Below are 54,548 nucleotides of genomic sequence, written 5' to 3'. Positions count from 1 at the left end.
TTTCCGTCTTTCCCAATCCGTGCTTCCCGGTTAGCGTCCCGCAGAGTTGAATTTAGGGAAGGACCCTCGCAATGAGCATCGCTGCCAAACTGGAAAGCCTCGGTGTAACGCTGGAAGACGCGCCCGCGCCTGCGGCCAACTATGTGCCTTTCGTGCGTGTCGGCAACATCCTTTATGTATCTGGCCAGATCTCGAAGACTGATAAGCTGATCACCGGAAAACTGGGCGATGACTTGGATGTCGAAGCCGGGGCTGCGGCGGCGCGTGTCTGCGCGATCAACCTGCTGGCACAGGTCAAGGCGGCTTGCGGCGGCGATATCGAAAAGCTGGTCCGCGTGATCAAGCTGACCGGATTCGTGAACTCGACCGCTGAATTCACGGCACAGCCGCAGGTGATCAACGGCGCGTCCGATTTTCTGGTCGAGGTGCTGGGCGATGCCGGTCGCCATTCGCGTTCCGCCGTCAGCGCGGCGTCGCTTCCGCTGGGTGTCGCGGTCGAGATCGAAGGCATTTTCGAAATCGAATGACGCCGCCCCTACCAGATGTGTTTTTGCAGGCCCCGTTTGCGCATCGGGCGCTGCACGACATTACCAAGAACCGCCCGGAAAACAGCCGGGCGGCCATTCGTGCCGCGATTGAAGCTGGCTACGGGATCGAGATCGATCTTCAACTGACATCGGATGACCAGGCAATGGTCTTTCACGATTATGACATGACCCGCCTGACCGGGCGGTCGGGGCCCATTCAGCAGGTCACGGCACTGGCCGCCTCTGGTACGCCGCTTCTGCATGGGGATGATGGCATTCCGACACTGGATGATGTGCTGGAAATTGTCGCGGGCCGGGTGCCGTTGCTGATCGAATTAAAGGATCAGGACGGGGCGATGGGCACGAAAGTGGGCGCGCTTGAACGCGACACCGTACGCGCGTTGCAGGGCTACAAAGGCCCGGTGGCCCTGATGTCCTTCAATCCCAACTCGGTCGCTGAACTGGCGCGGCTGGCCCCGCATCTGCCGCGCGGGATCACGACCTGCGCGTATGAGCCCAGTGTCGAGCTTTTGCCGCAAAGCGTCTGCGATCACTTGCGCGATATCCCGGATTTCGACCGTGTCGGCGCCTGTTTCATCAGCCACGAAGCCGCAGACCTGTCGCGCCCCCGCGTCGCGGAACTCAAGGCGCGGGGCGTGCCGATCCTGTGCTGGACGATCCGGTCGCCCGAACAAGAGGCAGAAGCCCGCAAGGTTGCCGACAATGTGACCTTCGAAAGCTATTTGGCTGCGCATTCGACTTGAACCCCCTTCGTGCGGTCACAGATAAAAGACAGGCGCGGAGGACATATGGATCAGGCACAGATCGAGGTTCAGGTACTGGGCGCTCTGTCGCAGATTGCAGCGGCAGAGTGGGATGCCTGCGCCTGCCCCGAAGCTGCCGATGGCGGGCGGCCGCTTGATCCCTTTACCACACATCGCTTTTTGCTGGCGCTGGAAGACAGCGGCTCGGTAGGGCGTGGCACCGGCTGGCAGCCGCAATACCTGACGGCCTATCATGACGGGATGCTGATCGCGGCGGCCCCGATGTATGCCAAGTCGCACAGCCAGGGCGAATACATCTTCGATCACAGCTGGGCCCATGCCTATGAAAGCGCGGGCGGGCGGTATTACCCCAAACTGCAAATCGCGGTGCCGTTCACCCCGGCAACCGGGCGGCGGTTTCTGGTGCGTCCGGGCTATGAACGGATCGGTATGTCGGCGCTGGTTCAGGGGGCGGTGCAGCTTGCGGCTGACAACCGGGTTTCGTCCCTTCACGCGACCTTCTGTACCGAGGATGAAGCATTGGCTGGCGAACAGATGGGTCTGATGCTGCGCCGATCGCAGCAGTTTCACTGGCTGAACGATAACTATTCGGATTTCGACGGCTTTCTGAGCGCGCTGTCGTCGCGCAAGCGCAAGACTATCCGGAAAGAACGTGCGCAGGCCTGTGGTTTTGGTGGTGAGATCCGCACTCTGACCGGTGACCAGCTGCGCCCCGAACATTGGGACGCGTTCTGGCGGTTCTACCAGGACACCGGATCGCGCAAATGGGGCTCACCCTACCTGACGCGGCGGTTCTTTGATATTGCACAGGATACGATGGCAGATGACATGGCCCTTGTGCTGGCCGAACGGAATGGATTTCCCATTGCGGGTGCGTTGAACTATATCGGCCGTGAAACCCTTTTTGGGCGTTATTGGGGTTGCATCGAACATCATGCCTGCCTGCATTTCGAACTGTGCTATTATAGGGCAATCGACTTTGCCATTGCCCAAGGTCTGGCCCGGGTCGAGGCAGGCGCACAGGGTGAACACAAGCTGGCGCGAGGGTACCTGCCAACACGCACGCATAGCTTGCATTGGGTAGGCGATCCGGGTTTTGCCGATGCGGTCAAGAAATATCTGGACGCCGAAGGCCACGCAGTGGAAGAAGAGATCGAGATTCTGACGGATTACGGCCCGTTCAGGAAATCGAACCCGGAGGAACAGCAATGACCGAACTCTTGTCGACCGAAACCCGTGGCCCGCTGCTGGATCCGCTGTTCAAAAACGGTTGGACCATGGTTGAAGGCCGCGATGCGATCACCAAGACCTTCATTTTCGACAATTTTGTCCATGCCTTCGGCTGGATGACACAGGTGGCAATCTGGGCCGAGAAGTGGAACCATCACCCCGAATGGTTCAATGTCTACCGCACGGTCGAGGTTGTCTTGTCCACCCATGACGTGGGCGGCCTGTCGTCGCTGGATGCCAAGCTGGCCCGCAAGATGGACAGTCTGTGCTAGCGATCGTTGCGGCCTGACCCTTCACCGCCTGCCAGCGATGCGGCAGTGCCCATCTGCCGGAACTCGGCAGGCGTGACAGTGCCGTCGCTGACGTCAATCGCCCTTGGAATGCCCGTGGTCTTGTTTCCGATCTGACGCACGCTGCGCGCGGCCGGGTTGATATCCAGACACTTGTTTTCATAGCAGGTCAGGCCAGACAGGTTTATCTGAATGCGGGCCTGCCCGTCTGGGCCTGCCACCAACGGGGCCTGCGGCACGTCACAGGCCGCAACCAGCGCCAGCGCTGTCACCCCAAGCCATTTGTTCATCCCATGCTCCTGTCGTTAGTCAAGCCGACCATTCCCGTCCTGATCCGCAGACTGGAAATCCGCGCCCATCTGGGTGTCAAATTCAGGTCTTGAGATTACGTTGTCGCCGTTTCGGTCAGCGTTGCGGAACAGTTTGATGTCCATGAACGGTTTGGCCTCGGCCTGACCCAAAGTGCCGTTCCTGTCTTCGTCTATTGCCTGAAAGGCATAATCCGAGAAAGCATCGAACTCGTCTTTGGACAGGAACCCGTCATTGTTGGCGTCGATGGCCTTCAACTCGTTTTCGTGCAGTTCAGCCACGCTTTCGGCGTGACCCGAACCGGCCAAAGCCACCATGAATACCACCAGGCTTAACTGTTTCATATCGACCTCCTCAGCACGCGAATCTCTGACCTTCGATGCCGCCAGCGGCAGCGCCCGCTGCGGTCAGGATCGTCTTGCCCGATCCGCCACCGAACTGGTTGCCGATCGCGCCCCCGATAAGCGCCCCGCCCAACGTTCCGCCCAGACAGGCAATTTCGTGCTGGCGTGCAGCTTGCTGTTGCGGGGTTGGGGCCGGTCCACAGGCCGCCAAAAGGGCTGCGCCGGACAGTAATAGGTAGAACGCGTTAAGTTTCATGAAAAAACTCCCCGTATGAATAGGCCAAGTATTCGCGCTCTGGGGCGGTGCTTCAAGTTAAATTGGCGGCGAAAGGCCCCGGTCGGACCAGGGCCGATCAAAATCAGATCACATCCAACAGGCCTTCACCGGCGGAAATCTCGCAGGCGCCGGGGTTTTCTTCCATATTTAGCACCGTGACCGTGCCATCCTCGACCAGCATTGCGTACCGCTTGGACCGCGCGAAAAGCCCCACGGGCGGCGCGTCGAAATCCATGCCGATGGCCTTGGTGAACTCTGCCGCTGCGTCCGACACCATGGTCAGCCCCGCCTCGGTCGCGCCCGTGGATTGCCCCCACGCCTGCATCACAAACGGATCATTGACCGAAAGGCACAGGATCTCGTCCACGCCCTTGGCGTCAAACTGTTTCTTCGTGCGGATGAAACTGGGCACATGGGCGGTCGTGCAGGTGCCGGTATAAGCCCCCGGCACGGCAAAGATCACCACCTTGCGGCCTTTGGTCTTGTCTGAAATCCGCACCTCTTCCGGCCCGTTCGCGCCCATCTGAATCAGCGTTGCTTCGGGCAGGGTATCTCCTGTTGAAATCATTATTCAGCTCCTGTCGTTTGGATTTGCAGAAATGTGCTTAGCCGCAATATAGGTGGTCTGAACACGGTGACCACTTGAAAACTACGGGGTAGGCAAAGCATGAACCATATTGTCGTGATCGGCGCGGGGCAGGCAGGCGCCTCTTTGGTGGCTCGTCTGCGCAAGGACGGGTTTGCGGGTGAGATCACTCTGATCGGGGCCGAGCCGCATCTGCCCTATCAACGCCCACCCCTGTCCAAAGCCTATCTGCTGGGCGAGATGGAGCTTGAGCGTCTGTTCCTGCGGCCCGAAAGTTTTTACACGGAAAACAACATCACCCTGCGTTTGGGTCAGCGCGTCACCGGTATCGACCCCAAGGCCAAAACGGTCACCCTGGGGGATGAGGTTATCTCTTACGACGAACTGGCGCTGACCACCGGATCGGACCCGCGCCGCCTGCCTGCCGCGATTGGTGGCGATCTGGACGGTGTGCATGTGGTGCGCGATCTGGCCCATATCGACGAGATGGAGCCCAAAGTGACCGAAGGCGCCCGCGCGCTGATCGTGGGCGGCGGGTATATCGGGCTCGAAGCTGCCGCTGTCTGCGCCAAGCGCGGCGTCAAGGTCACTCTGATTGAAATGGCCGACCGTATCCTGCAACGGGTCGCAGCGCCCGAGACCAGCGATTATTTCCGCGCGTTGCACAGTGCATACGGCGCTGACATCCGCGAGGGTGTCGGGCTGGATCGTCTGATCGGCGAAAACGGCAAGGTCACCGGCGCGGTTCTGACCGACGGCACAAAGTTGGACGTTGATTTTGTAGTGGTTGGCGTCGGCATTGCACCCGCGACCCAGCTGGCCGAGATGGCCGGGCTGGAATTGGATAACGGCATCAGGACCGACGCCCATGGCCGCACGTCCGACCCGTCGATCTGGGCGGCTGGCGATTGCGCCTCCTTTCCCCATGGCGAAGGCCGCATCCGTCTGGAAAGCGTCCCCAACGCCATTGATCAGGCCGAGATCGTGGCCCAGAACATGCTGGGCGCGGCCAAGGACTATGTGGCAACCCCGTGGTTCTGGTCGGATCAATATGACGTCAAGCTTCAGATCGCGGGCCTGAACACCGGCTATGACCGCGTGGTGACGCGGCAGGGCGAAGGGCAGACCGTATCCTTCTGGTATTACAACGGCGACAAGCTGATTGCGGTCGACGCGATGAACGATCCGCGCGCCTATATGGTTGGCAAGCGCCTGATCGAGATGGGAAAAACGGCAGACCCGGCCGTCGTGGCTGACCCGGATGCAGACCTTAAACCGCTGCTCAAGGCATGAGGATCATCGCCGGAGAGTTCCGCGGTCGCGCCCTGACCCCCATCGGCAAGGGCGATGCGGGCGCACATCTGCGCCCGACCACCGACCGGGTGCGCGAAAGCCTGTTCAACGTGCTGGTCCATCAGATCGATTTCGACGGCCTGCGCGTGTTGGACCTGTTTGCTGGCACCGGGGCGCTCGGGCTCGAAGCACTGTCACGCGGCGCGGCGCATGTCACCTTCGTCGATGACGGGCGCGTGGCGCAGGGTTTGATCCGCAAGAATATCGACCTGACCCGCAGTGCCGGGCGCACCGACCTGATCCGCCGCGATGCAACCCGGTTGGGCGAAAATCCGGGCGCACCCTACGATCTGATCTTTCTGGACCCGCCCTATGGCAAGGCCATGGGTCAGAAAGCCATTGCCGCGCTGTCCAATGGCTGGATCGCGGATGATGCGCTGCTGGTTTGGGAAGAAAACTCACGGATGCAGGCTCCGGCCGGGTTCACGTTGCACGACAGCCGCAAATATGGCGACACGTATATTTCATTGATGCGGAACGGTGATCAAAGTGCATGATCTGGTCATTTTCGATTGCGATGGTGTTCTGGTCGACAGCGAGGTGATCTCGAACCAGGTGCTGGCGGACAATCTGGCGGGCTATGGCCTGCACCTGACCTTGCCCGAATGCATGTCCCTGTTTGTGGGCGGAACCATGGTTGGGGTGCGCGACAAGGCGCGTGGAATGGGCGCTGATCTGCCCGAAGACTGGATTGATCAGGTCTATGCCGAAACCTACGACCGCCTGCGCGCCGGTGTGCCTTTGGTATCTGGTGTCGCGGACCTGCTTGCGGCGCTGGATCAGCGGGGCATCCCCTATTGCGTGGCCTCAAACGGCAGTCCGGACAAGATGCAGATCACGCTGGGCCAGAACGGGCTTTGGGACCGGTTCAAAGATGTGATGTTCTCGGCCCATGTGCTGGGCACCGGCAAGCCTGATCCAAAGATGTTCCAACTGGCGGCTGAGAATTTTGGCGCACAGGCCCCTGTGGTTATCGAAGACAGCCACAATGGCGTTACGGCTGCAATCCGGGCCAATATGCGCTGTCTGGCCTACGCGCCGCATGGCGGTGGTGACAGGCTGGCCGATCTTGGGGCCGAGGTGATCACGGATATGTCACAGGCGCACCCGCTGTTGGGACTCTGACCCCCAACTGTGCTAGGGTGCAGCCATGGACCATGCTCTGACACCCTTTGTCTGGACAGTCTCCCGCGACGCCGAGGTCACGACGAAACCTGACCCCAAGCCCCTGCGCGCGCCGGTGTTCATCCACGATGCGGTTACCCCTTGGGGGGCTGAGACGATGCTGCTGAAGCTCCTGCGCGAACAGGCCGCCGATCAGGACGAATAGGTCGGGTGAAACTTGCCGCCCGGTGACAGGGTAAAGATATCGACCCCATTCGCCGTTACGCCCACCGAATGCTCGAACTGTGCCGACAGCGACTTGTCGCGGGTCACAGCGGTCCAGTCATCGGCCAGTGTCTTGGTTTCGGGACGGCCCAGATTGACCATCGGTTCAATGGTAAAGAACATACCTTCCTCAAGAACCGCGCCTGTGCCGGGGCGGCCATAATGCAGCACATTCGGCGGCGCGTGGAACACGCGGCCCAGACCGTGCCCGCAAAAGTCGCGAACAACACTCATCCGGTGCGCTTCGACATAGGCCTGAATGGCATGGCCGATATCGCCGAACGTGTTGCCCGGTTTGACCATCTCGATGCCCTTGAACAGCGCGTCATGGGTTACCTGGATCAGACGCTCGGCCTTGCGCGGCAGCTTGCCCGCCACATACATGCGCGAGGTGTCACCGAACCAGCCATCCACGATGACGGTCACATCGATGTTCAGGATATCGCCATCCTTCAGCTTCTTGTCACCGGGAATACCGTGGCAGACCACATGGTTCACACTGATGCAGCTGGCGTGCTCATACCCCTTATAGCCGATCGTGGCCGAGGTCGCGCCCGCATCCTCGACCATCTGCGTGATCAGCCCGTCAAGCGCACCCGTGGTCTGACCGGGAAAGACATGCGCGGCGATATCATCCAGGATCCGCGCCGCCAGAGCGCCCGCCGCGTGCATCCCGGCAAAATCACCCTGTTCATAGATGCGGATACCGTCCTTGGTCAGGCGGCCACGATGCTCTTTCATCGACGCAAAGCTCCAATTGTTACGCGCGGCACTTCTTTTACGCTGCTTGTGCAGAAAGTACCAGAGGGCGCAGTGTATCAGGCGGCACATGGGGCAGAACCACGAGAGTTCAAGAACTTGAACTGAAGTTAGGTTTCAAATCCGGTTTGACCCATCGACCATTGCGTTGACGCATAACGGTTTGGTGTTTGTTCAGTTTACACAGCAAATTTCACAGACAGCCTCTGCCCTGTTATTGTTGCGACGAACTCCAACAACTAAGGAGCGCACTGAAGTGCCACGACAGCTCCCGCACGAGACAGACAAGAAGTATTTGGTTTTTGCCGGAACTGGCACGGATCTGATCTTTAACCACGGCATAGATTTGCCGGGATTTGCCTCATTTCCATTGCTAGAGAACCCAGAAACCCGTTCTGTCCTTGCAGGTCAGATGCACGCGCTTGTTCAGTTGGCGGGCGAGATGGAGGTGGGTTGCATACTTGATGCACCGACTTGGATGGCCAATGCCGATCGGGCTGCTCCTCTGGGTTACGATGCCGAACAACTGGATGAAATAAACCGGGATGCTGTCGCGTTAATGGAAGACGTGCGTCAGAGCGCTGGTCGAGATGACGTTTTGGTTTCTGCTTGCGTCGGCCCACGCCACGATCCCTATGCGGACGTTCCGGCCATGTCGATCGATGATGCCCGTCGGTATCACAGTGCGCAGCTTGCCGTTTTGAAACAAACCAGTGTCGACTTGGTGACAGCTTATACGTTCAACAGACCTAGCGAAGCAGCGGGCTGCATTCTGGCTGCGCAGGATTTTGGACTACCGATAGTGATGTCATTGGTTGTTGAAACCGACGGGTGTCTGGCAGATGGAACAAAGCTTGTCGACGCGCTGGATCAAATCGATGTCGCCACGGATGCGGCTGCGCAGTTCTTCATGGTCAATTGTGCCCATCCGACCCACTTTTCCGATGCGCTAAATCGCCATCCAAGACTAAGAGGCGTTGTCGCAAACGCATCAAGTTGCTCTCATGCGGAACTGGATGAGGCCGAGGAATTAGACGAAGGTGACCCCCATGTGCTTGGGCAAGAGATTGCGGACGTCGTGCATAACAACCCGTCAATTTCAGTGATAGGAGGGTGCTGCGGTACAGATATGAGGCATTTGAAACTCATGGCACAAGCGGTTGCTGCGTCTTAGACGCGCACCAATCAGTCTCAATCAGTGCTCCTTAGTCAATCGCGCGCATTTTTGGGCTAGGTCAGCAGGCCAGGGTCATGCTGGTTGATTACTGGAAAGGTACTGACGTCAACCCAAACCCCATCCGGCGAAATCCGCGTCCCGCAAATCATCCGCTCTACCCCTTGCGCCCGCGCGACCTCGAAGGCCGCCGCATAGGCCGGATCGATATCCGCGGCCAGCGCGAACCGGTCGCAATCGGTGCGTTGCACCAGGTACAGCATGATCGCCCGGTGCCCCTGCGCTGCCATCTGTGCCAGCTCGCCCAGATGTTTGGTGCCGCGGGCGGTGACGCTGTCGGGGAACTCGGCCAGACCGGGCTGGCGGGACAGCGTCACGCTTTTGACCTCGATATAGGCATCTGGCAGGCCGGGGCCGCTCAGCAGGAAATCGATACGGCTGTTTTGCCCGTATTTCACCTCGGGCCGGACGGTGTCATAAGCGGCCAACTTGGGGATCTCGCGCGCCGCAAGCGCTGCCCGCAAAGCCCGGTTCGGGACGGATGTATCGACCCCGGTGAAATGCCCGTTTTCATGATCCACCAGCCGCCATCCGAATTTCAACTTTTTTTTCGGATCGTCGTTGGGTTCCAGCCAGATCATCTGGCCCGGTTCGGCCAGCCCCATCATGGATCCCGGATTGGCGCAATGGGCCGTCACTTCGCGCCCGTCATCCAGCCTGCAATCGGCCAGAAAGCGTTTGTAGCGACGGATCAGACGGGCGGGGACAAGAGGGGTTTCAAAACGCATGTCTCACGGCCTATACCTGCCCCTGAAGACGATCAAGAGGAGTCCGCGCCATGGCCAATCCAACCGCAGCAATGCTGGTGATCGGGGATGAAATCCTGTCGGGCCGCACCCGCGATGCAAACATGCATTTTCTGGCGCAGGAACTGGCAAAACACGGCATCGATCTCAAAGAGGTCCGCATCGTCAGCGATGACGCCCCCGCCATCGAAGCGGCGGTCAAAGCGCTGTCTGACACCCACGACACCGTCTTTACCAGCGGCGGCATCGGCCCGACCCATGACGATATCACCGCCGATTGTATTGCGCGCGCCTTTGACACCCCGATTGACGTTCGCGACGACGCGCGCGCGCTGTTGCAGGCGCATTACGACAAATCCGGGCTGGAACTGAACGCCGCCCGCCTGCGGATGGCGCGTATCCCGGATGGCGCGACATTGATCGACAATCCGGTCTCGACCGCGCCCGGTTTCACCCTGAAGAACGTGCATGTGATGGCCGGGGTGCCGCTGGTGTTTCAGGCCATGGTCGCCAGCGTCCTGCCCACACTGACCGGTGGCAGCCCCCTGCTGTCGCAAACCCTGCGCGTGGACCGGGGCGAAGGCGATATCGCCGCCAACCTGTCTGCGCTGGCCGAGGATTTCAGCGATCTGTCCATCGGCTGCTATCCGTTTCAGATCAACGGGGCCTTTGGGGCCAACGTGGTGGTACGCGGCACCGATGGCAGTCGGATTGACGCGGCCATGACCCGTCTGGCGAAAGAGCTTGCGCTTTGAGAGGCGACTGGGCGGACATCGTCGACGGCACATGGCCTGCCGCGCGGTATCGCAGGCTGGGGCCGTTTCAGCTGCGCGAAGGGCAGGGCGGCGGCTCGCGTGTTTCTGCGGCCAATGCGCTGGCCCGGGCCAGCGATGCAGATATCGACGCGGCCGAGGCCGCGATGCAGGCCATGGGGCAGAAATCCATCTTCTGCCTGCGCCCGGGGGATGAGGCGCTGGATGCAAAGCTGGCGCAACGGGGATATGACATCCTTGATCCGGTCAACATCTATACGTGCCCCGTCTCTCACCTCACCGATCAGCCGATCCCTCCGGTCATGGTGTTTTCGGTCTGGGAGCCGCTTGAAATCATGCGCGAAATCTGGGCAGCTGGTGGGATCGGGCCCGAACGTCTGGCGGTGATGGAGCGCGCGAAGGGTCCCAAAACCGGTCTGCTGCTGCGCCACAACGACCAACCCAGCGGCGCAGCCTTCGTGGCGATGCATGGCGATGTCGCGATGCTGCATGCGCTTGAAATCCTGCCCGCGCACCGCCGTCAGGGGCTGGGTCAGTGGACCATGCGCGCCGCGGCGATTTGGGCAGGTGACAACGGCGCTCAAACCTTCAGTGTGATCTGCACCAAGGCCAATGAAGGTGCCAATGGTCTCTATTGCGCCCTCGGGATGGAGATCGCCAGTGAATACCATTACCGTCACCTTGTCTGAACAAAAGGGGTCGCCATGACACAGAAAGACATGCCCACCGCGCTGAACCTGCCCATGGTCGATCCGCTGCCGCCGGAAACGCAGAAATATTTTGATATCTGTGTCGAAAAGCTGGGCATGGTGCCGAATGTGCTTAAGGCAAACGCCTTCGATATCGACAAGCTGAACACGTTCACGGCGATGTATAACGATCTGATGCTGGCCAACAGCGGCCTGTCCAAGCTGGAGCGCGAGATGATTGCCGTAGTCGTGTCGTCGATCAACAAGTGCTTCTACTGTCTGGTCGCGCATGGTGCGGCGGTCCGGCAGCTTTCGGGCAACCCGCAACTGGGCGAGATGCTGGTGATGAACTACCGCGTTGCCCCGATCGAGCCCCGGCAGCGCGCGATGCTGGACTTTGCCGCCAAAATGACCACCGCCAGCGCCGAGATCGAAGAACCCGACCGCCAGAAGCTGCGCGATGCAGGCTTTACCGACCGCGATATCTGGGACATTGCCAATGTTGCCGGGTTCTTCAACATGTCCAACCGGGTGGCCAGTGCCACGGCAATGGTGCCCAACCCCGAGTATCACGCGCAGTTTCGATGATCCGATCAGCCGCCCTCATTGCCACGCTGCTGGCGGGGCCGGTTCTGGCGCAGGACCTGACCCTTCCAGCCAGCGCCCGCCAGATCAGCGACCGCACCTCGCCGCTGGACAGCTATGACCTGCCAACGGGGCCTTATGCGAATGGCGCGGTGCCTGCTGACACCCTCGAAGGCCGGGTTGAACGCTACACGTGGCGGCTTCAGGCGGGCTCAAGCACAACCCTTCAGCTTCTGACGCCGCTGCGCGACCAGATCGAGGCGCAGGGCTACAAGATTCTGTTCGAATGTGATGCCCGCGCCTGTGGCGGCTTCGATTTCCGCTTTGGCACCGAGGTCGTTCCGACCCCGGACATGTATGTCGCCATTCAGGATTACCGTTTCCTGTCGGCCACCAAGGGGGCTGTTGCCCTCAGCCTGCTGGTCAGCCGCAACCCTCCGGACGGGTATGTCCAGATGATCCGCGTCACACCCCAGAATGCACCAGACCCTGTTCCGGTCGTGATCGAACAGGCTGTCGAGGGGTCGGGCGGGCTGCTTGAGGCGCTGGCAACATCGGGTCACGTGATACTGGACGATCTGCATTTTCCAACCGGTGAGGTTGCGCTGGACGAGGGGACATATGCCTCTCTGACCCTGCTGGCCGGGTATCTGGCCGAAAATCCAAAGATGCGCCTGGCGCTGGTGGGGCATACCGATGACACCGGCGCGTTGCAGGCCAATATCGCGGTCAGCAAAAGCCGGGCCGAGTCGGTCCGCACCCGTCTGATTGATGCGCATGGCGTGGCCGCTGACCGGATCGAGGCGCAGGGCGTCGGCTATCTGTCCCCGCTTACCTCGAACGCAACCCCCGAAGGGCGCGAGCTGAACCGCCGGGTCGAGGCGGTCTTGCTCGTCAACTGACCCACCACAGGTAGAGCGGCAGTCCGACCGTGATGTTGAACGGAAACGACACACCCAGCGACAGGGTCAGATAAATCCCGGCCTCGGCCTTCGGTAGTGCAATTTTCATAGCGGCCGGAACTGCGATATAAGACGCCGAGGCCGACAGCACCATGAACAGGAACAGGCTGCCTTGCGGCAATCCGATCACCGCACCAACGGCCCAGGCCATCAGCGCGCCGATCAGGGGCATCAATACGCCAAATGCGAACAGGCCAACTGAAAGTTTGTCGCGATTGCTGATCAGGCTGCGCCCCGCCGAAAGCCCCATATCCAGCAGGAACAAGCACAGGATGCCAGTGAAGGGCGTAACGATGAAAGGCGCGATCATCTGCATACCTTCACCCCCGGTAATGGCCCCGATCAGGAACGCCCCGGTCAACAGCACAATCGATCCATTGGCCAGTAGATCACGCCACAGCTTGTCATCCTTGACGCCATTGCCGCCGGTCTTGTGCGCCAGCCACAGCGCCGACAGAATGGCCGGCACCTCCATCGCTGCCGCAACCGCCACCATGAACCCGTCATGGGTCAATCCCACCAGATCCAGCAGGCTGGTGGCGGTGACAAAGGTGACAATCGAAATCGAGCCGTAATGCCCTGCGACCGCCGCTGCATTTAACGCATCCAGCCGTGTCATAACCCTCAGCAGGGCAAAGGCCACGAAGGGGATGGTAAAGGACAGGGCCACGCCGCCCAGCAGGGTCAGGAACAGTTGCAGGTGGATGCCATGCGCGGCAAGGCTGGCACCGCCTTTGAACCCGATGGCCAGCAGCAGGTAAAGCGACATGAACTTGGCCGCGCCCGCCGGGATAGACAAATCGCTGCGCACAAAAGCGGCCAGAAGCCCTAGGGCAAAAAACAATATGGTGGGCACCAGCAGGTTGCTGGACAGCGTCTCGATCACTCCGGGCATACTTGTCTCCTGATCCCTCGTTTCAGGGCTAGGTGCCTTGCAAAATTGATTTCGCCAAATACTATCTTTATAAGTTTAATATAGTTTCAGGCTATGAAATGCGTCCAACCCTGCGCCAATTGGAATACATCGTCACGGTCAGCCGCCTCGGGCGGTTCAGTTTGGCCGCCGAGGTGCTGAATGTCAGCCAACCCAGCCTGTCGGCGCAAATTGCAACCGTAGAACAAGAGCTTGGCATTCGGATCTTTGACCGCAACCGTGGTGGAATTCAGGTGACCACAAAGGGGGAAGAGTTCATCTCGCGCGCGCAAAAGATCCTTGCCGAGGTCAAGGACCTGCGCCACGCCATGACCAACGATATGCCGGTTGGCGGTAGGTTGCGACTGGGCGTTTTGCCTTCGATCGGGCCGTACCTGCTGCCGCAAGCCATCAAAGAGGTGCACCGCCTGCGCCCCGGATTACGCATTGTCGTGCGCGAGGAAAACACCCGCGATCTGGAACAGGGCCTGAAATCCGGTCGGTTTGACCTGATCCTGTCAACGCCCGAGGATCACCCCAATACCGTTCAGCACCGCTTGTTCAACGAACCCCTCTGGGTTGCGGTGGCCGTTGACGACGTTCTGGCGCAGGACCCACAGGGCGTCAGAGCTGCCGACTTGCAGAACCGGCTGTTCCTGACCCTTGACCAAAGCCACCGCCTGTCGCGCATCGTCTATGCGCTGGCAGCGGAATGCGGAGGTGTGGTTTCGGATGAGTATGAAGGCACGACGCTTGATTCCATTGTTCTGATGGCGGCTTCGGGGGTTGGGGTTGCGGTACTGCCTGATCTTTATGCTCGCAGACAGGGGATCTACCGCGACGAGGTGCGCCTGCGACCGCTGTCCATTCCCAATGCAAATCGCGATATCGCATTGCTGGCGCGTAATGCCGAAACGCCGCCGCCGGGCCAGAACGTATTGATGGAAAGCCTGCGCTCTTCCGCGCGATCCATGGGTCTGACGGTGATCGGTTCATAAAAAAAGGCCCGCACTTTGACATGCGGGCCAAAGGTTGGTCTTCAGGGAGAAACTACCAATCCATCGGGCTTTTGTCTTCGAACGCATCGACCAGGAAATCGATGAAGGCCCGGACTTTGGGTTGTGTGAAGCGGCCGGGCGGGTAAACGGCGTAAATGCCTTGTACCTCGTCCGGCAGGGACGGCATGGCATCGACAACCTGCCCCGATTTCAACGCCTCGGCATAAAGATAGCTGGGCAGATACGCGATCCCCAGCCCCGAAATGGCCGCGTTCAGCAGCGACTGTCCGTCATTCACGCTCAGCCAGCCCGCGGTGCGCACCTGACGCTTTTCACCGGACGGTGCGGTCAGCTTCCAGACATTGCCTGACGACTGGCTGGAATAGTGCAGCAGCTTGTGTTCGTTCAGATCGTCGATCTTCTGCGGGCGCCCGAACCGTTCGATATAGCTGGGCGCGGCAACCATGCGTTTGACCGTTTCGGTCAGCTTGCGGGCGCGCAACGTGCTGTCTTCCAGCTCTCCGATGCGCACGGCCACGTCAAATCCTTCGGAAATCAGTTCGACATAGCGGTTGTTCAGAACCATGTTCACGGTGATGTCGGGGTAGACGGCCAGGAAATCAGACAGGACCGGCGACAGGTGATTGACGCCGAAATCCGTGGCAACACTGATGCGCAGCAGTCCGGACGGGGCCGATTGCATCGATGTGACCAGCGAATCCGCTTCACCCGCATCATTCAGAACGCGACGCGCGCGGTCATAATAGGCCAGGCCGATTTCTGTCGGCGACACCCGGCGCGTGGTGCGGTTCAGCAGCCGGGCTCCCAGACGCGCTTCGAGGCTCGAGACGTGTTTGGACACGGCCGATTTGGAGATGCCCATCTTCTTGGCCGCATCGGTGAAGCCACCCTGGTCCACCACATTGGCGAAGGCTTCCATTTCGGTCAGTCGGTCCATTCTCGTTCCCCAGATCTTGATTTCCAACCCGACTATCGCTCTGAATCTGGGCGGAATCGGGGCACACATGGGATAATATCAGGGATTTGAATCGGATCGTTTGCGTATGAGAAACGCAGAAACAGTGGTTTCCAAACCGGCCCCGACGCCTGCGATACTGCGTTTTCCACGCAATCATACGTTTCTGTTCATCTTAGAATGGCATTTTTGTGACGGCAGAGGGGGTCAGGAAATCCGTTTTCATCGTCGTCGGCCTGTCCCGGTGTTTTGGCCAGGGGCACGGTACCCCGAAAACCCTTTTCAAAGCCAAGTTTCACCACCCCGCCCAGCGGCGACACCGGGCCGCAACCCCTGTTCCCGGACCGATCGCTATTTACATCTTCGCGGATGTTCGCGACCCTGCGCGCATTTGCAGGGGGTTTGAATGTCACTGGAATTCTTCATCACATCCATGATCGTCGTGCTGCTGCCAGGCACCGGTGTCATCTACACACTGGCCGTTGGCCTTGGCCGCGGTTTCCGGGCTAGCGTTGCCGCCGCGGTCGGATGCACAGTGGGAATCGTTCCCGCTGCCGTGGCCAGTATCGTCGGGCTTGCCGCATTGCTGCACACCAGTGCCGTGGCGTTTCAGCTCGTGAAATACCTTGGTGTCATTTACCTTTTCTACATGGCGTGGGGCATCCTCAGGAGTGGCGGCGCCTTGGATGTCACCGCCGACAAGACCGCGAAAAGCAGTTTTAAGATTGCCATCACGGGAACGCTCATCAACGTGCTGAACCCCAAGCTGTCGCTGTTCTTTCTGGCGTTTCTGCCGCAGTTCCTGCCAGCCGACACGGCGAACGCAGGGGGTGCGCTGATCCAGCTGGCACTGGCCTTTATGGGCATGACCTTTGTTGTCTTCGTCGGATACGGGGGCTGCGCAGCACTGGCCCGCGACTATGTGATCCGCCGTCCAACGGTGATGAAGTGGATCAGGCGGAGTTTTGCAACGGCCTTTGGCGCACTGGGTGCAAAACTCGCGCTGTCCGACTAGGAAACGCTAAACCGGGGCGATCAGAACTTCGCCGCCAGCCGCGTGCCCTGATTGATCGCGCGCTTGGCATCCAGCTCGGCGGCGACATCCGCACCCCCGATCACATGGGGGGTGATGCCCCGCTCGATCAGCGCGTCCGCCAGTGACCGTTCGGACACCTGACCGGCACATAACACAATGGTGTCGGCCGCGATCACCGTCGGGTCTGCGCGCTCTTCGCCAAAGCTGACATGCAGGCCGTCATCGTCGATGCGTTCATAATTCACGCCACCCACGAAATTGACGTTCTTCATCTTCAGCGTTGCCCGGTGAATCCAGCCAGTGGTTTTGCCCAAACCCTTGCCATGCGCCTGTTTCTTGCGCTGCAACAGGGTGACCTGACGTGCGGGCGCGCTGGGTTGCGGCCCCTCGGGCGCCAACCCTGCACGGTGCTCAGCCGGGTCCGTCACGCCCCATTGCTTCATCCACAGCGGCAGGTCGGTCGTGGCGCTGTGGCCCTCTTCCAGCAGGAACTCGGACACATCAAAGCCGATGCCACCGGCCCCGATCACGGCAGCAGACTTGCCAACCTCGGCCTTGCCGCGCAGCACGTCGATGTAACTTAGCACGTTGTCCCGATCCTGCCCCGGTATCTGCGGATCACGCGGGCTGACACCGGTGGCGATGACCACCTCGTCAAAGCCGGTTAGGTCATCTGCGCCTACCTCGCGGTTCAGTTCCACTTTCACGCCCAGTTCATCCATCATGGTGCGGTACCAGTCGACCAGTCCCCAGAATTCTTCTTTCCCCGGCACCTGCTTGGCCATGTTCAGCTGCCCGCCGACCTCATCAGCGCGGTCGAACAGGGTAACATCGTGGCCGCGCTGGGCCGCGATCATTGCGGTCGACAGACCGGCAGGGCCTGCCCCCACAATGGCAATGGATTTGCGCGTTTTGGCCGGTTCAATCACCAGTTCGGTCTCATGACAGGCGCGCGGGTTCACGAGGCACGAGGTCAGCTTGCCGCTGAACGTGTGATCCAGACAGGCCTGATTGCAGGCAATGCAAGGCGCGATCTTTGCGGCCTCACCCGCAATCGCCTTGGCCACGAAATCCGCATCCGCCAGCATCGGGCGGGCCAGCGAGACCATGTCGGCGCAGCCGGTCGAAAGAACCTCTTCGGCCACCTCGGGGGTGTTGATCCGGTTCGATGTGATCACCGGTATCCCCACCTTGCCCATCAGCTTCTTGGTCACCCAGGCAAAGGCCGCGCGCGGCACGCTGGTGGCAATCGTGGGAATCCGCGCCTCGTGCCAGCCAATGCCGGTGTTGATGATCGTGGCGCCGGCCTTTTCGATCTCCTGCGCCAGTTGCACCACCTCGTCATGGGTCGAGCCGTTGGGGACCAGATCGATCATCGACAGCCGGTAGATGATGATGAAATCGGTGCCCACCGCCTCGCGCGTGCGGCGTACAACTTCGATCGGCAGACGCATCCGGTTCTCATAAGACCCGCCCCAGCGGTCGGTGCGCTTGTTGGTATGGGTCACAAGGAACTGGTTCAGGAAGTACCCTTCCGACCCCATGATCTCGACCCCGTCATAACCCGCCTTTTGCGCCAGTACGGCGGCGTTGACGATATCGCTGATCTGCTTCTCGATACCCTCTTCATCCAGCTCAGTGGGCGGGAACGGAGAGATCGGCGATTTCACCGGGCTGGGGGCCACGCATTTCGGCCCGTAGGCATAGCGCCCCGCATGCAGGATCTGCATTGCGATCTTGCCGCCCGCTTCATGGACGCGCTGCGTCACGATGGAATGGTGCGCCACGTCCTTGTCGCTCACCATCATCGAAGCCCCCGGCAGGACCGAGCCTTCAAGGTTCGGACCAATCCCGCCCGTCACCATCAGCGCCACGCCGCCCCGCGCCCGGTCGGCATAGAACTCGGCCACCCGGTTCCAGTCGCCGGTTTCCTCAAGCCCCGTATGCATCGAGCCCATCAGCACGCGGTTTTTCAACGTGGTAAAGCCCAGATCCAGCGGGGCCAGCATATTCGGGTACGCAGTCATGGCGGAACTCTCCCTCCTGAATTTGCCCGCTAGATTGACGTTCGCGTCAACTTTGTCACGCGAAACCCCACGTCACCCTCTTTGCTGTAGCGCCGGTGATTGCTAGAGGTGGGCGGAACAACCCGATGAGGCCGCGCATGACCCCCGAAGAAATCGCCAAACTGCCCTATCGCCCCTGCGTCGGGCTGATGCTGATGAATACCGAGGGGAGGGTTTTTGTGGGCATGCGAAACGACGGCCCACAAGACGCCTGGCAAATGCCGCAGGGCGGTGTGGACAAGGGCGAAGATCCCCGCGACGCAGCCCTGCGCGAGCTATGGGAAGAAACCGGGGTCACGGCTGATCTGGTCGAAATCATCGCCGAGACCGCGGGCTGGCTGCCCTATGACCTGCCCCATGACATCGTGCCCCACATCTGGAAAGGCCGCTATCGCGGGCAGGAGCAGAAATGGTTCCTGCTGCGCTTCACCGGCGCCGACGATCAGATCAACATCGAAACCGACCACCCGGAATTCACCCGCTGGAAATGGCAGGAGCCAGACCGGCTGATCGCCGAAATCGTGCCCTTCAAGCGCGATGTGTATGAGCGCGTGGTCGAGGCTTTTTCCGACTATCTAAACGAACTCTGATCGCTAGGGATGCTTTTCAGGTTGTTCCGCTAAGCGAGACGAAGCCAGCAGTTCGGCCTTCGCTTACCCATGACTTGTGTTTGCAGCTCGCGACTGGGATGTTTGCGAATATTCGAAAGGGATTGAACGACGCGAACAGCTAGGGCAACCTTAAAGGCATAGCTTGTACCACAGCGGAATTCTGGATGGAGCGGCGCCTAGCAGCCATTCTTGTTGCCGACCTGGTCGATTTTTCGCGCCTCATGCACGAGGACGAGGCTGGCATTCTTGCCCGGCTCGAGGCGCTCGACACAGGTATCATCACGCCATTGGTCGAACGCCACGGGGGACGGATCGTCAAGCGGATGGGCGACGGCTATCTGATCGAGTTTGCCAGCGTCGTAGATGCGGTGAACTGCGCTTTGGACTGGCAGGACCGGATAAGGCCTCGCGCGGACGAGCCGGACGCCCTGCAATTTCGGATCGGGATAAACCTGGGTGATATCGTTGTCAGGGACGACGATATTTTCGGAGATGGCATCAACGTAGCCGCGCGGCTGGAATCCATCGCTGAGCCGGGTTCGGTGCTGGTATCGCGCACGGTCGTCGATCATGCCAGCGGCAAGCTTGAGGCGGCGTTCGGCGATCTGGGCGACAAGACGCTGAAAAACATCCCCGAGCCTGTCCGTGTTTATCGTGCCACAAGACGCACCGAACCAACCGTCGTTCGGCCATCCCGCGGGCGCTACGGTAAAGCAAGCGCGGTCATAGCCGCGCTTTTTGGCCTTCTGGCCATCAGTGCTGGAGCGGCGTACTGGCTTCAATCCCGTCCGGTGAAGGTCGAAGCGGCCTCGATCGAAGCGATGGCATTGCCGTTACCCGACAAGGCCTCGGTTGCGGTTCTGCCGTTTGACAATCTCAGCGGCGAGTCCCAACAGGAACCTCTGGCCGACGGGATAACCGAGGATCTGATCACCGACCTGTCGAAAGTTTCGGGCTTGTTCGTCATCGCGCGCAATTCGACCTTCATTTACAAGCGCAAGTCGGTGAGCATCAAAGACGTCGCCGAAACCCTGGGCGTGCAATACGTGCTCGAAGGCAGCGTGCGGCGCTCGGGCACCACATTGCGCGTCAACGCTCAGTTGATTGACGCCACCACCGGCAACCACGTCTGGGCTGACCGCTTCGACGGCGACGCCTCGGATGTTTTTGCGGCACAGGACGCGTTTGTACTGAAGATCATCAACGCGCTGAAGGTTGAACTGACCGACGACGAACTCGAGGAGGTGAACCGGGCCGATACTAAAGTCGTCGCCGCCCGCGAGGCATTTCAACGTGGCTGGGAGTTGATGTCGAACTTCAACGAACGCGACAATGCCCGAGCTGTGGATCATTTCGAAAGGGCGATTGAAATTGATCCCGACTATGGCCGTGCCCATGCCGCACTGGCGCTGGCCTTTCAACGAGATGGCGTGTTCCGGTGGAACCAGAAAATTCGCGGTAACTCCCGCGCCCACCTCTATACCGTTCTGATCCCCGATCATCTTGAAAAAGCCGGCGACAGAGGCGGGTCGATGGTGCACATTATTCGCGCCATGCGGCAGCTTAACTTCCGTGACCAGAACACTGGCGAAACTGGCGCCGCGCGCTCGGCAAAGGCCATCGAAGAAGCGGCCAGGGCGATCGAGCTTGGCCCAAATGACCCCGAGGCGCATGTCACTATGGCCTGGGCGCTAATCGCTTCGGGCAATCCCGAGCAGGGTCTAGACGAGATTGCGATTGCCAAGCGGCTTGACCCCAGTGTGCCCGCCAATGTCGTTTTTGTCGAGGCAGCTGCGTATTATGCGTTAGGGCAGTTGCACAGGGCAGCCGAAATTCTGGACGAGGCGACTGCCAGAACGAAAAAGTCGCTGAACCTGATCATCACCGCGGCGTCGATTCACGCGCAGTTGGGCGACCGCCGGAAAGCCGACGACCTGATGTATGCCTGGGCGCGCGACAAGGATCGGCTGGCGCTTGCCGAAAACTATCTGCTGCCGATGCAGTGGGACGGTGATCACGAGGAACTAAACCGCAAGATGGCCGACGGGTTGAAACTCGCAGCGCTCAGGCCAACCACTACCGTGACATCCCTACTGGAAGACCTCAAGACGCAGGAAGGACCAGCGCAAATCGAAACGCTGCGGATGTTGGGCTGGTTCGGTCCCCAGGCGGCCAGCGCGGTCTCTGATCTGCTCGGTGTTCTTGAAACTGGCGGTAAGCGCGCGCGCCGCGAGGTCGTAATCACGCTCGGAAAGATCGGCGCGCCAGCCAGTGCAGCTTTGCCAGCGCTGGAGGCCGTCACTGAGGAGCCCATAATAGGGCTTCGTGCCAAGAGGGCGATCACGCGCATCTCAGGCGAGTAGAAAGCTGACTCCTAGCCCTGCTGGGAAAGGCGCGCACGGTCAGATTCAGGCCGGCTATCCGCCCGGGGATGACCTCGCGGGCGCAGACGTTGCCGATCCTGGCACAGGTCTCGTAATCGCGCCCTGTGGCCATTCCATACAGGAACCCCGCGGCGAATTGGTCTCCGGCACCGGTTGCGTCTACGGGGACGATCCTCTTGACCGGCACGTCGATGCGCGCGCCTCCGTTCAGGACGGTCACGCCGTCACCCGAGCGCGCGCAAGGTTTTTCATTCCAGAAGGCTATCAGGGGCAAGTTCCCCGGAAACGTGATTGAAAAGACCATAGGATCATCAAGATGTGGATCACCCAATGCTCGGCTTCAAATCCTTTGCATCCGCAACGCTGGATGGCATTCAAGTAGCGCAGATGATCAGGATGGGCGAGTAGGGAGTCGGAATATGCCCATTCAACCAGTTTTCGAAGTTCGGCGACCAAGCACTGAACCTGCCACTCCCCTTCATTTTTCAAAGAAGTTTGAGACAAATTCCCCCGACATTAGCCGGGTTCAAGGCAAACGATGACGGACAATTTGGTGTTGTCGGTGAAAGCGGCTCAGGGAAGTCAACGGTCGCGCGGTTAATCAGCGGACTTTACGCGTTAGATGGCGGAGAAGTTGAGTTCGCCGGTACAGTCGTGAGCAATCCGTTGGACAAGACTGCACAAGCGAATTTTCGTCGCGACATTCAGATGATTTTTCAAGACCCTTACTCATCTCTTAATCCGCGTATGAAAGTGTTGGATCTCATTGCTGAACCCATCCGTCACCACAAAATTCTGGGAGGCGATGAGTTGACGAAACGTGTGCATGAACTCTTGGATCAAGTTGGACTTGGCGCCGCAGCGGCCGGAAAATTCCCTCACGAGTTTTCAGGGGGACAACGCCAGCGGATTTCGATAGCGCGGGCACTGGCGACACAGCCACGCTTTTTGATCTGCGACGAACCTACTTCTGCGCTGGATGTTTCTATTCAAGCACAGATCCTCAATATCCTGAAAGATCTGCAGCAGCACCTTGGCCTGACAATGCTGTTTATCAGCCACGACCTTCCTGTTGTGCGCCAGATGTGTGACCGCGTCGCAGTTATGCAATCTGGCCGTATTCTTGAAGTACAGGAAACCGCAGAGTTGTTTACCAATCCCCAGACCTCATACACAGAGGAACTGCTTTTTCTGATGCCTCATCTTGAAGGGTTGTCGGAAGAAGGTCTCGAATTCTGATGATTAAATTCTATGGATACAACACTGTAAATGCTCTGAAGGTTCTGATGATGCTATTGGAAACAAAGCTCGAATACGAGTTTGTTCCAATCGATATCAGAAAAGGAGAACAGCACCGGCCTGAGTTCCTGAGGTTGAACCCGGCCGGTAGAACGCCGGTCATAGATGACGGTGGATTTGTACTCACTGAATCCAACGCCATTCTTTTGTATCTCGCTCGAAAAACCGGATGGGGACTTGTCGAAACGCCGACGGGTTTGGACGAGATTAATTCTTGGTTGTTCTACCAGTCTTCGTCTCAAGGGCCCTACTTTGGTCAGGTTGAGTATTGGTCTGGTCTTGCAGAAAACCCCAACCCAGAGGCGCTTGCGTTGTATAACTCAATTGCTAATCGTTCTATCGCGTATCTGGACAGCATATTGGATGACCAGCAGTACCTTTGCGGCAATTCTTACAGTGTTGCAGATATTGCCTTGTTCCCTTGGATTAATGACCACAACCATCTCTGCCTTTCACTTGAGAATGCACCGAATGTTACACGTTGGACGGAGCATATTAAGGCAAAGCCTGCGACGGCAATGGCGTGCGAATTCTTCGGGTGCGACGCGTTATTTCAATCCAAAAGGAAAACGTGACAAAACAGCAGGATTTTAGGAATGGAATTGGTCCGCCGCCGAATATCACGGCAACTTCGCACGTATACTCTGCCTCCGACACTCCCTCGTTCTTGCAGGTGTGATTTTCGTATTCTTCGGCCGCGGGTTGAACAGACGCGCCGGGTGGTAATCTCACCGAAAATTTGGGGCGTTTAGAAGTAGGTTTTTACGGATGAATGAGGTGACTCTGATGAAGAAATCAAAGCACGGCGACGCTCAGCTCCCCGCGTGTAGCCGCTGATTAATCTTTCACTACGATAGCCCCCTTCATATGCGGGTGAAACACGCAGAAATAGGCATAAACCCCGGGTTTGTCGAATACCACGGCTGCCTTTTCGTTCCGCTCTAGCGGCCCGGTGTCCCAATCTTGCATCTCTTGTTCCGTTGCGGTGTGAGGCGCGATGTCCAGATTGGTCCAGATCACCTCATCACCGACCGAAACTTCGAGTTTCTCAGGCGCGAACTTGAATTTGCGAATAGAAATCTGATGGCTGGTTGCCCCGGCGGACGCACCCAATGCGCCAGCCAGAAGAGTAAGCGGTGCCGCACCCAGTACGGCACCAAACTTTCTGCGTGACAGTACAGCCATCAGCCGCAATCCAGCCCAGACACCATCTGTTCGGCGTGGCCTTCATGCTGTTTGAATGTGGCAAGAGCATCCTGCAGCAGGTTCGTGAGCGGCTCAACGGTGGTGTTGGGGATGAACTCGTCCTCAACCGTTTTGTTCACGATCTGATGATAAGCGAGCTCATTCTGAGCGTAGGCGCAATCAAAGGCTTTACCGCGCAGCCCGCTCAGCTCATCGCGTTTCTCGACCGAACCTTTAACCAGGGCCTGGCTGAGGGCGTTGTCCTGGGGCGTTACATTCAGTTGTTGGATCAACGCCCCTGCAGCTTGGTTCACGGCCGCATGATCACGGATCATTGTGTTCGCAAAATCCCGAACGTCGTTATTGTCGGACACAGCAAGAGCAAGATGCGCATAGCGGATGTCGATTTCACCGGCAGTATACGCTGTATGCGCGATTTCAAGATCGTTCATCTTGTTCTCATCTGCAACAGCAGCATAGCCGACGACGACAAGAGCAGCAGAAAGGAAAACGGTTTTCATCTGGAATCTCCAAAGTTGATTGAAGCCCTGATATGCGTACAGTTTGCCTTGTCTTTGAATTACCTGCCGTCCAGAAGACATGCCCTATCGTTCGAACATGTAGACAGATATCGAACTCTTGGTAATATCAGCAACCATGCTTGATCTGCTAAGTGATATTCTGACCCGCCTGTCGCTCAAGGGGACACTGTATTTCCGCACCAGCCTTAGCGAACAGCCCTGGGGGATCCAGGTGCCGGCGTTTCAGAACGTGGCCCGGTTCCACTATGTACATCGCGGTGAGTGCGTAGTGCGCGTCGCAGGAGAAGATCGGGCGCTACGCCTTACCAAAGGCGATCTTATCCTGGTTCCACACGGGGCGGCACATACGTTGAATTGTCGTGTTTCGGGCCCGGAAGACGCCTTGCCGCTGGATGACGTGCTGGAAAGGTCCGGCTATGATGGTAAGGGTGTTCTGGTGTATGGCGGCAACGACCCCAACATGGAGAACCAGCTGATTTGTGGTCATTTTTCACTAGCCGAAGGATCAAGGCATCTGTTGCTTGACCGATTGCCGCCAAGCATTGTCATCCGGGATTATGGCGCCGAGGCCAGCGATTGGCTGGAAGCGACGTTGCGCGTGATAGGGTCCGAGGCAGGGTTCGGCCGTTTTGGAGGTGATTTGATAGCGCTGAAGATGTCAGAGGCGATTTTTGCGCAGGCTATCCGGTGCCATATCGAAGATACCGCCAGAACAGGGGGAAAACTCGCAGGTTTCGCCGATGTTCATCTTACCCGCGCATTGACGGCGTTCCACAATGACCCGACTGCGCAGTGGAGTGTCGATTCTTTGGCCAACAGGGCGGCATTGTCTCGGACAAGTTTCGCAATGCGGTTTTCCGAGAAGCTTGGGATCACACCGATGCAATATGTGACTGCATGGCGTATGCAGATTGCCCGCAGCGCGTTGGTAGAGAAAGGTGTCAGTGTTGCCGAGGCCGCGGATCTGAGTGGGTATTCCTCGGAAGCAGCGTTCAGTCGCGCGTTCAAGAAAGAGATCGGGCAACCGCCTGCCAGATTTCGAACCTCTGCGTTACCCACTCAGGTCTGAACGATCTGCAATGTTGCCGGGTATGCATTCATTCCAACGACAGTGCTCAAAAGTACCTGTTGCTGAGGAGCACATTTTTCCGTCGCAAAACAACGGAGAAGAAAGTTTCCGCTTTTTGCCGCCAAAGATATATCCGCCCTTATCGATAATCCCGCCGCCATCGCCATGATGGTGCCTCCTTTTGTTCTCGGACTGGGCGTTTTCAACCTCTGTCTGACGTCAGACAGACTATTCGAGCGCGACCATTTCCTGCCTGCTTTCTGGGTCTTTTCCCATCAACCTGAAATACTCTTTCGGCCCTTCTGACACTTTTCCAGAACCCATCTTGTTCGGTGACTTTTCTCTGAGCCAGAACAGTCGCTTCCTTGGGGTCTTTCGTTTGGAGAGAAAATCGAGTTCGTTTCGATTGCTTAGCTTGGGGTAGTGCTTTCGAACGTCTTGGGGAACACGCCTACGAAATTACCAAACACCATTGGAGTTCTTTTGTTCAATGTATCTAGCCATGATCAGAATCGCTTCTGCTGCAAAGATGATTAGAGGCATTGCGTCACCTCTTGTGTCACCTTTACAGGTTTGAACTTTCCGCTAAGCTCTTGTGATTTATATATTTTTGAGGAAAAGATGGTGCCCAGGAGAGGACTCGAACCTCCACGTCCATACGGACACTAGCACCTGAAGCTAGCGCGTCTACCAATTCCGCCACCTGGGCAGGTGTCGTGGAGCGGCGTTTAAGCTGACTGGCGGGGGGCGTCAACCGGATTCTGAATGAATTTTGAAAGTTTTTTGAATTCGGTTTTCGAACTGAGATTTTGGCCTGAGTATTTCATGACCGGCGCGGCGAATTAGTGCCTTGTTTGGCTGGCCTGCGAGCGTTAGTTCTAGAGCGCAATTTCTCAGCAGGAGCCCTCTCATGTCGAAACTGGTGACGATTTATGGCGGATCGGGATTTGTCGGTCGCTACATCGCGCGACGCATGGCGAGTGAGGGGTGGCGTGTGCGGGTGGCTGTACGACGCCCGAACGAAGCCATGTTCGTGAAACCCTACGGCGCCGTCGGACAGGTTGAGCCTGTGCTGTGCAATATCCGCGATGTCGCCTCGGTCGCGCTGGCGATGCAGAGCGCCGATGTCGTGGTGAACTGTGTGGGTGTGCTGAATGAACTGGGCAAGAACGCGTTTGATGCCGTTCAAGCCGAAGGAGCCGAACGTATCGCGCGGCTTGCAGCCGAGCAGGGTATCGAACGGATGGTTCACATCTCGGCGATTGGTGTAGATGCAGGTTCAGCCAGCGAGTACTCTCAAACCAAAGCGCAAGGCGAAGCAGGTGTTTTGAAGCATATGCCCAATGCCATGATCCTGCGCCCCTCGGTTATCTTCGGAACCGAGGATCAGTTCTTCAACCGTTTCGCCGGGATGACCCGCATGGGTCCGTTCCTGCCAGTGGTTGGTGCCGAGACCAAATTCCAGCCCGTTTACGTGGATGACGTGGCCCAGGCAGCGGTCAAAGGCATTCTGGGGCAGGCTGAGCCGGGCGTGTACGAGCTTGGCGGGCCGGAGGTGAAAACCTTCCGCGCCCTGATGCAGCAGATGCTTGAAGTGATCCACCGTCGGCGCATCGTTGTCGGTCTGCCGTTCTTTGCTGCCCGGATTATGGCGGGCGTGCTGGATATTGCGAAATTCGTCAGCTTCCAACTGTTCCCGAACAACATTCTGACCCGCGATCAGGTCAGGAATCTGCACCATGACAATGTGGTATCTGACGGGGCCAAGTCCTTTGCGGATCTTGGCATTGCGCCGACCACTCTGGAATCGGTCCTGCCGGAATACCTGTGGAAATTCCGCCCCTCGGGTCAGTATGACGACATTCAGAACTCGGCCAAAAACCTGCGTATCTGATCAGCTGTAGGCCATGATCAAAAGGATCACGCCAAGAATGACGCGGTAGATGACGTAGGGCGTGAAACTGACGCTGCGCAGAAGCCGCATCATCAGGCTGAGCGCCAGCAGCGCCGAAAGAAAGGCAAACAGCGCCGCAATAGCCCCATCCCGGGCCAGTTGCATATCGGCGTCGCGCACGGCATCCAATGCCAGCAGTGTGCCCGACGCTAGGATTGTCGGGATCGACATCAACATCGCGATCCGAGCGCCGTCTGCTCGGGTATAACCCAGTTGACGGGCCCCTGTAATGGTGATCCCGGACCGCGATGTTCCGGGGATCAGCGCAAGAACCTGCCACAGTCCCATGACGAAAGCATCGCGAATACCCCAGTCGTTCGCCTCTTTCGTCTGGGGACCTTTCTGGTCGATCCAATAAAGCAGCAGGCCAAAGCCCAGCATTGTCCACCCGATTACAGTGATCGAACGCATGGCCTCGCTTAACCCGGTCAGATGCAGGATCAGACCTGCAATCACGGTTGGAAGTGTCGCAATGATCAGACCAAGAGCCAAACGGGCCTGCGGTGTATCTGTCCGGCCGGTCAGGGCGCGCGGCACCCCGGCAAGAGCCTGCTTCACATCCGCCCAGAAATACAGAACGACCGCACCAAGAGTTCCCACGTGCACCGCGATGTCTATGGCCTGACCCTGATCCTGAAGGCCCGACAAGTTCGGCAGCAGGATCAGGTGACCCGAAGACGAAATGGGCAAAAACTCAGTTATTCCCTGAATGATTGCCACGAGAATCAGGTGGAAAAGACTCATCTGCCCTGCCGTGCTGCCGCCACGTTTTTTATGTGGTGTATGGCTATAAGGGTGGTGGGGAAAAGGAAAGTCTTCATATAGGTCCGAATCGTACCTAAAATTCCTTTAAGAATTCACAGATTTCGAGTGGGTGGGTGGAAAATTCTCACAATAGGTCAGCATATATGACTTTTCATCCGTTTGCGCATCGCATAAAGAAATCCAACCAAGCCAATTCATGGAGTCTGACCCGTGGCCAAGCAACCGATGCTGAAATTTGTGCAGATCGACCGCGTCATGCCGGAAAAGCGTGCCGCCAATGACCGCAGAGAAGACTTTAACGAAATTTATGCCGAGTTCGCTGCCGAGAAAGCAGCAGAACAGGCCAGCCGTTGCAGTCAATGCGGTGTGCCCTACTGTCAATCGCACTGCCCGCTGCATAACAACATTCCCGACTGGTTGCGGCTGACTGCAACCGGACGGCTGGAAGAGGCTTACGAAACCAGCCAGGCGACAAACACCTTCCCCGAGATTTGCGGCCGCATCTGCCCGCAAGACCGTTTGTGCGAAGGAAATTGCGTGATCGAACAATCCGGCCACGGAACGGTCACCATCGGCACGATCGAAAAGTACATTACCGACACGGCGTGGGACAAAGGCTGGGTCAAACCAGTGGTCCCTGCGACAGAGCGCCGTGAAAGCGTCGGCATTATCGGTGGCGGGCCGGGTGGTCTTGCCGCGGCGGACATGCTGCGTCGGGCCGGTGTTCAGGTCACGGTCTATGACCGCTACGACCGTGCGGGTGGTCTGCTGATGTATGGCATTCCGGGCTTCAAGCTGGAAAAAGAAATCGTCCAGCGGCGTAACGACCTGTTGGCGGACGGCGGTGTCGAGTTCGTATTGAACTGCGACGTGGACGCCGCAAAATTCGCTGAAATTCACGCAAAGCATGACGCCATCATCATCGCAACGGGCGTTTACAAGTCGAGGGATCTGTCCATGCCGGGCAGTGGTCTTGCCGGGATCGAGAAGGCAATCGATTTCCTGACCGCATCAAACCGTAAAAGCTTTGGTGACACTGTTGAGGATTTCGACAACGGACGGCTGAATGCCGAGGGCAAAAAGGTTGTCGTGATCGGTGGTGGTGACACCGCGATGGATTGTGTACGCACGTCGATCCGTCAGGGCGCGACGTCAGTCAAATGCCTGTACCGTCGTGACCGGGCAAACATGCCGGGTTCGCAGCGCGAAACACAGAACGCCGAGGAAGAAGGCGTAGTATTCGAATGGCTCAGTGCGCCCAAGGGATTCACAGGTGACGACAAGGTTTCCGGCGTGATCGTGCAGAAGATGCGTCTGGGGCAACCCGATGCATCTGGTCGCCAGGCCCCCGAAGTGATCGAAGGCGCGGACTATGTCGAGGACGCCGATCTGGTGATCAAGGCGCTGGGTTTTGAACCCGAAGACCTGCCCACCCTGTTCGGGCAGCCCAACCTGCCCGTCACCCGATGGGGAACGGTCAGGGCAGCATTCCAGACTGGGGAAACCGAAATGGAAGGTGTGTACGCGATCGGGGACATTGTGCGCGGTGCCTCACTGGTCGTATGGGCGATCCGTGACGGGCGCGACTGCGCCGACGCGATCATCGACCGGTTCAACGCCAGGGCAGCCTTCGCGGCGGAATAACCCCAGCTTTCAGGAGGGTTCGAAATGTCGGAACTTCAAGGCCAATGCATGTGTGGTGCGGTCACAGTAACAGCTACACCAGCGCGGGATGCGCTGGGGGCGTGTCACTGTGACCAATGCCGTCGGTGGACGAGCTCGATGCTGGTGACGTTTCAGGCGAAAGAGGGCTATGCCGCGCTGGGTCCGGTCAAGACATTTACTTCGTCCGACTGGGCAGAACGTGCCTTTTGCGGTGAATGCGGATCCTCGCTTTGGTATCGGATCACGCTGCCGGGTGAGATGCACGGTCAGACACAAATGGCGGCTGGCCTGTTCGAAAACGCAACAGGTAACCCGCTGAAACTTGAACTTTATATCGACAAAAAGCCCGAGGGATACGCGTTCGCAGGTGAACGTCGGCAAATGACCAAAGCCGAGGTCGAAGCCATGTATTCCCCCTCTGACGAAGGAGACAGCCAATGACCAAATATGATGCCGATTGGGTGCGGGCAGAAGAAGCAAAACGCAAGTGGATGGCCGAAAATGGTCTCTATTCCGAGGCAGAAGAGCATTCTTCGTGCGGTGTAGGCCTCGTTGTGTCCGTGGATGGCAAACGGTCGCGCAAGGTGGTGGATGCCGGGATCGATGCCCTGAAAGCGATCTGGCATCGTGGAGCCGTGGACGCGGATGGCAAGACCGGCGATGGCGCGGGCATCCATGTGCAGATTCCGGTTCCCTTCTTCTATGATCAGGTCCGCCGCACCGGTCACGAACCCAAGCTGAATGAGCTGATTGCTGTTGGTCAGGTTTTCCTGCCCCGCACCGATTTCGGCGCGCAGGAGCGGTGCCGGACCATCGTCGAAAGCGAAGTTCTGCGTATGGGTTACTACATCTATGGCTGGCGACACGTGCCGGTCGATGTGACTTGCCTTGGGGAAAAGGCCAACGCAACCCGCCCCGAGATTGAGCAGATCCTGATCTCGAACTCCAAGGGTGTGGACGAAGAAACTTTCGAGCGCGAGCTCTATGTCATCCGCCGCCGCATCGAAAAAGCGGCTTTGGTGTCGGGTATCTCTGGTCTTTATCTTGCGTCGCTGTCCTGCCGGTCGATCATCTACAAGGGTATGATGCTGGCCGAACAGGTCGCTGTATTCTATCCCGATCTCATGGACGAACGCTTTGAATCGGCATTCGCGATTTACCACCAGCGTTATTCGACCAACACGTTTCCGCAATGGTGGCTGGCGCAGCCATTCCGCATGCTGGCCCACAACGGCGAGATCAACACCCTCAAGGGCAACGTCAACTGGATGAAAAGCCATGAGATCCGGATGGCCAGCGGAACCTTTGGTGACTATGCTGAAGATATCAAGCCAATCATCGCAGGTGGTTCGTCAGATTCTGCCGCATTAGACTCGGTTTTCGAGGTTCTGGTTCGCGCAGGACGGTCGGCCCCGATGGCGAAAACCATGCTGGTTCCGGAAAGCTGGTCCAAGCAGGCGGTCGAACTTCCGCAAGCGTGGCGCGACATGTATTCCTACTGCAACTCGGTGATGGAGCCATGGGATGGCCCGGCCGCGCTGGCGATGACGGATGGGCGCTGGGTCTGCGCCGGCCTGGACCGGAATGGGCTGCGCCCCATGCGGTACGTTGTGACTGGCGATGGCCTTGTCATCGCAGGATCCGAGGCCGGAATGGTGCCGATCAACGAAGCTACCGTGACCGAAAAAGGCGCGTTGGGGCCGGGTCAGATGCTGGCGGTCGACATGAAAAAGGGCAAGCTGTACCGCGATACCCAAATCAAGAACAAACTGGCCCGCGCGTTGCCATTTGGCGAATGGGTTGGCAAGATAAACGATCTGGACGAAACGCTTGCGGGTGTGGCCGAAGCGCCGATCTTTGCGGGTGGCGAGTTGCGAAAGCGCCAGATTGCTGCGGGATACTCGGTGGAAGAGCTGGAACAAATCCTTGCTCCGATGGCGGAAGACGGCAAGGAAGCCTTGGCATCGATGGGTGATGATACGCCCTCGGCTGTCTTGTCAAAACAATACCGCCCGCTCAGCCATTTTTTCCGTCAGAACTTCAGCCAGGTGACCAACCCGCCGATCGACAGCTTGCGTGAATACCGCGTGATGTCGCTGAAAACCCGGTTTGCCAACCTCAAGAACGTGCTGGACGAAGACAGCAGCCAGACCGAGATCGTGGTTCTGGAAAGCCCCTTTGTCGGTAACGCGCAATGGGACAAGCTGGTTGAGAACTTCGATGCGCCGCTGGCGGAAATCGACTGTAGCTTCGAGGCTGGTCAAGGCGCATTAAGCGCGGCTTTGACCCGTATCAGAGCCGAATCCGAAGAGGCGGTGCGATCCGGTGCCGGGCATATCGTCTTGTCTGATATGCGGTCGGGCGAGGATCGGATTGCGATACCAATGATCCTCGCGACCAGCGCTGTGCATTCCCATTTGACGCGTCAGGGTTTGCGGACCTTCTGTTCGTTGAACGTCCGTTCGGCTGAATGTGTAGACCCGCATTACTTTGCCGTTCTGATCGGCTGTGGCGCGACTGTGGTGAACGCCTATCTGGCCGAGGATTCTTTGGCTGACCGTATCGACCGCGGTTTGCTGGACGGAAGCCTGACCGAAAACGTCGCGCGCTATCGCGAGGCGATCGATCAGGGCTTGCTGAAGATCATGGCCAAGATGGGTATCTCGGTCATTTCATCCTATCGCGGTGGTCTGAACTTTGAGGCCGTTGGCCTCAGCCGTGCCATGGTGGCCGAGTATTTCCCTGGAATGACCAGCCGTATCTCGGGCATAGGTATCAAAGGTATTCAGGCCAAGGCCGAGGAAATTCATGCCAAGGGCTGGAACAGCGGTCTGGATGTGCTGCCCATCGGTGGTTTCTATAAGGCGCGTAAGTCAGGTGAGACACACGCGTGGGAAGCGACCTCGATGCATATGATGCAGATGGCCTGCAACAAGGCTTCGTATGAGCTGTGGAAGCAGTATTCGGCCAAGATGCAGTCGAACCCGCCAATTCATCTGCGCGATCTGATGGATTTCAAACCGCTGGGCAAGCCGGTGCCGATCGAAGAGGTGGAATCGATCACCTCGATCCGCAAACGCTTTGTCACGCCAGGTATGTCGCTGGGTGCATTGTCGCCAGAAGCGCATAAAACACTGAACGTGGCGATGAACCGGATCGGTGCGAAGTCCGACAGTGGCGAAGGTGGCGAAGACCCGGCACATTTCGTGCCTGAACCCAACGGCGACAACCCTTCGGCCAAGATCAAACAGGTGGCTTCGGGCCGGTTTGGTGTGACTGCGGAATACCTCAACCAGTGTGAGGAGCTTGAGATCAAGGTCGCTCAGGGTGCAAAACCCGGCGAAGGTGGTCAGTTGCCGGGTATGAAGGTTACCGACCTGATCGCGCGCCTGCGCCATTCGACCAAGGGCGTGACACTGATCTCGCCGCCGCCGCACCACGATATCTATTCGATCGAGGATCTGGCGCAGCTGATCTACGACCTGAAGCAGATCAACCCGCGCTGCAAGGTGACGGTCAAGCTGGTTGCGTCCTCGGGCGTTGGCACAATTGCTGCTGGTGTGGCCAAGGCGAAAGCGGATATTATCCTTATTTCGGGTCACAATGGCGGTACAGGCGCGTCGCCTGCGACCTCGATCAAGTATGCCGGCCTGCCGTGGGAGATGGGCCTGACCGAGGCGCATCAGGTTCTGGCGATGAACAACCTGCGCGACCGCGTCACCCTGCGGACCGACGGTGGCCTGCGCACGGGGCGCGACATTGTCATGGCCGCGATGATGGGGGCCGAGGAATTCGGCATCGGTACCGCTGCGCTGATCGCCATGGGCTGTATCATGGTGCGTCAGTGTCAGTCGAACACCTGTCCGGTGGGCGTGTGTACGCAGGATGAATCCCTGCGCGCCAAGTTCACCGGTAATGCGGACAAGGTGGTAAACCTGATCACCTTTTATGCGCAGGAAGTGCGAGAGTTGCTGGCCAGCCTCGGCGCGCGATCAATCGACGAGATCATCGGCCGAGCCGACCTGTTGGCTCAGGTCAGCCGGGGATCGGCTCATCTGGATGATCTGGACCTCAACCCGCTACTGATCACTGTCGATGGGGCACATAACATCGTCTACAACCGCGACAAAGAGCGCAATGCGGTGCCGGATACGCTGGACGCCGAAATTGTTCGTGATGCGGCCCGGTTCCTGAAGGATGGTGAAAAGATGCAGCTGTCTTATGCAGTGCAGAACACACACCGGACCGTTGGAACCCGAGTGTCCAGCCATATTGTGCAGAATTTCGGGATGCGGAACACCTTTCAGGACGACCATCTGCATGTGAAACTGCAGGGCTCGGCCGGGCAATCGCTGGGAGCTTTTGCGGCCCCCGGTCTGAAGCTGGAAGTGTCGGGCGATGCCAATGACTATGTCGGTAAGGGCCTGTCCGGCGGTATGATCGTCGTGCGTCCACCGCAGGTCAGCCCGCTGAAAGCAGATGACAACACGATCATTGGCAATACTGTGCTCTATGGCGCCACCGACGGGTATCTGTTCGCGGCCGGTCGCGCCGGTGAACGGTTCGCGGTCCGGAACTCTGGTGCCAAGGTTGTTGTCGAGGGGTGCGGTTCCAACGGGTGTGAATACATGACCGGCGGTGTCGCCGTTATCCTTGGAACGATCGGAGCCAACTTTGGCGCGGGCATGACAGGCGGCATGGCCTATCTGTATGATCCCGAAGGCAAGGCTGAGGCGCTGATGAATAGGGAAACGCTGGTCACTTGCCCGGTCACTGTGGATCACTGGGAAGAGCAGTTGAAATCGCTCATCATGCGCCATGCTGCTGAATCGCAAAGCCGCAAGGCCACTGACATTCTTCAGCACTGGGAAGTGGAAAAAGGCAACTTCCTGCAGGTTTGCCCGAAGGAGATGCTGAACAAGCTCAGCCACCCGCTGAGTGTTGAAGCCAAAGCAGTTCCGGCGGAATAAGCCGAAACCTATTGTCTCTAAAAGCCCCGCGTGTCATTTGCACCACGCGGGGTTCGTATGTTAACGACGTTTCAGTGCAGGTCTTGCCCGTTTATCCGAAAATCGCCAATCTTTCTTCACACTCAGGCGACAATCATGGGCCGATCTAGGCGCCAGATGATAAGCAAACAGGGGCAACCGGATGCCAACACCGTATCAGGATCAGTTTTATACTTTCGATCCAGCAAACCCGCCACCTGCGGGAACGGCAGTCACTGTTAGCAGCTTCACTTTGATCGATGCAGACGATGACAACGAAATCGATGCACCGAGCGGCGACACCGTCAACGGTCAGGACGTCACGAATTCCTGGCCAGGGGACACTGTTACCATCAACGTGGCGGGCGTCGGGAACGTAACCTATACCGGCACCACGTTTTATCTGGCTGACGGATCTCGGGTTTTCACACCGACAGACGGCCAGGTCCTGCAGCCGGGAACATTTGTTTCAGCCACCTTCGTCAACACACAGGGGCCGCTGAATGTCGGCAATCTGGGTCCGCCCTGTTTCACGCCGGGCACCATGATAGCGACCCCGGAAGGCGAACGTGCGGTTGAAGATCTTGAAGTCGGCGATCTGGTCACGACCGTGGATCATGGCCCCCAGCCTTTGATCTGGGTTGGGCGTACAGTGGTGGCGGCCGAAGGAAAGCTGGCCCCGATCCGGTTTGAGGCCGGAGTGTTTGACCTGGATCGTCCGCTGCTTGTTTCGCCTCAGCATCGGATGCTGGTTGAAGACTGGCGGGCCTCGTACTTGTCTGGGCACGCTGAAGCGCTGATTCCGGCACATGCTCTGGTCAATGGAAAAACGGTGACCCGGGTGGAAGGCGGCGAGGTGGAGTATTTCCACCTTTTGTTCAAGCAGCACGAGATCGTCATCGCCAATGGCGCCAAAAGCGAAAGCTATTATCCGGGGCACGCGTTGTCGGCCTCGGACCGCGAAACGCAGAGCGAGGTCCTGCACTTGTTCCCTGAACTGGCAGGTCATGATCCGATGTCGGTAGAAACCGCACGACCGGTTGTTCACCCGCGCGAAGCGCGCGCTTTCGCGATTTAGGCCGTTTCAAACCCGGACCGCGCGTCGTATAGCTGAGGCATGGCGAAGAAAGCAGCCCGCAAATCAAGCGGTAAGAAAAACAAGGCATCCAGCAGAAAAACACCTACGGTGCGTCAGATTCGCCGTTGGCTGACTCGTGCGGTTGCGGCAATTGCCGGAGCTTTGCTTGCGATAATCCTGTTGTATTCGGTTGTGAACCCACCCGTAACCCATACGATCTGGTCGGAATGGCGCCGTTTGGGAAAGGTTGAGCGCGAATGGGTGCCGATCGAGGACATGGCTCCGATCATGGCGCGTTCGGTCGTGGCAGCAGAGGATGCAAATTTCTGCCTGCACTGGGGATTTGACGTAGAGGCCATTCGCGATGCGCTTGAGGATGGCGGGAATCGCGGCGCCTCGACGATTACACAGCAAGTTGTGAAGAACGTATTTCTTTGGCAAGGGCGCAGTTGGATACGCAAGGTGTTGGAAACTTCGATCACACCTGTGGTCGAGATTTTCTGGAGCAAGCAGCGAATTCTCGAGGTCTATCTGAACGTTGCCGAAACCGGGAATGGTGTTTTTGGGGTCGAGGCTGCCGCGCAACGGTATTTCAACACCAGCGCCTCAAAACTGACCCCAGTTCAGGCGGCGCGGATTGCCGCCATTCTGCCGTCACCGCGCAACAGATCGGTCACTGACCCGACGGCGCAAACGCGCAGGCGGGCGGCATCTATTCTGGATGGGGCGGCCACCATCCGCGCAGATGGTCGCGCAGATTGTTTCGAGGATTGAAACCCGTCGCCTGCCAAGGCTAAATCTGTCGGGTACTCACTGGTTCGATTGGAAGCCCATGGCGCGTCTGTTTCATGTTCCCCTCTCTCCATATTGCCGCAAGGTTCGGCTGTCTCTGGCGGAAAAGAAGATCGAGGTTGAGCTTGTCGAAGAGCGATACTGGGAACAGGACCCCGACTTTTTGCGCCGTAACCCCGCGGGTAAAGTACCAGTATTGCGTCTGGACGGACAAATGATGTCGGAAAGCGCAGCGATCTGCGAATACATCGAAGAAACCCGTCCCGAACCGCCATTGATGCCAAAAAGCCCCGAAGCCCGATACGAAGTGCGGCGCCTTGTTGGTTGGTTTGACGACAAATTCCACCATGAGGTGACGTCGAAGCTGCTGTACGAACGGGTAAACAAAAAAGTGACGGGTCAGGGCTATCCGGACAGCAAGAACGTCAAACAGGGTGCCAAGGCCATCAAGTACCACCTGGATTATATGGCATGGCTGCTGGATCACCGCCGGTGGTTGGCCGGTGACCAGATGACATTGGCTGATTTCGCAGCAGCGGCGCATCTGTCTTCGCTGGACTATATCTCGGACGTGGATTGGAACCGCAGTCAGGTGGTCAAGGATTGGTATGCGAAAATCAAATCACGCCCTGCGTTTCGCTCTATTCTGGCGGATCAGGTGCCGGGTTTCCGGCCGCCGCCCCATTACGCTGATCTGGATTTCTGATAGGGTGCGCCAGGGGGGCTGTCTGCCCCCCATCGCGCAGATGCGCGATTCCCCCCGAGGATATTTTTGGCCAGATGAAGAGCGGATCTGATTTGAAGGAAAAGCTGGTACAACAGGCCCTTGAAGAAGGGTTTGTTGCGTGCCGTGTCTGCCGCCCGTGGGATGTTCCAGAAGTTCCCGAGCGTTTGGCCGCGTACCTGGGTGCCGGGTATCATGGGCAGATGGGATGGATGGCCGAACGAACGCATTGGCGCGGTGATCCTGCAGCCCTTTGGCCCGAGGCGCGATCAGTGATCATGCTGGCCGAGAGTTACACGCCGGAACATGACCCGACAGACGTCTTGAAGCAACGCGGCCACGGGGCGATTTCTGTCTATGCGCAGAACAAAGACTATCATGATCTGGTCAAAAAGCGACTGAAGCGTCTGGCGCGGTGGCTGATTGCCGAGGCGGGCGGCGAGGTTAAGGTGTTTGTTGACACTGCACCCGTGCCAGAGAAAGCCTTGGGGCAGGCCGCCGGGTTGGGCTGGCAGGGGAAACACACAAATCTTGTCAGTCGGGAATGGGGTAATTGGGCCTTTATAGGGTCTGTTTTTTCAACATTGGATATACCCGCTGATTCTGCTGAGATTGATCGCTGCGGGTCTTGTCGGGCCTGTTTGGACAGCTGCCCCACGGACGCCTTTCCAGGCCCGTATCAATTGGATGCACGGCGGTGCATCTCCTATCTGACCATCGAACATAAAGGCCCTGTAGAGCCTGAACTTCGCGGAAAGCTGGGCAATCGAATCTACGGCTGTGATGATTGCCTGGCAGCTTGCCCGTGGAACAAGTTTGCGGTTGCCGCAAGTGACATACGCTATGCCGCGCGTGAAGATCTGGCAGCGCCTGCGCTGGAAGAGCTGGTGGCGCTTGATGATACTTCGTTCCGAGCGAAGTTCTCTGGCTCACCCATCAAACGGATTGGGCGCGACCGGTTTGTGCGCAACGTGCTTTATGCCATTGGAAACTCGGGGCGCCCGAGTTTGAAGGCTGCGGCCCAGAGATTGACAGATGACCCGGATGAAACCGTGGCCGACGCAGCGCGTTGGGCGGTGGAACAACTTTCATAATTGCCGCAAACAGGCTGGACGTGTCGGCCCCAATCGCTACACCAATCTGCAGCGAACAGTAAGGAGAACCCGATGGCGCTGGCTTTGGGGGTGGATACGGGTGGAACCTATACCGATGCGGTACTGATCCGGGATGAAAAAGAGGTCATAGCCTCGGCCAAGTCCCTGACCACACGCGCGGATTTGGCAATTGGTGTGGGCAAGGCGATTTCTGCCGTTCTGGAGCAGGCGAAAGTTGCGCCGGATCAGATTTCAATGGCGTCTTTGTCCACAACATTGGCGACTAATGCCTTGGTCGAAGGGCAGGGCGGGCGCGTTGCGTTGATCTATATCGGATTCAAAGACAGCGACCTTGAAAAGCACGGTTTGAAGGACGCGTTAAAAGGGGACCCGTCCCTGGTTATGTCTGGTGGGCATTCTCATTCTGGCAGCGAAGCTGCGCCATTGGACGTTGCCGCGCTGGAGCAGTTTTTAGACTCTCATAAAGGGATTTCTGGCTTTGCCATAGCCGCTCAGTTTGCCACCCGTAATCCCGCGCATGAACTGGAAGCCGCACGGATCGTTACGGAAAGAACCGGGGCTCCGGTAACATGTTCGCATCACTTGTCGGCAAAGCTGAATGGGCCGAAACGCGCCGTGACGGCCGTGTTGAATGCGCGGCTGATCGGGATGATCGATCGTTTGATCGGGCGTGCGCAGGACCAGCTGCGCGAGTTGGGGATAATGGCCCCGATGATGGTCGTGCGCGGTGATGGGGCGTTGATGAGTGCTGAACAGGCGCGTGAACGCCCCATTGAAACGATCCTGAGCGGACCAGCCGCGTCAATTGTAGGCGCGCGCTGGTTGACCGGCGCAGAGAATGCGTTGGTGTCGGATATTGGCGGCACGACAACTGACGTGGCGTTGATCCGTGACGGTAAGCCCGCGATAGACTCGGCCGGGGCACAGGTGGGCGGGTTCCGCACAATGGTCGAGGCAGTTGCGATGCGCACCCATGGCCTTGGAGGTGACAGTCAGGTGCATGTCGTGACCGAGGGGTTGCAGGGCGGTGTTTTTCTGGGGCCGCGCCGCGTTCTTCCGGTGTCCCTGATCGCCTCGGAAGCGCCCGAGATCGTCCATGCCGTTCTGGACGAGCAATTGCGGGCCACGACGGTGGGTGAGCACGATACGCGCTTTGCCCGTCGCGTTCCGGGAATACGTGACGACGGTATAGATGTGCGAGAAGAAGCCCTGTTGGAGCGGTTGGGAGATCAGGTTCTGCCGATCGGTTCCTTGCTTCGGTCCCGAATGGAGAGCGGCGCATTGACCCGGTTGGTGGACCGCGGGATCATTCAGATCTCGGGCGTGACGCCGTCGGATGCCAGCCATGTACTGGGGCGGGTGGATGCCTGGGATGCGGACGCCGCCCGTAAGGCACTTGAACTGGTCGCGCGCAAACGGGTCGGGTCCGGAGATATGTTGGCAAATTCCGCCGAAGCGCTGGCGCAGATGATCGTGGACCAGTTGACAGAACAGACCAGTTTGACCTTGTTAGAGGCTGCTTTTGATGAGGAGCCAGACAGTTTCGGGCATTCGCCGCAGGAGCTGGCGCGGCATATCCTGACACAGCGCGGATTGACGCAGCATCGCGGTTTGTTGTCGCTGACCGCAGCCCTGAACGTTGATGTTGTGGGACTTGGGGCATCTGCCCCCAGCTATTACCCGGCGGTTGGTGAACGGCTTCGCTGCCGGATGATACTGCCGGAACATGCGGGCGTAGCCAATGCGATTGGCGCTGTCGTGGGGCGGTTGACCTTACGGCGAACAGGCACGGTGACAAGTCCTGCCGAAGGGCGGTATCGTGTACATCTCGAGGACGGGCCCAAGGATTTTTCCGCATCAGAAGATGCGCTGGCTTTGCTGGAAAATGTTCTGAGGTCGGAAGCGGAAGGCGCGGTGCGCGAAGCCGGTGCAGAAGATATCCGGGTGATCGTGGATCGCGATATCAAAACCGCGCGGGTCGAGGCCAATGATGTGTTTGTCGAAGCAATGATTACGGTCGAGGCTAGCGGGCGACCGCGGGTTGCGGCGGGCTAGCCCCTCTGACTCGTTCAGAGGGGCCGGGCAGGTGGTGCATTATTCTGCGGCGCTGGCACGTTTGGGAAGAACCCAGTCCTGGCGCGGGAAGTGGCAGGTATATCCGTTCGGGATACGCTCAAGATAATCCTGATGCTCGGGTTCGGCCTCCCAAAAATCGCCGACGGGTTCGACTTCGGTTACGACTTTTCCCGGCCACAAGCCGCTGGCATTCACGTCTGCGATTGTATCCAGGGCGGTTGCTCTTTGGGCTTCATCGACGTGGTAAATCGCGGAACGATAGCTCATGCCTCGGTCGTTGCCTTGTCGATTCACCGTGGTCGGGTCGTGAATCTGGAAGAAGAATTCCAGCAGGTCGCGGTAACTGATCTGCGATGGGTCAAACCAGATCTCGATCCCTTCGGCGTGGGTGCCGTGGTTGCGATAGGTGGCGTTGGGCACATCGCCTCCGGTGTAGCCCACCCGGGTACGCAAGACGCCAGGCAGCTTGCGGATCAGGTCCTGCATACCCCAAAAGCAGCCTCCGGCCAGTACAGCACGGTGTTCAGTCATTGGATTTCCTCCACGTGGATCAGGAATTCGGCGTAACCTTCAGCCTCCATCTCATCCCGATGGATGAACCTGAGCGAGGCCGAGTTGATGCAATATCGCAGGCCGCCATGTTCTCGCGGGCCGTCGGGGAAGACATGCCCCAGATGGCTGTCGCCGTGTTTCGAGCGAACCTCGGTCCGGATCATACCATGTGTCGTGTCGCGAAACTCTTCCACATGCTCATGGATGATCGGCTTGGTAAAGCTGGGCCAGCCACATCCGGATTCGTATTTGTGGGTCGAAGCAAACAGCGGTTCGCCTGACACAATGTCCACGTAGATACCCGGTTCCTTGTTCCCCAAATACTTGCCTGTCCCCGGCCGTTCGGTGCCGTTGCGTTGGGTGACGTGAAATTCTTCGGGCGAAAGCGCCGCAATAACCGTGGGGTCTTTGGTGTAGCGTGTCATGGATCCTCCGGCTGATTTGACGTTTGTGCCATTATCTGGGGGCTGCCGTACAGAAAGCAAAGCGATATTTCAAAGCGCTCTCACAGTCGTGCGGTTGGTCAGACGCATACACTTAGGTCCTTGTGTTAGGCCGAAGTCGTTTTGCTGGCAGGTTGGCGTGAAAGCTGTACAGCAAGAATACCAAATGTCGTGATTGTAACGCCAATTGCGTCCATCGCGCCCAGTTTCTCGCCCAACAATATGGCTGCAATCGTGACACCGAATACCGGATTCAAGAAGTGGAACGTGGCTGCGCGGATTGCGCCGATGCGATCCAGAAGAAGGAACCAGATCAGCGTGGCCAGCAACCCAGGAAACAGGGTTGTGTAAGTGAACGCCAATGCCAATGGCAGCGTCGGGTGGATGTAGATGGCCTCAAAGATCGGAGCAGCCATGAACAACATGGCTGAACCTACAAGCATCTGCAGACCGACGACCATCATGAAATTACCGCCCGAAGTCGCACCGCGGACCGCGAGGGTGGCAAAGGTCAGCGCCAAAGCTCCGATGCCGCACAACGCGATGCCGAACATGTCGACACCAGAACTGATCCGGCTGCTCATGATCAGGGCGACGCCGGTGAATCCGGCAAACAATCCCAAAATCCCGAGAGGGCGCAGTTTCTCGCCGAAAATCAGCCACCCTGCCAGCGCCACCAACAAGGGCATTGTGGACGCGATAATCGCCGCAACCGAAGCCTCGACCGTTTGCATAGCGTAGAAATTCAGACCCAAATACAGGGCATTTTGGCAGATACCGAACAGAATTGTCGCCCGCCATTGGTTCCGGGTCAGGTGCCAGCTTTGCCCCATCGCCCGGGCAATCAGAACCCCCAGACCCCCTGAGATCAAAAACCGCAGAGCCAGCGAAAACAAGGGAGAGGCGTCTGCCACGATGATCCGCGCCGAGGTAAAGGCAGACGACCAGATCAGGGCAAAAGTAAGCCCCATGGCTATGGCGCGCAGATCCATGGAGACCCCCTGTCACTTTGCGCGGACTGTCCCCGATTTTCCGATGGGTCGCAAGCGCTGCGCGTCAAAAAAGACACATCCGTGATGCAACGAAAGTCACGAGGATGTTTTTATTGATTGACTGAACAATTAAAGTTATCGGCTCCGGGATCTGACATATCAAGGGAGGGTTGTCGGTGCTTCTGGAGTACATTCTATCTTTTGGCGTTCTGCTGGCGTTGGGCCTGGTCGCGTTCTTCGTAGTGAAGTGGTGGAACCTGCGCTGCGTTGGCGTTACACCTGTCCACCTTTTCACGTTCATCGCGATTCTGTTTACGTCCGGTCTGGATGTTGGCCTGATCATGTTCCCGCTGACAGAATTTGGTGGCTATGCCGAAGATCCGGCCTATGCCTTTGCTAATCCACTGGCGATCGAGTTCGGTTTCTGGGGATTTCTGATCTGGGCGTTTTACTTCCTGACAGCCTTCTATTTCTGCGTGATCGAACCCCGCGTGAACTTCTTTGAGATTCCGCTGGTCAAGCTGATCAACAACGTCGTCATCATCGGCACCTGCGCCTTTACCGCCAGCCTGTTCCTGATCTACCTGCCTGGCTACCTGCCAGAGGTCGGAGATGGAGAATCTGTTGTTACCACCTTCTACGTCATCGTGTTTGTGGTCATTCTGGCGGCAGCATACTCGTCGACCGATTTGAAATATGTGCGCATCCTGTCGGTCGGTTCGACCTTTCTGTTCCTTGCACTGATTCTGGGTATGTGGGCGGCCGCTGGCATGGGAATGACCGGGTTTATCGAAACCGGCAGTAACATTGGTGCCTATTTCACCAATGTGCACAAATTTGTCCTGCCGCTGACCGATTATCATGCCTTCTACTTGTTCTGGTGGTTTGCGTGGTCAATCATGATTGGCCAGTTTACTTCGCGCTTTGTGGGCGGTTTGAAAACCTGGCAGCTGCTGGCGGCGTTGTTGATCTTCCCGTCGATCCCGCTGGGGATCTGGTTCACCGTTCTCTACTACTATCACCTGAACGGCATCAGCACCGCAGGCATCACCAATATCGCGATGGTAATCGTGGGCGTGACCTTTGTGATCAACTCGCTGGACTCGCTGATTAGGCTCTATACAGACAACCTGAACATGACCGCCGAGCGGTTTGGCAAGGCGACCTATGTCGCTGGCAACGTCGCGCTGCTGTTTGTGCTAACGCTGCTGTTCCAGAGTCAGTGGTTGCAAATCCAGTGGATCGGAGCCGTCGTAGTCGGTCTTTACCTGGCTTGCGTGGTCTATATCCTGGTCACCAAGCGCAAAGAGGTGATGAGTATCGATGCCATGCCGGAAGATCGCGATCTGGACTTCCACAAGGTTGAGACGATTCACTGATTGTTTCGAACCTACCAAACCAAAAGCGGGCCTCGACATTGGGGCCCGCAGCCGTTTTTGGGCACTGCCCGATCCGGCCCTCATTCCTTGTCGTTCACTTCAGTTCGTGTCGAGACGATATTTGAGGAAACTGTGGCCAGCGTAGTCTACTTGCCCAACAAAATAAGCGCCGAGTTTGGTCATTGCGCGCAGTTTCGTGCGTGAAGGCGGCAGCAAGAATGTCACGAACGGAATACGATTGTCCTGCTTTGCGAATGCGATGGCCTGACGTGCTATCTTTGCACCCAGTCCAAATGCACCGGGCTTCAAGACCAACCCGAAATCCCACTCTTCACCTTCTTTTTGAAATCCGCCCCATCCCACATAATGTCCGCGGTGCAGAATTGCCCAATGACCTAGGCCGTCCCGCGCCCAACACGACTCTTTCGCGTGAATGAAACCGGCGACTGTTTCCTCATCCCAATCCTGCGTCAGGAGAGGCATGTGTTCGGCAAGAATTGGATTTCTCATATGCGCCAGTATCTCAGGTGCCGAGACGAGGGGCAGTCGCGTGAAGGTTATATCCTGTTCCATAGAACTGGGATTTAGCGGGCCAAGCAGGAAATCAAAGGGTTGTCCGTAAAAAACGTGCCAAGGACAACCGGTGTTGGATTGTAGCCCATATTTACAGTCTGAATAAGAACTCTGATGCCTTAGGACACATGTGCGCAGGCTTTAAAATGTGAAGCTCAGGCACAAAAAAGGGGCCGCGTAACCGCCACCCCTTTACATGGTTCCAAGCGCTTGAGATCAGCCGTTCACGCTGTCTTTCAGTGCTTTCGCGATGGTCATTTTCACAACCTTGTCGGCTTCTTTGGTGAAGGTTTCACCGGTTGCCGGGTTGCGGACCTGACGCTCGGGGCGTTCGCGGCAGTAGATTTTGCCGACGCCAGGCAGGGTCACTGCACCACCTGCGGAAACTTCGCGTGTGATCAGGCCGGTGATGGCCTCAAGCGCAGAGTTCGCGGATTTCTTATCGGTTCCCATTTCCTCAGCGAGAGCAGCAACCAGCTGAGTCTTTGTCATAGGTTTTGCCATTTCTTGGTCTCCTTAACGTGCCCGATCTATAGGGCCTCACCGCGTAACTGTAACGGGATATTGTGGCCAAACACAACGAATAGTAGCGCAGAAATCCCTAAAAATATGGGGAAAACGTTGCTTTTTTGCGTCAGAGGAAGGCAGTTTCGTCGAAGGAACGCAATTTCCGGCTGTGCAGACGCTCCAACGGCATGCCGCGCAGGTGCTCCATAGCGCGTATCCCGATCATCAAATGACGCCCGACCTGAGTGGTATAAAAGGAAGACGCCATGCCCGGTAGTTTCAGTTCGCCGTGCAGGGGCTTGTCCGACACGCACAGCAAAGTGCCGTAAGGAACGCGAAAGCGATAGCCGTTCGCGGCGATTGTGGCGCTTTCCATATCCAACGCGATGGCCCGCGACTGGCTGAGGCGCTGAACCGGTCCGGATTGATCGCGCAGTTCCCAGTTGCGATTGTCGACCGATGCAACTGTTCCCGTCCGCATGATCCGCTTCAGTTCATACCCTTCCAGCTCTGTCACCTCGGCCACGGCGCGTTCCAGCGCGACCTGAACCTCGGCCAGGGGCGGGATGGGCACCCAGACCGGCAGGTCATCATCCAGAACCTTGTCATCCCGTAGATATGCATGGGCCAGAACGAAATCACCCAATGCCTGCGTGTTGCGCAACCCGGCGCAATGGCCAACCATCAGCCACGCGTGCGGGCGCAGAACCGCGATATGGTCGGTCGCTGTTTTCGCATTCGACGGGCCGACACCGATGTTCACCAAAGTAAGACCCGAACCATCTTCACGCTTCAGATGATAGGTTGGCATTTGCGGCAGTTTCAGCGGTTGCTCGATTTCTGCGTCCGGCTGCGTGATCTCGACATTCCCGGTCGAGATAAAACTGGTATACCCGCTGCTGGGATCAGCCAACTGTTCGCGGGCGTAGTTTTCGAATTCCGAAACATAGAACTGATAGTTCGTGAACAGAACGTGATTCTGAAAATGCCGGGCATCCGTCGCTGTGTAATGTGCCAGCCGCGCAAGTGAATAATCGACCCGCTGGGCAGTAAACAATGACAAAGGCCCGACGGCGTCTTCATTTTCATGGACACCGTTGACGATGTCGTCATTCGTGGTGGTCAGATCCGGCACGTCAAACACGTCACGCAGGGTGAAAGCAGCCGCACCCTGATGCGGCACAACCAGATCCGACGTATTTGCCACGGCAAAGTGCACCGGAATCGGTGTATCCGACGCTGCAATCGTCACCGGTTGGTCGTGATTCTTGATCAAAAGGGCAATCTGCTGGGTCAGGTAGGATCGGAACAAATCCGGGCGCGTCACGGTTGTAGCGTGAACGCCGGGCTCTGACACATGCCCAAAACTCAGGCGGCTGTCGACTTGTGCATAGGTCGATGTCTTTATGCGAATCTCTGGGTAATAGGCTCTGTATCTGGCAGTTGGCGCACCATCTTGCAGTACCTTCGAGAAGCTGTCGCACAGAAATTCCGTTGCTTGAGTGTAAAGCTCCTCCAGTCGCGCAACTGCGGCTGCGGGATCGGTGAACTGTTCTGGTGAAAGGGCTTCAGGTGTCAGGAGTGTCGTCATGCCAAGGGTTCCAGAAGATCAATTTTTTCGAATGTGCGCACGTCAACCAGCCCGAGATCAGAGATCCTGAGTTCCGGTATGACGACCAACGCCAGTAGCGAATGTTGCATATACGCGTTGTTCAGATTGCAGCCACATTCCTGCATAGCCTGAACCATCCTGTCCGCCTTGGCCGCAACTTCAGCGGCCGGGCTGTCGGACATCAGACCGGCAATGGGAAGTTCGACCATCGCCAGTTCCTGGCCGTCCCTAAAGATCGTGATGCCGCCACCTACTTCGGCCAGTCGATTCGCGGCCAGCGCCATCTGTTCACGGTCGGTGCCGACGACGATCATGTGGTGACTGTCATGCGCCACGGTCGAGGCCATGGCCATTTTTCCCTGATATCCAAACCCCGAGACAAAGGCGTTGGTGACGCCCCCTGTCGCCCGGTGTCGTTCGACCAGTGATATCTGGCATACGTCACCCTCACCTTCAACAAGCCCGCCGATTATCGGCAATTCGGCTTTCAGGGCTTTAGTGGGGGCCTGGTTTTCTACCACGCCAATGACGTTGGCCCTTACCTTGTTTGCACCCTTCGGCGCCGCGATCTCAAAATCGGACGCGGCCAGTTCCTGCTTCAGATGAACGGTGCGACGTGCCTTGTCGGGCCAGTTCAGATGGGGGCAATCAACCTTGATCACCCCATTTTCCGCAACAACCTTCCCGCGCGCTATGACCAGTTCGACCGGCAATTCGGTCAGGTCAGAGCTGAGGATGATGTCCGCCCGTCGTCCCGGCGTGACCGATCCGATCTCGCGTTCTAGACCGAAATGCGTGGCGGTGTTGATCGTCGCCATCTGCACGGCCACAAGCGGGTCACAGCCGCAGGCAATCGCGTGGCGCACGACGCGGTTCATATGCCCATCATTGACCAGCGTGGCAGAGTGGCAGTCATCCGTGCACAGGATGAAATTGCGCGCATCCAGACCTTTTTCGGTTACTGCGGTAATCTGGCTTTCAACGTCATACCAGGCCGAGCCCAACCGCATCATCGAACGCATTCCCTGTCTGACCCGTGCGATGGCATCCGCTTCGCAGGTGCCTTCGTGGTCATCGGCAGGTCCGCCAGCCACGTAAGCCGCAAAATCAGGCCCTAAATCAGGGGATGCGTAATGTCCGCCGACGACCTTGCCTGCCCGCTGCGTGGCCGCAATCTCGGCCAGCATTTTGGGATCTCCGTGAATCACGCCGGGGAAGTTCATCATTTCCCCCAAGCCGATGATCCCGGGCCAATTCATCGCCTCGGCCACGTCTTCGGGGGTGATTTCATAGCCTGTCGTCTCTAACCCCGGTGCAGAGGGCGCGCAGGACGGCATCTGAGTGAAGATGTTGACCGGCTGCATCATTGCTTCGTCATGCATCATGCGCACACCGTCCAGCCCCAACACATTGGCGATCTCGTGCGGGTCGGTGAACATACTGGTTGTGCCATGGGGGATAACTGCGCGGGCAAACTCGGCAGGGGTCAGCATCCCCGATTCGATGTGCATATGCGCGTCGCATAAGCCGGGCAGGATAAAGCGGCCTTGCGCGTCGATAACCTGTGTCTCTGGTCCGATACAATGCGAGGCGTCGGGACCGACAAATGCAATACGGCCTGCAGCGATTGCAACTGAATGGTTCGGCAGCAGTTCGCGGCTGTGCACATTTACCCAAGTCCCACCCTTTATTACCGTATCTGCTGCCTCACGTCCGGCAGCAACTGCGATCAATCGGGGGGCGACATCGGGCCAAGTTGGGAAGGGTGTGTTTTCCATGGCTCAACTTTCACGAATGCGCGCGCGGGTGCAACCCCGGTTCTTTACTACTGCCGACGGATCACAATTCTGCAAATCTGCCCGACCCGGTCATCGAAAGCTGACATAGGCGCCGATAGCGCGCAGGAACCCGTCCGAGTTTACGTTTCGGACCCGAATTCTCGTCGTATCCAGTTCGCAAAGGTAACCGCTCCAGGCGTGTCCTCGGCCTGAGGGGAGAGCAGCAGATAATACGCCTCGGGCATCGGGGCGCGATGCTCAAATGGTGCGACTAGTCGTCCCTGATCGATCAAATGACCTGCGATGGTGTCATGGGCCAGGCACAGGCCACCTCCGGCCATCGCAGCTGACAAACAAACCAGATAGGTTGTCGCGTAGGTAATAGGCGGATTCTGCCAATTCAGAGCCTGATCTTCAACCCACGTCGTCCAGTTGGTCAACAGGTTGGAACAGTCGAACAGAGGTTTTTCCTGAAGGTCTTGCAGGCACACCTGATATCCCGGCGCGCAGACGGGATAGTAATATTCAGAGCGCAGCACCTCTGTCCGGGTTGTATCTGAGGGTCGAAGGGAATACCGGATCTCGACTGCTGCGCCTTCGGCCATCTCGCGGGGTTCCCACAGCTCGGTGAAGATGTTCAGCTGAACATCCGGGTGTTCAGCCTGAAATAATGGCAGACGCGGGGCCAGCCAGTTCACGGCGAAACTGATGTTGCACTGCACCTGGACCGCATTCTGTTGCGCGCCAGTTACCGCCTGAGTGCCCCGTATCAGTGTCCGAAACGCCTCGCGCACCACCGGCAAATAGGTGATTCCGGCCTCTGTCAGCTCAAGCGCCTTCGGGCGTCGCAGGAACAGTGGCTGACCCAGATGGCCTTCCAGTGATTTGATCTGCTGACTGACCGCACTTTGCGTCATGTTCAGATCCCGCGCCGCACCGGTGAATGACAGATGGCGGGCTGCGGCTTCGAATGTGCGCAGCCAGCCAAGCGGGGGAAGCCTGTTTTGCATCGACATAACTCCGGCATAAGTTTTGCTAATGGGATAGTTGCGTTTTTTTCGTTGGTCAAATTGCCGGACCAAATGCAGGCTTTGGTCATTCGCAGATACCAAAGGACGCGTCACATGAGTCTCACCAACCTTCGTCCCAATATCGATCATTGGTCAGAACGTGTGGACATGGCCGCAACCTTTCGCTGGACGGCCCGGCTGAACATGCACGAAGCCGTCGCCAACCACTTCAGCCTTGCTGTGAACGAAGACGGGACGCAGTTCCTGATGAACCCCAATCAGGCGCATTTCTCGCGTATTCGCGCGTCTGATCTGTTGCTGTTGAACGCCAACGATCCGGATGTGATGTCACAGCCCGGCGCACCTGATCCCACGGCCTGGGGCCTGCACGGCTCGATCCATCGCCACTGCCCGCACGCGCGTTGCGTCATGCATGTGCATTCGATTTTCGCAACTGTTCTGGCGTCACTGGCCGACAGTACACTTCCGCCAATCGACCAGAACACCGCGACCTTCTACAACCGCTACGTTGTTGACGAAGAATTTGGCGGATTGGCTTTTGAAAGCGAAGGCGAGCGGTGCGCCGGGATGTTGGCTGATCCGAAGAAGAAAGTCATGATCATGGGCAACCACGGGGTTCTGATCACCGGCAGCGACCCTGCAGATACCTTTAACAGGCTCTACTATTTCGAGCGCGCTGCCGAAACATACATCCGGGCACTGCAAACAGGCCTGCCCCTGCGGGTGCTGTCGGATGAAATTGCCGAGAAAACAGCACAGGAACTGGACGACTACCCCGGTCAAGCCGAAGCGCATCTGCGAGAGATCAAGGCAATACTCGATGCAGAAGGCTCGGATTACGCAACCTGAATGCAAGACAGAGTGACCGACATGCGAGATTCCACGCAGGACCCCGAAGCTGCCCGCTGGCATTACCACCCCGACGGGCCAGTGGGTCTCAACCCGCTGTTCAGTTGGCCACCACGTCCGGCGGCCGTGCTGAAATGGTACAGCGGAGCGTGGTTGCAAATCACCGCCCTGACCCTGTGCATGACCTTGGCCGTCATCGCCTATGCGTTCTTTTTTCCTGCGTTAGAGACGATGAAAAGCTTTGCGCCCGGATGGATGTTTCGGATCTGGTTGCTGAACATGGTGCCGCAAACTCTGGTGGCAGGAAGCCTGCACTGGTGGCTGTACATGCGCAAAGGGCAGGGGATGTACAAAAAGTTTGATCGCAGGGACCTGACACGGGACAACGGAACATTCACATTCCGCAATCAGGTCTGGGATAACATCTGGTGGACGCTGGGCAGCGCCATGACGGTGGCGACCATTTACCAGTGGGTCATCTTCTGGGCGATGGCAAATGGCTGGGTTCCGACGATTACCTGGGCCAGCTCGCCGGTGTGGTTCGTGGTTTGGATGTTGTTTATTCCCATGTGGTCCGGTCTGCATTTTTACTGGGTGCACCGGCTGGAACATCATCCCAGGCTTTATAAACATGTGCACGCGGTCCATCACCGCAATGTCAATACCGGGCCATGGTCAGGGATTTCGAATCACTGGTATGAAAACATGCTGTATTTCACGACGTATTTCATCCACCTGATCGTGCCTTCCCATCCGCTGCATGTGTTGTTTCACAGCTCGTTCCAGCAGGTCAGCCCGATACTGTCCCATTCTGGGTTCGAGAAGCTAAAGGCCGGTGAGACCGAAGCCGCGCGGGCGGGCGACTTTTTTCACCAGCTCCACCACAGGTATTTCGAGTGCAACTACGGCACATCCGAAATTCCGTTCGACAAGTGGTTTGGCACCTATCACGATGGCTCAGCCGAGGCGACGACACGCACGAGGGCCTACAAAAAGCAGATGTACACTTGACGCGGCTGGTTCTGTCCGGGGACTAAACCCGCTCGAACAATGCAATGAAGGCCGTGTCATCCTTATTGGGTCCTGCGGCAAGATCGCCATAGATGCGAACCTCGGGCAGGGTCAGGTTGTGGATCTGGTCCTGTTCCAGTTCGTGCAGCTTGCCCTTGAAGCCCATCTTTTCGAAATGGCGGGCGTTTATTGACAGGGCGAACGTAGCGCCTGATCGTGCGACGCGAAGCAGCGCAGGCAACACTTCGGGACCCAGATGGCCATGCGTGAACGTGCCAGATGACACGATGCCGGAATAGCTGTCTGGCGGAACCGGGATGCCATGGGTCAGGTCAGCCTCGATCGCGTCCCGGTAGATATCCTTGCGCATAGCCTGTTCCAGCATCTCTGAACTGATATCCGTGGCATCAATCGGGCCAACACCAAGCCCAGACAACACCGCGCCGCACAGGCCCGTTCCCGCTCCGACATCCAGAACCGGCCCCTGACCGCCCGCGCCCACAAACGCCCGCGCGGTATGGGTATGAAGCTGATAATCCTCACGCGCGGCAAAGCTGTCGTCATAGTCCCCGGCCCATTCCGCATAAAGGCGTTTGTTATCGTCCGGAGAGCTCAGCGCGTAGGCAGAATGCAGGTCTGGTTTCTTTTTGCTCATATCCACAGAAAGGCGCATCAGAAGATTCGATTCAAGTGCGTCCATGCGGCGCTTGCATCCCGATGCGCTGAAGCCCATCAACGGTGCATGACCAAGACACTCTTCTCATTTGGCCACGGCTATTCTGCGCAGGCCCTTTCCCGAATTCTTGCCCCGAAAGGCTGGCAGATTTTTGGCACCACACGAGATGGCGAAGGCACAGATGCGATACGTGCCTCTGGCGCGGACCCGCTGATCTGGCCCGGTGAGGTTCCAAATCTGGATCGGGTGACGCATTTGCTGATCTCAACGGCACCGGGCGAGGCGGGCGATCCGGTACTGGCGGCGCTGGGCGACGAGATCCGAAAACGAGCAAGTCAGTTCACTTGGGTGGGTTATTTATCGACAACGGCTGTTTATGGCGATCACCAGGGCGCCTGGGTTGACGAAGACACCCCGCCAACACCGACCGCCAAGCGTGGAAAGTGGCGCATGCTGGCTGAAGAGCAATGGGCGGCTGTGCCGGGCCTGCCTGTTCACATCTTCCGTCTGGCAGGGATTTACGGCCCGGGCCGTGGGCCGTTCTCTAAGCTCACACGCGGTGGGCTGCGGCGTATCATCAAGCCGGGGCAAGTGTTTTCGCGTATCCACGTGGATGACATTGCGCAGGTTCTGCAAGCCTCGATGACAAGGCCGAATCCGGGCAGTGTTTACAATGTCTGCGACGATGAGCCTGTCCCGCCACAGGATGTCATCGGGTATGCCGCCGAGTTGCAGGGGCTTCCTCTGCCCCCGGCGGTTTCATTTGACGAGGCCGATCTGACACCGATGGCGCGCAGTTTTTATAACGAGAACAAACGCGTCCGAAACGACCGGATCAAGGATGAGTTGGGTGTCGAATTGATCTACCCGAACTACCGGGTGGGGTTGGAGGCGCTTATGAAGGACCGGTAGGTTCTTTACTGCGCGGCTGCCTTAATCATGTCCGAGGCTTTTTCCGCGATCATTATTGTTGGCGCGTTTGTGTTTCCCGACACCAGCGTTGGCATCACCGACGCATCAACTACACGCAGCCCCTCAATCCCCCGCACCCGAAGTTCGGGATCCACAACAGCCAAATCGTCGGTACCCATCTTGCAGGTGCCGACCGGGTGATAGATCGTATCGGCGCGAGCGCGGATATGCCCCTCCCAATCGGCGTCGGATTTCGCCATATCCGTTCCGAACATTTCTTTGTGCCGATATTTGGCCAAAGCCGGCGCTTGCAGGATGTCTCGCGTCATTCGCGCGCCTTTGATCATGGTGTCCAGATCGCGTGCATCTGCAAGAAATCCCGGGTCGATGAGAGGCATTGCCATTGGGTCGGCGCTGCTCAGGCCAACGGTTCCCCGGCTTTCCGGGCGAAGCTTGCAGATATGACAGCTGTACCCGTAACCGTAATGCAGTTTGCGGGCGTGATCATCGACCATTGCGATGGTGAAATGCAGCTGGATATCCGGGCGCTCCAGCTCGGGTGAAGTTTTCAGAAACGCCGCGCCTTCGGCAAACGGAGTGGCCGCCATTGACACACCGGTCTTGCGCCACTGATGGATGTGCTTCAGCAGTCGCACTGCCGCTGTTGCGCCGATCCCAAAGTTGTTCGTGTCTTTGGTCCGGTAGGTCAGCGTAAAGTCGAGGTGGTCCTGCAGGTTCCGCCCTACACCCGGTAGTTCGTTGAGAACAGCGATCCCGTGCGGTTCAAGATCAGCGCTTGCTCCAATCCCAGAGATTTGCAGCAGCTGCGGTGTTTTTAATGCTCCCGCGCACAGCAGAACTTCGCGAGTGGCGGTAACGGTGGTGTCTGCCTCTTTGCCTTTGACCCTGAAAACAACGCCAGTTGCGCGCTTACCCTGAAATACCAGCCTTTTCGCATGGGCATGTGTAATGATCGTCAGGTTCGGACGGTTGGCAATCGGGAACAGGTAGCCCGCAGCCGCTGAGCACCGCTCTCCATTCTTTGCCGGATCATGAAACTGCGTTACCTGATACAGCCCGACACCTTCGTTATCGCCTCGGTTGAAATCTTCAGTATGACGGTGTTGGAGTTGCTGCGCGGCTTCAATGAACGCGCGGG

55 protein-coding genes, 1 tRNA gene and 2 pseudogenes (1 of these 58 running past the window's edge) are annotated in these 54,548 nt (G+C 57.9%); 33 read left to right on the top strand and 25 right to left on the bottom strand.

Going from position 1 to position 54,548, the window contains the following annotated elements; all coding sequences use genetic code 11:
* Window positions 1-71 precede the first annotated feature (71 nt).
* The 4 genes from ACR0DY_RS09425 to ACR0DY_RS09410 are packed head-to-tail and all read left to right on the top strand — an operon-like array spanning window position 72 to window position 2,814.
* Window positions 72-527, top strand: coding sequence for a RidA family protein (locus ACR0DY_RS09425; RefSeq protein WP_480474299.1), 456 nt, complete (start codon window positions 72-74; stop codon window positions 525-527).
* Complete coding sequence (locus ACR0DY_RS09420) at window positions 524-1,291, top strand: glycerophosphodiester phosphodiesterase family protein (protein WP_480898151.1); 768 nt, start codon at window positions 524-526, stop codon at window positions 1,289-1,291. The genes ACR0DY_RS09425 and ACR0DY_RS09420 overlap by 4 nt, the downstream gene beginning before the upstream one ends.
* Before the next feature lie 45 nt (window positions 1,292-1,336).
* Complete coding sequence (locus ACR0DY_RS09415) at window positions 1,337-2,524, top strand: GNAT family N-acetyltransferase (protein WP_480484565.1); 1,188 nt, start codon at window positions 1,337-1,339, stop codon at window positions 2,522-2,524.
* A complete protein-coding gene (locus ACR0DY_RS09410) occupies window positions 2,521-2,814 on the top strand; it encodes a 4a-hydroxytetrahydrobiopterin dehydratase (protein WP_209505128.1) in 294 nt (97 codons plus the stop codon). The genes ACR0DY_RS09415 and ACR0DY_RS09410 overlap by 4 nt, the downstream gene beginning before the upstream one ends.
* On the opposite strand, the gene ACR0DY_RS09405 is transcribed toward ACR0DY_RS09410, so the two are convergent.
* The 4 genes from ACR0DY_RS09405 to ACR0DY_RS09390 form a co-directional block, all read right to left on the bottom strand.
* Window positions 2,811-3,122, bottom strand: a complete 312-nt coding sequence (locus tag ACR0DY_RS09405) for a hypothetical protein (protein WP_209505127.1) — start codon at window positions 3,120-3,122, stop codon at window positions 2,811-2,813. The genes ACR0DY_RS09410 and ACR0DY_RS09405 overlap by 4 nt on opposite strands.
* A 15-nt stretch (window positions 3,123-3,137) precedes the next feature.
* Window positions 3,138-3,485, bottom strand: coding sequence for an EF-hand domain-containing protein (locus tag ACR0DY_RS09400; RefSeq protein ID WP_480484566.1), 348 nt, complete (start codon window positions 3,483-3,485; stop codon window positions 3,138-3,140).
* Between the two features lie 10 nt (window positions 3,486-3,495).
* The gene (locus ACR0DY_RS09395) at window positions 3,496-3,741 is read right to left on the bottom strand and encodes a glycine zipper 2TM domain-containing protein (RefSeq protein ID WP_209598444.1); all 246 of its coding nucleotides are present in this window, start codon (window positions 3,739-3,741) and stop codon (window positions 3,496-3,498) included.
* Window positions 3,742-3,844: 103 nt separating this feature from the next.
* Window positions 3,845-4,330 carry a redoxin family protein gene (locus ACR0DY_RS09390; protein ID WP_480474293.1) on the bottom strand — a complete coding sequence of 162 codons (486 nt, stop codon included), beginning with the start codon at window positions 4,328-4,330 and terminating at the stop codon, window positions 3,845-3,847.
* 99 nt (window positions 4,331-4,429) lie between these two features.
* On the opposite strand from ACR0DY_RS09390, the gene ACR0DY_RS09385 reads away from it, so the two are divergent.
* Genes ACR0DY_RS09385 through ACR0DY_RS09370 form a run of 4 tightly spaced genes read left to right on the top strand, consistent with a single transcriptional unit; the run spans window position 4,430 to window position 7,031 of the window.
* The gene (locus ACR0DY_RS09385; protein ID WP_480484567.1) at window positions 4,430-5,641 is read left to right on the top strand and encodes an NAD(P)/FAD-dependent oxidoreductase; all 1,212 of its coding nucleotides are present in this window, start codon (window positions 4,430-4,432) and stop codon (window positions 5,639-5,641) included.
* On the top strand, window positions 5,638-6,198 hold the full coding sequence (rsmD, locus tag ACR0DY_RS09380; protein WP_480484568.1) for a 16S rRNA (guanine(966)-N(2))-methyltransferase RsmD: 561 nt from the start codon (window positions 5,638-5,640) through the stop codon (window positions 6,196-6,198). Before ACR0DY_RS09385 ends, rsmD begins: the two co-directional genes overlap by 4 nt.
* On the top strand, window positions 6,191-6,826 hold the full coding sequence (locus ACR0DY_RS09375) for an HAD family hydrolase (protein ID WP_209598441.1): 636 nt from the start codon (window positions 6,191-6,193) through the stop codon (window positions 6,824-6,826). Before rsmD ends, ACR0DY_RS09375 begins: the two co-directional genes overlap by 8 nt.
* A 25-nt stretch (window positions 6,827-6,851) precedes the next feature.
* The gene (locus ACR0DY_RS09370; protein WP_209505120.1) at window positions 6,852-7,031 is read left to right on the top strand and encodes a hypothetical protein; all 180 of its coding nucleotides are present in this window, start codon (window positions 6,852-6,854) and stop codon (window positions 7,029-7,031) included.
* On the opposite strand, the gene map is transcribed toward ACR0DY_RS09370, so the two are convergent.
* Entirely contained in the window at window positions 7,019-7,831 is an 813-nt protein-coding gene (gene map / locus ACR0DY_RS09365; RefSeq protein ID WP_209598440.1) for a type I methionyl aminopeptidase, read from the bottom strand. The two genes, ACR0DY_RS09370 and map, sit on opposite strands and share 13 nt — an antisense overlap.
* A 274-nt stretch (window positions 7,832-8,105) precedes the next feature.
* Here map and ACR0DY_RS09360 point away from each other — a divergent pair, with 274 nt between their 5' ends.
* Window positions 8,106-9,023 carry a homocysteine S-methyltransferase family protein gene (locus ACR0DY_RS09360; protein ID WP_480547220.1) on the top strand — a complete coding sequence of 306 codons (918 nt, stop codon included), beginning with the start codon at window positions 8,106-8,108 and terminating at the stop codon, window positions 9,021-9,023.
* A gap of 56 nt (window positions 9,024-9,079) precedes the next feature.
* Here the strand turns inward: ACR0DY_RS09360 and sfsA are convergent, their stop codons facing one another.
* Complete coding sequence (gene sfsA, locus ACR0DY_RS09355) at window positions 9,080-9,811, bottom strand: DNA/RNA nuclease SfsA (protein WP_480898148.1); 732 nt, start codon at window positions 9,809-9,811, stop codon at window positions 9,080-9,082.
* 50 nt (window positions 9,812-9,861) lie between these two features.
* Between sfsA and ACR0DY_RS09350 the strand changes: the two genes are divergently transcribed.
* From ACR0DY_RS09350 to ACR0DY_RS09335, 4 genes are read left to right on the top strand one after another with little or no spacing between them, the layout of a single operon-like run.
* On the top strand, window positions 9,862-10,584 hold the full coding sequence (locus ACR0DY_RS09350) for a competence/damage-inducible protein A (protein ID WP_480547224.1): 723 nt from the start codon (window positions 9,862-9,864) through the stop codon (window positions 10,582-10,584).
* A complete protein-coding gene (locus ACR0DY_RS09345; RefSeq protein ID WP_480547226.1) occupies window positions 10,581-11,291 on the top strand; it encodes a GNAT family N-acetyltransferase in 711 nt (236 codons plus the stop codon). Before ACR0DY_RS09350 ends, ACR0DY_RS09345 begins: the two co-directional genes overlap by 4 nt.
* Window positions 11,292-11,306: 15 nt before the next feature.
* Window positions 11,307-11,879: a peroxidase-related enzyme gene (locus ACR0DY_RS09340; protein ID WP_209505114.1), complete on the top strand. Its 573-nt coding sequence runs from the start codon at window positions 11,307-11,309 to the stop codon at window positions 11,877-11,879.
* The gene (locus ACR0DY_RS09335; RefSeq protein ID WP_480547228.1) at window positions 11,876-12,778 is read left to right on the top strand and encodes an OmpA family protein; all 903 of its coding nucleotides are present in this window, start codon (window positions 11,876-11,878) and stop codon (window positions 12,776-12,778) included. Before ACR0DY_RS09340 ends, ACR0DY_RS09335 begins: the two co-directional genes overlap by 4 nt.
* On the opposite strand, the gene ACR0DY_RS09330 is transcribed toward ACR0DY_RS09335, so the two are convergent.
* Entirely contained in the window at window positions 12,771-13,733 is a 963-nt protein-coding gene (locus ACR0DY_RS09330; RefSeq protein ID WP_480506523.1) for a sodium-dependent bicarbonate transport family permease, read from the bottom strand. The two genes, ACR0DY_RS09335 and ACR0DY_RS09330, sit on opposite strands and share 8 nt — an antisense overlap.
* A gap of 98 nt (window positions 13,734-13,831) precedes the next feature.
* Between ACR0DY_RS09330 and ACR0DY_RS09325 the strand changes: the two genes are divergently transcribed.
* Complete coding sequence (locus tag ACR0DY_RS09325) at window positions 13,832-14,749, top strand: hydrogen peroxide-inducible genes activator (RefSeq protein ID WP_480547232.1); 918 nt, start codon at window positions 13,832-13,834, stop codon at window positions 14,747-14,749.
* A gap of 52 nt (window positions 14,750-14,801) precedes the next feature.
* Here ACR0DY_RS09325 and ACR0DY_RS09320 read toward each other — a convergent pair whose 3' ends face one another.
* Entirely contained in the window at window positions 14,802-15,707 is a 906-nt protein-coding gene (locus ACR0DY_RS09320) for a LysR family transcriptional regulator (RefSeq protein ID WP_480474271.1), read from the bottom strand.
* 424 nt (window positions 15,708-16,131) lie between these two features.
* Here ACR0DY_RS09320 and ACR0DY_RS09315 point away from each other — a divergent pair, with 424 nt between their 5' ends.
* A complete protein-coding gene (locus ACR0DY_RS09315; RefSeq protein WP_480559310.1) occupies window positions 16,132-16,740 on the top strand; it encodes a LysE family translocator in 609 nt (202 codons plus the stop codon).
* A gap of 20 nt (window positions 16,741-16,760) precedes the next feature.
* Here the strand turns inward: ACR0DY_RS09315 and ACR0DY_RS09310 are convergent, their stop codons facing one another.
* Window positions 16,761-18,788: an FAD-dependent oxidoreductase gene (locus ACR0DY_RS09310; RefSeq protein ID WP_480898145.1), complete on the bottom strand. Its 2,028-nt coding sequence runs from the start codon at window positions 18,786-18,788 to the stop codon at window positions 16,761-16,763.
* A 137-nt stretch (window positions 18,789-18,925) separates the two neighbouring features.
* On the opposite strand from ACR0DY_RS09310, the gene ACR0DY_RS09305 reads away from it, so the two are divergent.
* Together ACR0DY_RS09305 and ACR0DY_RS09300 are read left to right on the top strand one after the other, a co-directional pair.
* Complete coding sequence (locus ACR0DY_RS09305) at window positions 18,926-19,417, top strand: RNA pyrophosphohydrolase (RefSeq protein ID WP_480559314.1); 492 nt, start codon at window positions 18,926-18,928, stop codon at window positions 19,415-19,417.
* A gap of 185 nt (window positions 19,418-19,602) precedes the next feature.
* On the top strand, window positions 19,603-21,801 hold the full coding sequence (locus ACR0DY_RS09300; RefSeq protein ID WP_480547236.1) for an adenylate/guanylate cyclase domain-containing protein: 2,199 nt from the start codon (window positions 19,603-19,605) through the stop codon (window positions 21,799-21,801).
* Window positions 21,802-21,868: 67 nt separating this feature from the next.
* Here ACR0DY_RS09300 and ACR0DY_RS09295 read toward each other — a convergent pair.
* Window positions 21,869-22,063 (bottom strand): annotated as a pseudogene (locus tag ACR0DY_RS09295) (PfkB family carbohydrate kinase); the annotation flags it as partial.
* 254 nt (window positions 22,064-22,317) lie between these two features.
* Here ACR0DY_RS09295 and ACR0DY_RS09290 point away from each other — a divergent pair.
* Together ACR0DY_RS09290 and ACR0DY_RS09285 are read left to right on the top strand one after the other, a co-directional pair.
* Window positions 22,318-23,061: an ATP-binding cassette domain-containing protein gene (locus tag ACR0DY_RS09290; RefSeq protein WP_480484583.1), complete on the top strand. Its 744-nt coding sequence runs from the start codon at window positions 22,318-22,320 to the stop codon at window positions 23,059-23,061.
* Window positions 23,061-23,696 (top strand): glutathione S-transferase family protein, encoded by a 636-nt coding sequence (locus tag ACR0DY_RS09285; protein ID WP_480538277.1) that lies wholly within the window; start codon window positions 23,061-23,063, stop codon window positions 23,694-23,696. Before ACR0DY_RS09290 ends, ACR0DY_RS09285 begins: the two co-directional genes overlap by 1 nt.
* A gap of 262 nt (window positions 23,697-23,958) precedes the next feature.
* Here ACR0DY_RS09285 and ACR0DY_RS09280 read toward each other — a convergent pair whose 3' ends face one another.
* Window positions 23,959-24,306, bottom strand: coding sequence for a cupredoxin domain-containing protein (locus ACR0DY_RS09280; RefSeq protein WP_480484585.1), 348 nt, complete (start codon window positions 24,304-24,306; stop codon window positions 23,959-23,961).
* The gene (locus tag ACR0DY_RS09275) at window positions 24,306-24,827 is read right to left on the bottom strand and encodes a DUF4142 domain-containing protein (protein WP_480484586.1); all 522 of its coding nucleotides are present in this window, start codon (window positions 24,825-24,827) and stop codon (window positions 24,306-24,308) included. The genes ACR0DY_RS09280 and ACR0DY_RS09275 overlap by 1 nt, the downstream gene beginning before the upstream one ends.
* A gap of 136 nt (window positions 24,828-24,963) precedes the next feature.
* Between ACR0DY_RS09275 and ACR0DY_RS09270 the strand changes: the two genes are divergently transcribed.
* Complete coding sequence (locus tag ACR0DY_RS09270) at window positions 24,964-25,917, top strand: AraC family transcriptional regulator (RefSeq protein ID WP_480484587.1); 954 nt, start codon at window positions 24,964-24,966, stop codon at window positions 25,915-25,917.
* A gap of 202 nt (window positions 25,918-26,119) precedes the next feature.
* Here the strand turns inward: ACR0DY_RS09270 and ACR0DY_RS09265 are convergent.
* Together ACR0DY_RS09265 and ACR0DY_RS09260 are read right to left on the bottom strand one after the other, a co-directional pair.
* Window positions 26,120-26,317, bottom strand: a pseudogene (locus ACR0DY_RS09265) (hypothetical protein); the annotation flags it as partial.
* A gap of 222 nt (window positions 26,318-26,539) precedes the next feature.
* A tRNA-Leu gene (locus ACR0DY_RS09260) sits at window positions 26,540-26,626 on the bottom strand.
* A 201-nt stretch (window positions 26,627-26,827) separates the two neighbouring features.
* Here ACR0DY_RS09260 and ACR0DY_RS09255 point away from each other — a divergent pair.
* Window positions 26,828-27,811, top strand: coding sequence for a complex I NDUFA9 subunit family protein (locus ACR0DY_RS09255; RefSeq protein WP_480547246.1), 984 nt, complete (start codon window positions 26,828-26,830; stop codon window positions 27,809-27,811).
* On the opposite strand, the gene ACR0DY_RS09250 is transcribed toward ACR0DY_RS09255, so the two are convergent.
* On the bottom strand, window positions 27,812-28,615 hold the full coding sequence (locus ACR0DY_RS09250; protein ID WP_480484589.1) for an undecaprenyl-diphosphate phosphatase: 804 nt from the start codon (window positions 28,613-28,615) through the stop codon (window positions 27,812-27,814).
* 231 nt (window positions 28,616-28,846) lie between these two features.
* Between ACR0DY_RS09250 and ACR0DY_RS09245 the strand changes: the two genes are divergently transcribed.
* From ACR0DY_RS09245 to ACR0DY_RS09210, 8 genes are all read left to right on the top strand, one after another.
* Complete coding sequence (locus tag ACR0DY_RS09245; protein ID WP_480547248.1) at window positions 28,847-30,280, top strand: NAD(P)-dependent oxidoreductase; 1,434 nt, start codon at window positions 28,847-28,849, stop codon at window positions 30,278-30,280.
* A 24-nt stretch (window positions 30,281-30,304) separates the two neighbouring features.
* The gene (locus tag ACR0DY_RS09240) at window positions 30,305-30,742 is read left to right on the top strand and encodes a GFA family protein (RefSeq protein WP_480547250.1); all 438 of its coding nucleotides are present in this window, start codon (window positions 30,305-30,307) and stop codon (window positions 30,740-30,742) included.
* The gene (gltB, locus tag ACR0DY_RS09235; RefSeq protein WP_480898139.1) at window positions 30,739-35,271 is read left to right on the top strand and encodes a glutamate synthase large subunit; all 4,533 of its coding nucleotides are present in this window, start codon (window positions 30,739-30,741) and stop codon (window positions 35,269-35,271) included. Before ACR0DY_RS09240 ends, gltB begins: the two co-directional genes overlap by 4 nt.
* A 181-nt stretch (window positions 35,272-35,452) precedes the next feature.
* Entirely contained in the window at window positions 35,453-36,367 is a 915-nt protein-coding gene (locus ACR0DY_RS09230) for a Hint domain-containing protein (protein ID WP_480487081.1), read from the top strand.
* A 39-nt stretch (window positions 36,368-36,406) separates the two neighbouring features.
* A complete protein-coding gene (mtgA, locus tag ACR0DY_RS09225; RefSeq protein WP_480484594.1) occupies window positions 36,407-37,141 on the top strand; it encodes a monofunctional biosynthetic peptidoglycan transglycosylase in 735 nt (244 codons plus the stop codon).
* Between the two features lie 58 nt (window positions 37,142-37,199).
* Entirely contained in the window at window positions 37,200-37,865 is a 666-nt protein-coding gene (fzlA, locus tag ACR0DY_RS09220; RefSeq protein WP_267363152.1) for an FtsZ-binding protein FzlA, read from the top strand.
* 74 nt (window positions 37,866-37,939) lie between these two features.
* Window positions 37,940-38,977 (top strand): tRNA epoxyqueuosine(34) reductase QueG, encoded by a 1,038-nt coding sequence (queG, locus tag ACR0DY_RS09215; protein ID WP_480547254.1) that lies wholly within the window; start codon window positions 37,940-37,942, stop codon window positions 38,975-38,977.
* 72 nt (window positions 38,978-39,049) lie between these two features.
* Entirely contained in the window at window positions 39,050-41,053 is a 2,004-nt protein-coding gene (locus tag ACR0DY_RS09210; protein WP_480547256.1) for a hydantoinase/oxoprolinase family protein, read from the top strand.
* Window positions 41,054-41,092: 39 nt separating this feature from the next.
* Here ACR0DY_RS09210 and msrA read toward each other — a convergent pair whose 3' ends face one another.
* From msrA to ACR0DY_RS09195, 3 genes are all read right to left on the bottom strand, one after another.
* The gene (gene msrA / locus ACR0DY_RS09205) at window positions 41,093-41,605 is read right to left on the bottom strand and encodes a peptide-methionine (S)-S-oxide reductase MsrA (RefSeq protein ID WP_480484597.1); all 513 of its coding nucleotides are present in this window, start codon (window positions 41,603-41,605) and stop codon (window positions 41,093-41,095) included.
* On the bottom strand, window positions 41,602-42,051 hold the full coding sequence (gene msrB, locus ACR0DY_RS09200) for a peptide-methionine (R)-S-oxide reductase MsrB (RefSeq protein ID WP_267363147.1): 450 nt from the start codon (window positions 42,049-42,051) through the stop codon (window positions 41,602-41,604). The genes msrA and msrB overlap by 4 nt, the downstream gene beginning before the upstream one ends.
* Before the next feature lie 125 nt (window positions 42,052-42,176).
* On the bottom strand, window positions 42,177-43,061 hold the full coding sequence (locus tag ACR0DY_RS09195) for a DMT family transporter (protein WP_480547258.1): 885 nt from the start codon (window positions 43,059-43,061) through the stop codon (window positions 42,177-42,179).
* A gap of 182 nt (window positions 43,062-43,243) precedes the next feature.
* Between ACR0DY_RS09195 and ACR0DY_RS09190 the strand changes: the two genes are divergently transcribed.
* Window positions 43,244-44,440, top strand: a complete 1,197-nt coding sequence (locus tag ACR0DY_RS09190; protein ID WP_480484607.1) for a BCCT family transporter — start codon at window positions 43,244-43,246, stop codon at window positions 44,438-44,440.
* 99 nt (window positions 44,441-44,539) lie between these two features.
* On the opposite strand, the gene ACR0DY_RS09185 is transcribed toward ACR0DY_RS09190, so the two are convergent.
* From ACR0DY_RS09185 to ACR0DY_RS09165, 5 genes are all read right to left on the bottom strand, one after another.
* Window positions 44,540-44,950 carry a hypothetical protein gene (locus ACR0DY_RS09185; protein ID WP_480484598.1) on the bottom strand — a complete coding sequence of 137 codons (411 nt, stop codon included), beginning with the start codon at window positions 44,948-44,950 and terminating at the stop codon, window positions 44,540-44,542.
* 279 nt (window positions 44,951-45,229) lie between these two features.
* Complete coding sequence (locus ACR0DY_RS09180) at window positions 45,230-45,517, bottom strand: HU family DNA-binding protein (RefSeq protein WP_117871130.1); 288 nt, start codon at window positions 45,515-45,517, stop codon at window positions 45,230-45,232.
* Between the two features lie 130 nt (window positions 45,518-45,647).
* Complete coding sequence (locus tag ACR0DY_RS09175; RefSeq protein WP_480547262.1) at window positions 45,648-47,111, bottom strand: AMP nucleosidase; 1,464 nt, start codon at window positions 47,109-47,111, stop codon at window positions 45,648-45,650.
* Window positions 47,108-48,910: an adenine deaminase gene (ade, locus tag ACR0DY_RS09170; protein WP_480547264.1), complete on the bottom strand. Its 1,803-nt coding sequence runs from the start codon at window positions 48,908-48,910 to the stop codon at window positions 47,108-47,110. The genes ACR0DY_RS09175 and ade overlap by 4 nt, the downstream gene beginning before the upstream one ends.
* Before the next feature lie 140 nt (window positions 48,911-49,050).
* Window positions 49,051-49,920 carry a LysR family transcriptional regulator gene (locus ACR0DY_RS09165; protein WP_480484601.1) on the bottom strand — a complete coding sequence of 290 codons (870 nt, stop codon included), beginning with the start codon at window positions 49,918-49,920 and terminating at the stop codon, window positions 49,051-49,053.
* Window positions 49,921-50,034: 114 nt separating this feature from the next.
* Between ACR0DY_RS09165 and ACR0DY_RS09160 the strand changes: the two genes are divergently transcribed.
* On the top strand, window positions 50,035-50,790 hold the full coding sequence (locus tag ACR0DY_RS09160) for a class II aldolase and adducin N-terminal domain-containing protein (protein WP_480484602.1): 756 nt from the start codon (window positions 50,035-50,037) through the stop codon (window positions 50,788-50,790).
* A gap of 21 nt (window positions 50,791-50,811) precedes the next feature.
* Window positions 50,812-51,801 carry a sterol desaturase family protein gene (locus ACR0DY_RS09155; protein WP_480547266.1) on the top strand — a complete coding sequence of 330 codons (990 nt, stop codon included), beginning with the start codon at window positions 50,812-50,814 and terminating at the stop codon, window positions 51,799-51,801.
* 22 nt (window positions 51,802-51,823) lie between these two features.
* Here the strand turns inward: ACR0DY_RS09155 and ACR0DY_RS09150 are convergent, their stop codons facing one another.
* Window positions 51,824-52,456 (bottom strand): class I SAM-dependent DNA methyltransferase, encoded by a 633-nt coding sequence (locus tag ACR0DY_RS09150; protein ID WP_480484608.1) that lies wholly within the window; start codon window positions 52,454-52,456, stop codon window positions 51,824-51,826.
* Window positions 52,457-52,543: 87 nt separating this feature from the next.
* Between ACR0DY_RS09150 and ACR0DY_RS09145 the strand changes: the two genes are divergently transcribed.
* Window positions 52,544-53,389 carry an SDR family oxidoreductase gene (locus tag ACR0DY_RS09145; protein WP_480484604.1) on the top strand — a complete coding sequence of 282 codons (846 nt, stop codon included), beginning with the start codon at window positions 52,544-52,546 and terminating at the stop codon, window positions 53,387-53,389.
* Window positions 53,390-53,394: 5 nt separating this feature from the next.
* Here ACR0DY_RS09145 and ACR0DY_RS09140 read toward each other — a convergent pair whose 3' ends face one another.
* Window positions 53,395-54,548: the 3' portion of a GMC family oxidoreductase gene (locus ACR0DY_RS09140; protein WP_480487100.1), read on the bottom strand. It continues 466 nt past the right edge of the window; only the last 1,154 of its 1,620 coding nucleotides appear in the window; the start codon falls outside the window, past its right edge; its stop codon occupies window positions 53,395-53,397.

This window comes from Ruegeria sp. O6, from assembly GCF_056535045.1.
This window is presented reverse-complemented; position numbering and strand designations above follow the sequence as displayed.

Excerpts from the sequence above, each read along its gene's own strand:
- ACR0DY_RS09160 (WP_480484602.1), top strand. The coding sequence starts at position 50,035 with ATGAGTCTCACCAACCTTCGTCCCAATATCGATCATTGGTCAGAACGT.
- ACR0DY_RS09210 (WP_480547256.1), top strand. The coding sequence starts at position 39,050 with ATGGCGCTGGCTTTGGGGGTGGATACGGGTGGAACCTATACCGATGCG.
- mtgA (WP_480484594.1), top strand. The coding sequence starts at position 36,407 with ATGGCGAAGAAAGCAGCCCGCAAATCAAGCGGTAAGAAAAACAAGGCA.
- ACR0DY_RS09335 (WP_480547228.1), top strand. The coding sequence starts at position 11,876 with ATGATCCGATCAGCCGCCCTCATTGCCACGCTGCTGGCGGGGCCGGTT.
- ACR0DY_RS09325 (WP_480547232.1), top strand. The coding sequence starts at position 13,832 with ATGCGTCCAACCCTGCGCCAATTGGAATACATCGTCACGGTCAGCCGC.
- ACR0DY_RS09405 (WP_209505127.1), bottom strand. The coding sequence starts at position 3,122 with ATGAACAAATGGCTTGGGGTGACAGCGCTGGCGCTGGTTGCGGCCTGT.
- ACR0DY_RS09230 (WP_480487081.1), top strand. The coding sequence starts at position 35,453 with ATGCCAACACCGTATCAGGATCAGTTTTATACTTTCGATCCAGCAAAC.
- ACR0DY_RS09315 (WP_480559310.1), top strand. The coding sequence starts at position 16,132 with ATGTCACTGGAATTCTTCATCACATCCATGATCGTCGTGCTGCTGCCA.
- ACR0DY_RS09310 (WP_480898145.1), bottom strand. The coding sequence starts at position 18,788 with ATGACTGCGTACCCGAATATGCTGGCCCCGCTGGATCTGGGCTTTACC.
- ACR0DY_RS09370 (WP_209505120.1), top strand. The coding sequence starts at position 6,852 with ATGGACCATGCTCTGACACCCTTTGTCTGGACAGTCTCCCGCGACGCC.
- ACR0DY_RS09255 (WP_480547246.1), top strand. The coding sequence starts at position 26,828 with ATGTCGAAACTGGTGACGATTTATGGCGGATCGGGATTTGTCGGTCGC.
- ACR0DY_RS09415 (WP_480484565.1), top strand. The coding sequence starts at position 1,337 with ATGGATCAGGCACAGATCGAGGTTCAGGTACTGGGCGCTCTGTCGCAG.
- rsmD (WP_480484568.1), top strand. The coding sequence starts at position 5,638 with ATGAGGATCATCGCCGGAGAGTTCCGCGGTCGCGCCCTGACCCCCATC.
- ACR0DY_RS09385 (WP_480484567.1), top strand. The coding sequence starts at position 4,430 with ATGAACCATATTGTCGTGATCGGCGCGGGGCAGGCAGGCGCCTCTTTG.
- gltB (WP_480898139.1), top strand. The coding sequence starts at position 30,739 with ATGACCAAATATGATGCCGATTGGGTGCGGGCAGAAGAAGCAAAACGC.
- ACR0DY_RS09300 (WP_480547236.1), top strand. The coding sequence starts at position 19,603 with ATGGAGCGGCGCCTAGCAGCCATTCTTGTTGCCGACCTGGTCGATTTT.
- ACR0DY_RS09330 (WP_480506523.1), bottom strand. The coding sequence starts at position 13,733 with ATGCCCGGAGTGATCGAGACGCTGTCCAGCAACCTGCTGGTGCCCACC.
- ACR0DY_RS09270 (WP_480484587.1), top strand. The coding sequence starts at position 24,964 with ATGCTTGATCTGCTAAGTGATATTCTGACCCGCCTGTCGCTCAAGGGG.
- sfsA (WP_480898148.1), bottom strand. The coding sequence starts at position 9,811 with ATGCGTTTTGAAACCCCTCTTGTCCCCGCCCGTCTGATCCGTCGCTAC.
- ACR0DY_RS09410 (WP_209505128.1), top strand. The coding sequence starts at position 2,521 with ATGACCGAACTCTTGTCGACCGAAACCCGTGGCCCGCTGCTGGATCCG.
- ACR0DY_RS09240 (WP_480547250.1), top strand. The coding sequence starts at position 30,305 with ATGTCGGAACTTCAAGGCCAATGCATGTGTGGTGCGGTCACAGTAACA.
- ade (WP_480547264.1), bottom strand. The coding sequence starts at position 48,910 with ATGGAAAACACACCCTTCCCAACTTGGCCCGATGTCGCCCCCCGATTG.
- msrB (WP_267363147.1), bottom strand. The coding sequence starts at position 42,051 with ATGACACGCTACACCAAAGACCCCACGGTTATTGCGGCGCTTTCGCCC.
- ACR0DY_RS09195 (WP_480547258.1), bottom strand. The coding sequence starts at position 43,061 with ATGGATCTGCGCGCCATAGCCATGGGGCTTACTTTTGCCCTGATCTGG.
- ACR0DY_RS09150 (WP_480484608.1), bottom strand. The coding sequence starts at position 52,456 with ATGAGCAAAAAGAAACCAGACCTGCATTCTGCCTACGCGCTGAGCTCT.
- ACR0DY_RS09250 (WP_480484589.1), bottom strand. The coding sequence starts at position 28,615 with ATGAGTCTTTTCCACCTGATTCTCGTGGCAATCATTCAGGGAATAACT.
- ACR0DY_RS09395 (WP_209598444.1), bottom strand. The coding sequence starts at position 3,741 with ATGAAACTTAACGCGTTCTACCTATTACTGTCCGGCGCAGCCCTTTTG.
- fzlA (WP_267363152.1), top strand. The coding sequence starts at position 37,200 with ATGGCGCGTCTGTTTCATGTTCCCCTCTCTCCATATTGCCGCAAGGTT.
- ACR0DY_RS09285 (WP_480538277.1), top strand. The coding sequence starts at position 23,061 with ATGATTAAATTCTATGGATACAACACTGTAAATGCTCTGAAGGTTCTG.
- ACR0DY_RS09390 (WP_480474293.1), bottom strand. The coding sequence starts at position 4,330 with ATGATTTCAACAGGAGATACCCTGCCCGAAGCAACGCTGATTCAGATG.
- ACR0DY_RS09420 (WP_480898151.1), top strand. The coding sequence starts at position 524 with ATGACGCCGCCCCTACCAGATGTGTTTTTGCAGGCCCCGTTTGCGCAT.
- ACR0DY_RS09350 (WP_480547224.1), top strand. The coding sequence starts at position 9,862 with ATGGCCAATCCAACCGCAGCAATGCTGGTGATCGGGGATGAAATCCTG.
- ACR0DY_RS09305 (WP_480559314.1), top strand. The coding sequence starts at position 18,926 with ATGACCCCCGAAGAAATCGCCAAACTGCCCTATCGCCCCTGCGTCGGG.
- ACR0DY_RS09155 (WP_480547266.1), top strand. The coding sequence starts at position 50,812 with ATGCGAGATTCCACGCAGGACCCCGAAGCTGCCCGCTGGCATTACCAC.
- map (WP_209598440.1), bottom strand. The coding sequence starts at position 7,831 with ATGAAAGAGCATCGTGGCCGCCTGACCAAGGACGGTATCCGCATCTAT.
- ACR0DY_RS09275 (WP_480484586.1), bottom strand. The coding sequence starts at position 24,827 with ATGAAAACCGTTTTCCTTTCTGCTGCTCTTGTCGTCGTCGGCTATGCT.
- ACR0DY_RS09340 (WP_209505114.1), top strand. The coding sequence starts at position 11,307 with ATGACACAGAAAGACATGCCCACCGCGCTGAACCTGCCCATGGTCGAT.
- ACR0DY_RS09320 (WP_480474271.1), bottom strand. The coding sequence starts at position 15,707 with ATGGACCGACTGACCGAAATGGAAGCCTTCGCCAATGTGGTGGACCAG.
- ACR0DY_RS09400 (WP_480484566.1), bottom strand. The coding sequence starts at position 3,485 with ATGAAACAGTTAAGCCTGGTGGTATTCATGGTGGCTTTGGCCGGTTCG.
- ACR0DY_RS09425 (WP_480474299.1), top strand. The coding sequence starts at position 72 with ATGAGCATCGCTGCCAAACTGGAAAGCCTCGGTGTAACGCTGGAAGAC.
- msrA (WP_480484597.1), bottom strand. The coding sequence starts at position 41,605 with ATGACTGAACACCGTGCTGTACTGGCCGGAGGCTGCTTTTGGGGTATG.
- ACR0DY_RS09280 (WP_480484585.1), bottom strand. The coding sequence starts at position 24,306 with ATGGCTGTACTGTCACGCAGAAAGTTTGGTGCCGTACTGGGTGCGGCA.
- queG (WP_480547254.1), top strand. The coding sequence starts at position 37,940 with ATGAAGAGCGGATCTGATTTGAAGGAAAAGCTGGTACAACAGGCCCTT.
- ACR0DY_RS09145 (WP_480484604.1), top strand. The coding sequence starts at position 52,544 with ATGACCAAGACACTCTTCTCATTTGGCCACGGCTATTCTGCGCAGGCC.
- ACR0DY_RS09175 (WP_480547262.1), bottom strand. The coding sequence starts at position 47,111 with ATGACGACACTCCTGACACCTGAAGCCCTTTCACCAGAACAGTTCACC.
- ACR0DY_RS09165 (WP_480484601.1), bottom strand. The coding sequence starts at position 49,920 with ATGCAAAACAGGCTTCCCCCGCTTGGCTGGCTGCGCACATTCGAAGCC.
- ACR0DY_RS09180 (WP_117871130.1), bottom strand. The coding sequence starts at position 45,517 with ATGGCAAAACCTATGACAAAGACTCAGCTGGTTGCTGCTCTCGCTGAG.
- ACR0DY_RS09185 (WP_480484598.1), bottom strand. The coding sequence starts at position 44,950 with ATGAGAAATCCAATTCTTGCCGAACACATGCCTCTCCTGACGCAGGAT.